Source organism: Achromobacter sp. FW305-C-28 (genome assembly GCF_058783235.1).
Genome location: NZ_JBYSYL010000003.1, coordinates 227,222 through 282,346, shown reverse-complemented (window position 1 = coordinate 282,346; position 55,125 = coordinate 227,222). Strand labels below are relative to the sequence as shown.

At 64.0% G+C, this 55,125-nt stretch carries 55 protein-coding genes (2 of these 55 only partly in view); 27 read left to right on the top strand and 28 right to left on the bottom strand.

The window, feature by feature from the left end; genetic code table 11:
- A protein-coding gene (locus tag AC3WMR_RS10090; protein WP_492262979.1) for an extracellular catalytic domain type 1 short-chain-length polyhydroxyalkanoate depolymerase crosses the window boundary here: on the top strand, positions 1–670 show its 3' portion. The gene continues 377 nt to the left of window position 1, outside the view; only the last 670 of its 1,047 coding nucleotides appear in the window; its start codon lies beyond the left edge, outside the window; its stop codon occupies positions 668–670.
- 82 nt (positions 671–752) lie between these two features.
- Here AC3WMR_RS10090 and AC3WMR_RS10085 read toward each other — a convergent pair whose 3' ends face one another.
- Complete coding sequence (locus AC3WMR_RS10085) at positions 753–1,172, bottom strand: hypothetical protein (protein WP_492262978.1); 420 nt, start codon at positions 1,170–1,172, stop codon at positions 753–755.
- Positions 1,173–1,430: 258 nt separating this feature from the next.
- Here AC3WMR_RS10085 and AC3WMR_RS10080 point away from each other — a divergent pair, with 258 nt between their 5' ends.
- On the top strand, positions 1,431–1,886 hold the full coding sequence (locus AC3WMR_RS10080) for a hypothetical protein (RefSeq protein WP_492262977.1): 456 nt from the start codon (positions 1,431–1,433) through the stop codon (positions 1,884–1,886).
- Positions 1,887–1,899: 13 nt separating this feature from the next.
- Here AC3WMR_RS10080 and AC3WMR_RS10075 read toward each other — a convergent pair whose 3' ends face one another.
- The 3 genes from AC3WMR_RS10075 to AC3WMR_RS10065 form a co-directional block, all read right to left on the bottom strand.
- Positions 1,900–2,499 carry a TetR/AcrR family transcriptional regulator gene (locus tag AC3WMR_RS10075; protein WP_492262976.1) on the bottom strand — a complete coding sequence of 200 codons (600 nt, stop codon included), beginning with the start codon at positions 2,497–2,499 and terminating at the stop codon, positions 1,900–1,902.
- Between the two features lie 25 nt (positions 2,500–2,524).
- The gene (locus AC3WMR_RS10070; RefSeq protein ID WP_492262975.1) at positions 2,525–3,121 is read right to left on the bottom strand and encodes an NAD(P)H-dependent oxidoreductase; all 597 of its coding nucleotides are present in this window, start codon (positions 3,119–3,121) and stop codon (positions 2,525–2,527) included.
- A 129-nt stretch (positions 3,122–3,250) separates the two neighbouring features.
- Positions 3,251–4,162: an alpha/beta fold hydrolase gene (locus AC3WMR_RS10065; protein ID WP_492262974.1), complete on the bottom strand. Its 912-nt coding sequence runs from the start codon at positions 4,160–4,162 to the stop codon at positions 3,251–3,253.
- 124 nt (positions 4,163–4,286) lie between these two features.
- Between AC3WMR_RS10065 and AC3WMR_RS10060 the strand changes: the two genes are divergently transcribed.
- Complete coding sequence (locus AC3WMR_RS10060; RefSeq protein WP_492262973.1) at positions 4,287–4,904, top strand: CGNR zinc finger domain-containing protein; 618 nt, start codon at positions 4,287–4,289, stop codon at positions 4,902–4,904.
- An 8-nt stretch (positions 4,905–4,912) separates the two neighbouring features.
- On the opposite strand, the gene AC3WMR_RS10055 is transcribed toward AC3WMR_RS10060, so the two are convergent.
- On the bottom strand, positions 4,913–5,812 hold the full coding sequence (locus AC3WMR_RS10055; RefSeq protein WP_492262972.1) for a LysR substrate-binding domain-containing protein: 900 nt from the start codon (positions 5,810–5,812) through the stop codon (positions 4,913–4,915).
- A gap of 113 nt (positions 5,813–5,925) precedes the next feature.
- On the opposite strand from AC3WMR_RS10055, the gene AC3WMR_RS10050 reads away from it, so the two are divergent.
- The 5 genes from AC3WMR_RS10050 (at position 5,926) to AC3WMR_RS10030 (ending at position 9,296) form a co-directional block, all read left to right on the top strand.
- Entirely contained in the window at positions 5,926–6,789 is an 864-nt protein-coding gene (locus tag AC3WMR_RS10050; RefSeq protein ID WP_492262971.1) for an aldo/keto reductase family oxidoreductase, read from the top strand.
- Entirely contained in the window at positions 6,776–7,372 is a 597-nt protein-coding gene (locus AC3WMR_RS10045) for a sugar O-acetyltransferase (RefSeq protein WP_492262970.1), read from the top strand. The genes AC3WMR_RS10050 and AC3WMR_RS10045 overlap by 14 nt, the downstream gene beginning before the upstream one ends.
- 90 nt (positions 7,373–7,462) lie before the next feature.
- Positions 7,463–7,903 (top strand): ribose 5-phosphate isomerase B, encoded by a 441-nt coding sequence (gene rpiB / locus AC3WMR_RS10040; protein ID WP_492262969.1) that lies wholly within the window; start codon positions 7,463–7,465, stop codon positions 7,901–7,903.
- Between the two features lie 85 nt (positions 7,904–7,988).
- Positions 7,989–8,684, top strand: a complete 696-nt coding sequence (gph, locus tag AC3WMR_RS10035; protein ID WP_492262968.1) for a phosphoglycolate phosphatase — start codon at positions 7,989–7,991, stop codon at positions 8,682–8,684.
- 126 nt (positions 8,685–8,810) lie between these two features.
- Complete coding sequence (locus tag AC3WMR_RS10030) at positions 8,811–9,296, top strand: TonB-dependent receptor domain-containing protein (RefSeq protein ID WP_492262967.1); 486 nt, start codon at positions 8,811–8,813, stop codon at positions 9,294–9,296.
- Here AC3WMR_RS10030 and chrA read toward each other — a convergent pair.
- Together chrA and AC3WMR_RS10020 are read right to left on the bottom strand one after the other, a co-directional pair.
- Entirely contained in the window at positions 9,183–10,565 is a 1,383-nt protein-coding gene (chrA, locus tag AC3WMR_RS10025) for a chromate efflux transporter (protein ID WP_492262966.1), read from the bottom strand. The two genes, AC3WMR_RS10030 and chrA, sit on opposite strands and share 114 nt — an antisense overlap.
- Positions 10,562–11,503: a chromate resistance protein ChrB domain-containing protein gene (locus tag AC3WMR_RS10020; RefSeq protein ID WP_492262965.1), complete on the bottom strand. Its 942-nt coding sequence runs from the start codon at positions 11,501–11,503 to the stop codon at positions 10,562–10,564. The genes chrA and AC3WMR_RS10020 overlap by 4 nt, the downstream gene beginning before the upstream one ends.
- Before the next feature lie 146 nt (positions 11,504–11,649).
- Between AC3WMR_RS10020 and AC3WMR_RS10015 the strand changes: the two genes are divergently transcribed.
- The 3 genes from AC3WMR_RS10015 to AC3WMR_RS10005 all read left to right on the top strand — a co-directional run bounded on the left by AC3WMR_RS10015 (position 11,650) and on the right by AC3WMR_RS10005 (position 14,982).
- Positions 11,650–12,303: an NUDIX hydrolase gene (locus tag AC3WMR_RS10015; RefSeq protein ID WP_492262964.1), complete on the top strand. Its 654-nt coding sequence runs from the start codon at positions 11,650–11,652 to the stop codon at positions 12,301–12,303.
- 99 nt (positions 12,304–12,402) lie between these two features.
- Positions 12,403–13,260, top strand: a complete 858-nt coding sequence (gene prs / locus AC3WMR_RS10010) for a ribose-phosphate diphosphokinase (RefSeq protein WP_492262963.1) — start codon at positions 12,403–12,405, stop codon at positions 13,258–13,260.
- Between the two features lie 27 nt (positions 13,261–13,287).
- Positions 13,288–14,982 carry a nicotinate phosphoribosyltransferase gene (locus tag AC3WMR_RS10005; RefSeq protein ID WP_492262962.1) on the top strand — a complete coding sequence of 565 codons (1,695 nt, stop codon included), beginning with the start codon at positions 13,288–13,290 and terminating at the stop codon, positions 14,980–14,982.
- A gap of 149 nt (positions 14,983–15,131) precedes the next feature.
- On the opposite strand, the gene AC3WMR_RS10000 is transcribed toward AC3WMR_RS10005, so the two are convergent.
- Entirely contained in the window at positions 15,132–15,779 is a 648-nt protein-coding gene (locus AC3WMR_RS10000; RefSeq protein ID WP_492262961.1) for an immunity 52 family protein, read from the bottom strand.
- A 279-nt stretch (positions 15,780–16,058) separates the two neighbouring features.
- Between AC3WMR_RS10000 and AC3WMR_RS09995 the strand changes: the two genes are divergently transcribed.
- On the top strand, positions 16,059–16,511 hold the full coding sequence (locus tag AC3WMR_RS09995) for a hypothetical protein (RefSeq protein ID WP_492262960.1): 453 nt from the start codon (positions 16,059–16,061) through the stop codon (positions 16,509–16,511).
- A 120-nt stretch (positions 16,512–16,631) separates the two neighbouring features.
- Positions 16,632–16,883, top strand: a complete 252-nt coding sequence (locus AC3WMR_RS09990; RefSeq protein ID WP_492262959.1) for a hypothetical protein — start codon at positions 16,632–16,634, stop codon at positions 16,881–16,883.
- A gap of 54 nt (positions 16,884–16,937) precedes the next feature.
- Here AC3WMR_RS09990 and AC3WMR_RS09985 read toward each other — a convergent pair whose 3' ends face one another.
- A complete protein-coding gene (locus tag AC3WMR_RS09985; RefSeq protein WP_492262958.1) occupies positions 16,938–17,567 on the bottom strand; it encodes a tetratricopeptide repeat protein in 630 nt (209 codons plus the stop codon).
- Between the two features lie 599 nt (positions 17,568–18,166).
- On the opposite strand from AC3WMR_RS09985, the gene AC3WMR_RS09980 reads away from it, so the two are divergent.
- The 3 genes from AC3WMR_RS09980 (at position 18,167) to AC3WMR_RS09970 (ending at position 19,815) form a co-directional block, all read left to right on the top strand.
- A complete protein-coding gene (locus AC3WMR_RS09980) occupies positions 18,167–18,604 on the top strand; it encodes a DUF2628 domain-containing protein (RefSeq protein ID WP_492262957.1) in 438 nt (145 codons plus the stop codon).
- A 143-nt stretch (positions 18,605–18,747) separates the two neighbouring features.
- Positions 18,748–18,903 carry a hypothetical protein gene (locus AC3WMR_RS09975; protein ID WP_492262956.1) on the top strand — a complete coding sequence of 52 codons (156 nt, stop codon included), beginning with the start codon at positions 18,748–18,750 and terminating at the stop codon, positions 18,901–18,903.
- A 144-nt stretch (positions 18,904–19,047) separates the two neighbouring features.
- Positions 19,048–19,815: an SDR family oxidoreductase gene (locus AC3WMR_RS09970; RefSeq protein WP_492262955.1), complete on the top strand. Its 768-nt coding sequence runs from the start codon at positions 19,048–19,050 to the stop codon at positions 19,813–19,815.
- Here AC3WMR_RS09970 and AC3WMR_RS09965 read toward each other — a convergent pair.
- Positions 19,750–20,793 carry a LysR family transcriptional regulator gene (locus AC3WMR_RS09965; protein ID WP_492262954.1) on the bottom strand — a complete coding sequence of 348 codons (1,044 nt, stop codon included), beginning with the start codon at positions 20,791–20,793 and terminating at the stop codon, positions 19,750–19,752. The genes AC3WMR_RS09970 and AC3WMR_RS09965 overlap by 66 nt on opposite strands.
- A gap of 62 nt (positions 20,794–20,855) precedes the next feature.
- Positions 20,856–21,191: a hypothetical protein gene (locus AC3WMR_RS09960; RefSeq protein ID WP_492262953.1), complete on the bottom strand. Its 336-nt coding sequence runs from the start codon at positions 21,189–21,191 to the stop codon at positions 20,856–20,858.
- Positions 21,192–21,697: 506 nt separating this feature from the next.
- On the opposite strand from AC3WMR_RS09960, the gene AC3WMR_RS09955 reads away from it, so the two are divergent.
- The 5 genes from AC3WMR_RS09955 to AC3WMR_RS09935 all read left to right on the top strand — a co-directional run bounded on the left by AC3WMR_RS09955 (position 21,698) and on the right by AC3WMR_RS09935 (position 28,640).
- Positions 21,698–22,708, top strand: a complete 1,011-nt coding sequence (locus AC3WMR_RS09955) for a DUF6731 family protein (RefSeq protein ID WP_492262952.1) — start codon at positions 21,698–21,700, stop codon at positions 22,706–22,708.
- A 960-nt stretch (positions 22,709–23,668) separates the two neighbouring features.
- Complete coding sequence (locus AC3WMR_RS09950; protein WP_492262951.1) at positions 23,669–24,481, top strand: hypothetical protein; 813 nt, start codon at positions 23,669–23,671, stop codon at positions 24,479–24,481.
- A gap of 22 nt (positions 24,482–24,503) precedes the next feature.
- Positions 24,504–24,668 (top strand): hypothetical protein, encoded by a 165-nt coding sequence (locus AC3WMR_RS09945; RefSeq protein WP_492262950.1) that lies wholly within the window; start codon positions 24,504–24,506, stop codon positions 24,666–24,668.
- 637 nt (positions 24,669–25,305) lie between these two features.
- Positions 25,306–26,664, top strand: a complete 1,359-nt coding sequence (locus tag AC3WMR_RS09940; protein WP_492263305.1) for a DUF2130 domain-containing protein — start codon at positions 25,306–25,308, stop codon at positions 26,662–26,664.
- Positions 26,665–27,101: 437 nt separating this feature from the next.
- Entirely contained in the window at positions 27,102–28,640 is a 1,539-nt protein-coding gene (locus tag AC3WMR_RS09935; protein ID WP_492262949.1) for a hypothetical protein, read from the top strand.
- 155 nt (positions 28,641–28,795) lie between these two features.
- Here AC3WMR_RS09935 and AC3WMR_RS09930 read toward each other — a convergent pair whose 3' ends face one another.
- The 13 genes from AC3WMR_RS09930 to AC3WMR_RS09870 form a co-directional block, all read right to left on the bottom strand.
- The gene (locus AC3WMR_RS09930; protein ID WP_492262948.1) at positions 28,796–29,179 is read right to left on the bottom strand and encodes a VOC family protein; all 384 of its coding nucleotides are present in this window, start codon (positions 29,177–29,179) and stop codon (positions 28,796–28,798) included.
- Positions 29,180–29,559: 380 nt separating this feature from the next.
- Positions 29,560–30,381, bottom strand: coding sequence for a ParB N-terminal domain-containing protein (locus tag AC3WMR_RS09925; RefSeq protein WP_492262947.1), 822 nt, complete (start codon positions 30,379–30,381; stop codon positions 29,560–29,562).
- Positions 30,382–30,574: 193 nt separating this feature from the next.
- Entirely contained in the window at positions 30,575–31,183 is a 609-nt protein-coding gene (locus AC3WMR_RS09920) for an LON peptidase substrate-binding domain-containing protein (protein ID WP_492262946.1), read from the bottom strand.
- 9 nt (positions 31,184–31,192) lie between these two features.
- The gene (locus tag AC3WMR_RS09915; RefSeq protein ID WP_183002662.1) at positions 31,193–31,600 is read right to left on the bottom strand and encodes a carboxymuconolactone decarboxylase family protein; all 408 of its coding nucleotides are present in this window, start codon (positions 31,598–31,600) and stop codon (positions 31,193–31,195) included.
- Positions 31,601–31,851: 251 nt separating this feature from the next.
- Positions 31,852–33,345, bottom strand: a complete 1,494-nt coding sequence (locus AC3WMR_RS09910) for a M81 family metallopeptidase (RefSeq protein WP_492262945.1) — start codon at positions 33,343–33,345, stop codon at positions 31,852–31,854.
- The gene (locus AC3WMR_RS09905; RefSeq protein WP_492262944.1) at positions 33,342–33,998 is read right to left on the bottom strand and encodes an ANTAR domain-containing response regulator; all 657 of its coding nucleotides are present in this window, start codon (positions 33,996–33,998) and stop codon (positions 33,342–33,344) included. Before AC3WMR_RS09905 ends, AC3WMR_RS09910 begins: the two co-directional genes overlap by 4 nt.
- Positions 33,999–34,000: 2 nt before the next feature.
- Positions 34,001–35,161 (bottom strand): transporter substrate-binding domain-containing protein, encoded by a 1,161-nt coding sequence (locus AC3WMR_RS09900; protein WP_492262943.1) that lies wholly within the window; start codon positions 35,159–35,161, stop codon positions 34,001–34,003.
- An 87-nt stretch (positions 35,162–35,248) separates the two neighbouring features.
- Positions 35,249–35,962 (bottom strand): ABC transporter ATP-binding protein, encoded by a 714-nt coding sequence (locus AC3WMR_RS09895; protein WP_492262942.1) that lies wholly within the window; start codon positions 35,960–35,962, stop codon positions 35,249–35,251.
- Complete coding sequence (locus AC3WMR_RS09890; protein WP_492262941.1) at positions 35,955–37,793, bottom strand: ABC transporter permease subunit; 1,839 nt, start codon at positions 37,791–37,793, stop codon at positions 35,955–35,957. The genes AC3WMR_RS09895 and AC3WMR_RS09890 overlap by 8 nt, the downstream gene beginning before the upstream one ends.
- Positions 37,786–38,619 carry a branched-chain amino acid ABC transporter permease gene (locus tag AC3WMR_RS09885; RefSeq protein WP_492262940.1) on the bottom strand — a complete coding sequence of 278 codons (834 nt, stop codon included), beginning with the start codon at positions 38,617–38,619 and terminating at the stop codon, positions 37,786–37,788. Before AC3WMR_RS09885 ends, AC3WMR_RS09890 begins: the two co-directional genes overlap by 8 nt.
- A 56-nt stretch (positions 38,620–38,675) precedes the next feature.
- Positions 38,676–39,842: a substrate-binding protein gene (locus tag AC3WMR_RS09880; protein WP_492262939.1), complete on the bottom strand. Its 1,167-nt coding sequence runs from the start codon at positions 39,840–39,842 to the stop codon at positions 38,676–38,678.
- A gap of 59 nt (positions 39,843–39,901) precedes the next feature.
- Positions 39,902–40,792 carry a nitrilase family protein gene (locus AC3WMR_RS09875; protein ID WP_492262938.1) on the bottom strand — a complete coding sequence of 297 codons (891 nt, stop codon included), beginning with the start codon at positions 40,790–40,792 and terminating at the stop codon, positions 39,902–39,904.
- Between the two features lie 291 nt (positions 40,793–41,083).
- Positions 41,084–41,428, bottom strand: coding sequence for a GFA family protein (locus AC3WMR_RS09870; RefSeq protein ID WP_492262937.1), 345 nt, complete (start codon positions 41,426–41,428; stop codon positions 41,084–41,086).
- Positions 41,429–41,540: 112 nt separating this feature from the next.
- Here AC3WMR_RS09870 and AC3WMR_RS09865 point away from each other — a divergent pair, with 112 nt between their 5' ends.
- From AC3WMR_RS09865 to AC3WMR_RS09855, 3 genes are all read left to right on the top strand, one after another.
- Positions 41,541–41,969, top strand: coding sequence for a VOC family protein (locus AC3WMR_RS09865; protein WP_025138363.1), 429 nt, complete (start codon positions 41,541–41,543; stop codon positions 41,967–41,969).
- 80 nt (positions 41,970–42,049) lie between these two features.
- Entirely contained in the window at positions 42,050–43,480 is a 1,431-nt protein-coding gene (locus AC3WMR_RS09860; protein WP_492262936.1) for an MFS transporter, read from the top strand.
- A 69-nt stretch (positions 43,481–43,549) separates the two neighbouring features.
- Positions 43,550–44,734, top strand: coding sequence for a low temperature requirement protein A (locus tag AC3WMR_RS09855; RefSeq protein WP_492262935.1), 1,185 nt, complete (start codon positions 43,550–43,552; stop codon positions 44,732–44,734).
- A gap of 8 nt (positions 44,735–44,742) precedes the next feature.
- On the opposite strand, the gene AC3WMR_RS09850 is transcribed toward AC3WMR_RS09855, so the two are convergent.
- Complete coding sequence (locus AC3WMR_RS09850) at positions 44,743–45,585, bottom strand: IclR family transcriptional regulator (protein ID WP_492262934.1); 843 nt, start codon at positions 45,583–45,585, stop codon at positions 44,743–44,745.
- 205 nt (positions 45,586–45,790) lie between these two features.
- Here AC3WMR_RS09850 and AC3WMR_RS09845 point away from each other — a divergent pair, with 205 nt between their 5' ends.
- On the top strand, positions 45,791–47,458 hold the full coding sequence (locus tag AC3WMR_RS09845) for a GMC family oxidoreductase (protein ID WP_492262933.1): 1,668 nt from the start codon (positions 45,791–45,793) through the stop codon (positions 47,456–47,458).
- Between the two features lie 107 nt (positions 47,459–47,565).
- On the top strand, positions 47,566–48,900 hold the full coding sequence (locus AC3WMR_RS09840) for an MFS transporter (protein ID WP_492262932.1): 1,335 nt from the start codon (positions 47,566–47,568) through the stop codon (positions 48,898–48,900).
- Between the two features lie 9 nt (positions 48,901–48,909).
- Here the strand turns inward: AC3WMR_RS09840 and AC3WMR_RS09835 are convergent, their stop codons facing one another.
- From AC3WMR_RS09835 to AC3WMR_RS09825, 3 genes are all read right to left on the bottom strand, one after another.
- Complete coding sequence (locus tag AC3WMR_RS09835; RefSeq protein ID WP_492262931.1) at positions 48,910–50,418, bottom strand: efflux transporter outer membrane subunit; 1,509 nt, start codon at positions 50,416–50,418, stop codon at positions 48,910–48,912.
- 5 nt (positions 50,419–50,423) lie between these two features.
- On the bottom strand, positions 50,424–53,561 hold the full coding sequence (locus tag AC3WMR_RS09830; RefSeq protein WP_492262930.1) for a multidrug efflux RND transporter permease subunit: 3,138 nt from the start codon (positions 53,559–53,561) through the stop codon (positions 50,424–50,426).
- A gap of 103 nt (positions 53,562–53,664) precedes the next feature.
- The gene (locus AC3WMR_RS09825) at positions 53,665–54,837 is read right to left on the bottom strand and encodes an efflux RND transporter periplasmic adaptor subunit (RefSeq protein ID WP_492262929.1); all 1,173 of its coding nucleotides are present in this window, start codon (positions 54,835–54,837) and stop codon (positions 53,665–53,667) included.
- A gap of 213 nt (positions 54,838–55,050) precedes the next feature.
- Between AC3WMR_RS09825 and AC3WMR_RS09820 the strand changes: the two genes are divergently transcribed.
- Positions 55,051–55,125 carry the start of a TetR/AcrR family transcriptional regulator gene (locus AC3WMR_RS09820; RefSeq protein ID WP_492262928.1) on the top strand. 498 nt of this gene lie beyond the right edge of the window, so only the first 75 of its 573 coding nucleotides appear in the window; the start codon lies at positions 55,051–55,053; its stop codon lies off the right edge, out of view.

Below are 55,125 nucleotides of genomic sequence, written 5' to 3'. Positions count from 1 at the left end.
ATTCTATGTGCTGTACCCCGTGCAGCCGCGCGAGGTCAATCCGCAAAAGTGCTGGAACTGGTTCAAGCACAACCACCAGCGCGCCGGCAGCGGCGAACCCGCCATCCTGGCAGGTATGACACGCGAAGTGATGGCCGCGCACGCGATCGATCCCCAGCGCGTCTATGTCGCGGGCCTGTCGGCCGGCGGCGCCATGGCCGCGATTCTCGCCAACACCCACCCGGAGCTGTATGCCGCGGTGGGCGTGCATTCCGGCCTGGCCGCCGGGGCGGCATCCGATCTGCCGTCCGCGCTCAGCGCGATGAAGGGCCTGGGCCGGCACGCGCCGACGCAAGCGGGCCATGGCGTGCCCACGCTGATCTTTCATGGCGACCGCGATACCACCGTGCATCCCGGCAATGCCGAACGCGTGGCCGACGCTGCGGCGGGCGCCAGCGCGCGGATCGAAACCTGCCGCATGCCTGGCGCAGGCCATCGACATGCCAGCACCCAATACGTCTACCGTGACCCCGCCGGAACGGTCGTGGCTGAACGTTGGGAAATCCATGGCGCGGGCCATGCCTGGGCCGGCGGCAGCGCCAACGGGTCTTACACAGACCGCAACGGCCCGGACGCCACCGGCGAGATGTTGAAGTTCTTCTTTGCCCGCGCGTTGCCTGGCAGGATTTGAATCGCCTTCCGCATTCGCTCACGGCGGCGCTTGGCAGCCCTGACGATCAAGGCGCGTCACGCGCGCCTTGATCGACGGTGCATCATGCGGCCTTCTTGCCGTTGCGAATATAGAATTTGGCCCGCGCCACGCCTTCATCGGCGTGCGGACGGCATTGCGAGCGTTTCAAACCGCACCAGGCGCGGGTATCGATACGGTAGCGTCCTTCGCCCATGGGTTCGCGGGTGATGCTGTAGCCCAGGGCGTAATAATTGTTCGGCACGCCTTCGGTTTCGATCAGGTTGTTGGTTTGCGCCTGCAAACTCCAGCGCGAGGTCGTCGCCACGTAGTAGACCGCGCGTTCCCACATGAGCTTGCACTGGGATTCGCCGGTGCAATAGAGCTCGGTTTCGAACGCGTCGCGCAGCTCGGGTGAGAGATCTGCCGTGCGATTTCCGTTGAGCATGGTGCACCCGGTCAACAGGGTGGCTGCGGCAAAAATACCAATACGCGAAAGTGACACTGGCTCTCTCTTTTTGAAGTTGATTTGGTTTGCCAGCGCGACAGGCCACCCGCACCCCTCCCCGCCTGGCCTCGAGATGACTGACGCGCAGCCTTTCAAAAAGCTTACGGCCAGTTTTTGCGCATTCTACCCAATTTGCCACGGCGCGCCGTAGACGCCGCGCGCAGCGGCAACACGAATTGGCCCCACGCTAGAATCTATTGCGCCGCGTCGTGCGGCCCTTATCCGACAAGCCTTATGACTCGGGAGATCGCAAACATGGCAAGCATGCGCAAAGCGTCGGCATACCGCTCGTGGCATGGAAAGTTGCCCGTGGTGCTGGCCCTATCGGCAGCGTTGACGGGCTGCTCGACCTCGACAGCGCTGTGCGATGCGTTCGGTCCCGGCAAGCAGGCATCGCTGGCGGTGCCGCCGAATACCCCGGTCGAGAAAATCTTCCTCTGCGTCGATCAAGCGTCCATCAACAGCCCGGACCGCGCCCGGTATGCCGACACGGGCCACGCCATCCGCGATGTCCATGCGGGCGTGCTTGAAACCCAACAATATCGCGCGTCCAATGTGTCCGGATTCCGCTTGCGGGCCGAGGTCTCACCGCAAGCGCCCACCGCGCTGACGCTGTCGTTGCGGGGGTCAGGCGCTTACTGCGCCGATCTTGGCGTGGACAAGGAAATGAACCGGCTGACGTCCGCCATCAGCAGCTGCCTGCAGCAGTGACCGGCCGACGAATTCACCGGCTACGCTTCACCATATTCAAAATGGTCTGAACCAGTTCTTCCCGCGCCTGGTCGGGGGTGATCTCGCCTTCCACGGCCGCCTGAGACAGCGCGTCGGCCGCCCCCAGCATGCCCCACAGGCTGGCCAGGGTCAGCGTCTTCGAACCCGCCAGCGGCGAAAATATCTGCTGGCACTTTTCAATGAAGGCATGCTGGTACTGGCGTTTCACTGCGGCCAGTTCAGGCGAGCCGTCCAGCGCCGCCAACACGCCGGGAATCTCGCGGCCTTGCGTCAACACGCACGCGATATACCGCGATGCAATGACATCCGCCTTGTCCTTCAACGTGGGTTTGCTGGCGGCGATGGCCTCGTCGATGATGGCCGTCTGGCGCAGGTCGAAATCCTGGTACAGCGCGGCCAGCAAGCCATTGCGCGTGCCGAAATGGTCGTAGACCACGGGTTTGGAAACACCGGCCTCTTGCGCCAGCCGCCCCAGCGTCAAGGCATCGGTGCCTTCATCGCGGATCAACTGCCAGGACACATCCAATAGCTGCCGCAGCCGCCCTTCCTTCGTGAAACGGCGACGGGGCTCGGGGGCTGGGGCAGCAGGCATGGGGTCTCTGTTCAGGGGTTTTGAATCATCGCGGCGCGGCAAAGAGGCGTTGGCCGATGGCATGGGCGGCATCCAGGTGCGACGTCGGAAAACCCGCATCCGACGGCACCATCAATTCCGACGACGCGACACGCGCGCCGCAGTAACCGAAGATGCCGTGGTCGATCTGCGTTTTCATCGCGCCGAAATAGCCATGCCGGGCGTAGGTTCGCATATCGGCGCCGCCATTGGCAATCAAGTGCACGTCCAGGCGCTCCAGCTTCTTGACCAGCTTGCCTTCCAGATCGTCGTCATAGGCCCAGCCGTTGGTGAACACGCGGTCGATCCAGCCTTTCAGCAGGCCGGGAAACGACCACCAGTACACCGGGTAGACCAGCACCAACGCATCGGCGCGGTCGATCCGTGCGTGTTCGGCAGCCACATCGGCAGGCGGCGTGCCGCGCGACAACAGCAACGCCGTATCTTGCCGGGTGAAGGCAGGGTTGAAACCTTCCGCGGTCAGGTCCGCGATTTCAAACGAATGCTGCGAGCCGGATGCCGTGACGCCCTGCGCCACGTGATTCGCGATGGCATGCGTCAAGGAGGATTTGTCGGGGTGGGACACAACGATAAGCGCGTGCATGTCGGGGACCTCTGGGATGAAGTTTCTATGTACCAATCGTAGCCTACTTTTAGTAGGTTACGAAAGCCCCTGCCCCGACACCCCGACGGCGGCGCTCGCCGAACCCCGCCGTTCTCGCGCTACGCAGCGCTACGCCTTGACGTTGCGATTCAGGAATTCCAGCATCGCCGCCGCAATCTCCGCCCCGTGGGTTTCGATGGCGAAGTGACCGCTGTTCACGAACCGCACCTCGGCCCGGGGGTTATCGCGCTTGAACGCTTCCGCCCCCGGCGGCAGGAAGAAAGGATCGTTCTTGCCCCAGATCGCCAAGGTGGGCGGCTGGTATTCGCGGAAGAACGCGTGCAGTTGCGGGTACTGCTTGACGTTGCTGCCGTAGTCCAGCAACAAGTCCATCTGCGGCTCGTCGCCAATGCGGGCAATGGCGGCCGATGCCAGCTGGTAGGTCTCGGGCGCGATCAGCGACGCGTCTTCCACGCCTTCGACGTACTGCCACTTGATCATGTCCGGCGTATTGAAACGGCGCAGCGCCTCGCGGTTTTCGGCGGTCGGCGCGTCCCAGGCGCGGCGCATGTCCGCCCAGCCGGGGCTCAGGCCTTCTTCGTAGGCGTTGCCATTCTGGCTGACCACGGCGGTGATCTTGCCCGGATGCTTGACCGCCAGGCGCCAGGCCACCGGCGCGCCGTAGTCGAACACATACACCGCGTAGCGCGTCAGGCCCTTGGCCTGCGTGAAGGCCTCGATGACCGAGGTCAGGTTGTCGAAGGTGTAGGCGAAATCCACGCCCGGCAGCACCGTCGTCTGGCCAAAGCCCGGCAGGTCCGGCGCGATCACGTGGTAGTCGCCGGCCAAGGCCGGTATGAGGTTGCGAAACATATACGACGACGCGCCAAAGCCGTGCAGCAGCAGGACAGTGGGCGCATCGGCACGCCCGGCTTCGCGGTAGAAGACGCTGACGCCGTCGACGTCCAGGGTGGCGTGGCGCACGGCCTCGGGGCGGATGGGGGCGTTGGCGTGATCGACAGCGGGAGGGGTGGCATTCATGGCGATTCCTTGCAAAGGGTAGCTGGTGACAAAGTAACTATTGAAGTTGAATTTCAATGGTTACTTTTGCGCAGTCTGCCCCAGATCGTGATAACCTGTCAACATCATTTTTAAAGGTTATCCAATGAGCACCGCAGAACACCGGCACGACGGCGCCGCGACCGAGCCGCCGATGATCGGCGACCACCTGGCGATGGACCTGCTCAACACCCAGGCCCGCAGCGACGACCAGATCGTGGATTTCTGGAACCGCGGCGACGACGTCATGCGCTGGCTCGAACGCCATCACGTGGCGCCCCCGGGCAAGCCCCCCCGCGTGGCTTCGGCAGACCTGCTGGCCCAGGGCAAGCAACTGCGCAATGTGGTGCATGACCTGATCGCCGCCCGCAAGGCGGGGCAAGACGTCGATGTCGGCCGCCTGAATCAATATTTGCAGGGGTATCTGACGTCACCGCGGCTGGAACGCGATGGCCAGGGCAAATTCGTGCTGGCCCGCCGCCCGCAGGGCGACGCGATCGCGTCCTTGCTGGGGCCGGTGGCCGAAGCGGCCGCGCACCTGCTCGTCGACGGCGACTTCTCGCTGGTCAAGCAGTGCGAACACCCGGACTGCATCCTGTGGTTCTACGACCGCACCAAATCGCACAAGCGCCGCTGGTGCAGCATGGCCCAATGCGGCAACCGCTACAAAGCGGCGCAGTTCAGGAAACGCAGCAGCGGCGCGCTAGCAAGCCCGGGCAAATAGGCACGCCCCTACCAGCGCTGCGTCTGCACGAAATCCACGAAGGCCCGCAGCGGCGCCGGCAGATAGCGGCGCCCGGGAAAATACAGCAACGGCCCGGTGAAGCTGGGCCACCAGTCTTGCAACAACGGTTCAAGCTCGCCGCGGTCAAGGTAGGGCTGTAGCCAGTCTTCGAACAGATACACCACGCCCGCGCCGCCCACGGCGGCATCCACCGCCAGGTCGGCCGCTTCACCCAGGCTCACGATCAACGGGCCATCCACGTCCACCGTCACGCGCTTGCCCGGCTGCTCGAATACCCAGGCCGGCATGGCCCCGCTGGAAAAGCGCCCGCGCAGGCACAGATGATTGCGCAAATCGTCCGGATGCGTCGGCCGCCCGTGCCTGGCCAGGTACGCAGGCGAAGCCGCCGCCCCCATCCGCTGGCGCTTGGGGCCGATCGGAATGGCCACCATGTCCTGGTCCATGCTTTCTTCGTAGCGGATGCCCGCGTCGCAGCCCGATTGCAGCAATTCCACATAACGGTCGTCCACCACCACTTCCAGCCGAATCTCGGGATACGCCGCCAGAAACGGCGGGATGATGCGCGGCAGCACCAGCCGGGACGCCGACAGCGGCACATTCAGCCGCAGCCTGCCCGCCGGCCGATCGCGAAAGCGATTGGCCACGTCCAGCGCCGATTCCACCGCGTTCAGCGCCGGCGTCAGCTGTTCCAGCAAATGCTGCCCGGCCGCCGTGGTGGCCACGCTGCGCGTCGTCCGGTTGAACAGCCGCAGGCCCAGCCGGGTTTCCAGCCGGCGCACGGCCTCGCTCAGTTGCGATGCGCTGGAGCCCGTATGGCGGGCCGCGCCCCGAAAGCCCCCGTGCGTGGCCACGGCCACAAAAGCGCTGATGTCTTGCAGGTCTTGCATGGCGGGTCTCGATTGTTCTGAATTCCGCACAAGCTGTGCGATTACGCAGGATTGTCGTACGGTACTCCCAGGCCTAGACTGACGTCCATTCCCCCTCCCCTCAGGAACCCGTCATGACCTCCATCGAACAAGCTGGCACCTACTTGCTGGGCGACCGTGCCGTGAACCGCCTGGGCTACGGCGCCATGCAACTGGCCGGCCCCCACGTGTTCGGCCCGCCCAAAGACAAGGCCCAGGCCATCGCCGTCTTGAAGGAAACCGTCGCACTGGGCATCAATCACCTCGACACCAGCGACTTCTACGGCCCGCACGTCACCAACCAGTTGATCCGCGAAGCCCTGCACCCTTATCGCGACGACCTGACCCTGGTCACCAAGGTCGGCGCGCGCCGGGGTTCTGACGCCTCGTGGCTGCTGGCCGCCACGCCCGCCGAACTGGAATCCGCCGTGCACGACAACCTGCGCAACCTGGGCCTGGACGTGCTGGACGTGGTCAACCTGCGGCTCATGTTCGACGTGGCCGGACCGGCAGAGGGCGACATCGAACCCATGTTCTCCACCCTGGCCAACCTGCAGCGCAAAGGCCTGGTGCGCCACCTGGGCCTGAGCAACGCCACCGCCAGCCAGGTGGCCCAGGCTCGTGCCATTGCCAACATCGTCTGCGTGCAAAACCAGTACAACCTGGCGCATCGCCACGACGACGCCCTGATCACCCAGTTGGCGCAGGCAGGCATTGCCTACGTGCCCTTCTTCCCGCTGGGCGGCTTCTCGCCCTTGCAGTCCGCCACCCTGGAACGCGTGGCCGCCCAATGCCAGGCCACGCCCATGCAGGTCGCGCTGGCATGGTTGCTGCAGCGTTCGCCCAACATCCTGCTGATTCCCGGCACGTCGTCCGTGGCGCATCTGCGGCAGAACGCCCAGGCGGCGCAGCTGACGCTGTCGCCGCAGGCCGTGGCGGAACTGGATGGAATCTATTGAAACCATGCCCAATCCGCCCAGCACCACCATTCCCCGCAAAACCCCGGAATCCGCCGCGATGGTGGCCAGCGTCAAGCGCGCCCTGCGCATCACGCCGCTGCTGAACCGCCTGACTTACGACGACACGGATCAGATCCGCGCGGTGTTCAGCGAACTCATCGGCCAGACACTGGACGAACGTTTCTCGCTGATCCCGCCGTTCTACACCACCGGCGGCGACAGCATCCGTATCGGCCGCAACGTCTTCATCAACCAGAATTGCACCATGTACGACCTGGGCGGCATCGACATCGGCGACGACGTCCTGATCGGCCCGAACGTCAGCCTCATCACCTCGGGCCATCCGCTGGACCCCGCCGAACGCCACCGCAGCGTCGTCGCCAAACCCATCGTCATCGGAAAAAACGTGTGGATCGCCGCGGGCGTCACCGTCATCGGCGGCGTCACCGTGGGCGACAATGCCGTGATCGGCGCCGGCTCGGTCGTGACGCGGGACGTGCCGGCCAACACCTTGGTGGGCGGCAACCCGGCGCGGGTCATTCGCGCGATTGCCGAGGATGCGGACCCGGGGTGCGGACGTTGATGCGTGACTGATGTCACAATTGCGCGGCAGTGGCAATCCACGACTGCCCTGCAACGCCCCACGCCAACCCGATTGAAATCCGAGTCCCCCATGCCCATCGCCATCGCCTCCGACCACGCCGGCTACGACCTGAAAGAACAACTCAAACAGGCGTTCACAGACATCGAATGGCTGGACCTGGGCACGCACGGCTCGGCGTCGGTCGACTATCCCGATTTTGGTTTTGCCATGGGGCAGGCCATTACCGAAGGCAAGGCCCGGCAAGGCGTGGTGATCTGCGGGTCCGGCATCGGTATCTCCATCGCCGCGAACCGCTTTGCCGCCGTCCGTGCGGCGCTGTGCACGAACAGCACCATGGCCCGCCTGAGCCGCCAGCACAATGATGCGAACGTCCTGGCGCTGGGCAGCCGGATCACGGGATTCGAAGTGGCGCGGGAATGCGTCAGCGCGTTCCTGGAAACGCCGTTCGAAGGCGGACGCCATCAGCGGCGGATCGACATGTTGAGCCGGGCGAACCCGAACCAGGCCTGACGAAGCGCAGGCTGCCGCTGTTCGTTTCATCCTGCCGACCCCGCATCCGTCCCGGCCGTCTGGTCCCTTTGAAAAGCCGTTCCCCATGACCACCCATACCACCCTGCAAGACGCCACCATCGCCTTCGACCTGGACGGCACGCTGGTCGAATCGGCCCCGGACCTGGTCGGCGCCATCAACGCCGTGCTGCAAGCGGCCGGCTACCCCGCCGTGACCTACCCGCAGGCCAAGGCGCACGTCAGCCGCGGCGCAAAATGGATGATCCAATGGGCGCTGACCCAGGCCGGCGAGCCGGAACCCGAAGCCCGCAGCGCCGACCTCTTTCCGCGGTTCGTCGACCGCTACCGCGAACATATCGCCGACGAAAGCAGGCCCTTTCCGGGCGTGGTCGATGCGATCCAGCAACTGAAGGCCGCCGGCGCCAAGCTCGTCGTCTGCACCAACAAACCCACTGCGCTGTCCGTTCGCCTGCTGACCCTGCTGGATATGGCGCCTCTGTTCGACGGCGTGGTCGGCCTGGACGCCGTCACCGCCCCCAAACCCGACCCCGCCCACCTGATCGAGGCCGTGCAGGCCGTGGGCGGCGACGTGTCCCGTACGGTCATGGTGGGCGATGCCGCCCCCGATGCCGGCGCGGCGCGGGGGGCCGGCACGCCCTTGATCCTGGTGAGCTTCGGCTATACCGAAATCCCGGCGGCGGACCTGAAGCCGGATGTGTTGCTGCACCACTTCGATGACTTGGTGGACGCTTGCGCCCGCCTGCTCAGCGGACGGGCGTAACGCGCGCCGCCGACCCCACCCACGAAACCGCGTGGCAGCAAGTGGGCGCGGTGGAACAGCCCTTTTAAGAGATGCGCCGTCTTTGGCAGCCGCGAACACGGCAGCCTGGGCACCATCGACAACCAGGTGCAAGCCAAGCTGCGCTCGGGCGACTGGCTGCACACCGTGCTGTTCGGCCTGCGCCGCCAGAACGTCATGACCTTCGACCGCGAGAGGGTGCCGGTGCAGACGGGCGAAGTCACGGTGCGCGGCATGGAACTGGAAATGGCCATGCAGCCCGTCACCGGCAGGAACCTGCTGCCGTCCTACACCTGGACGCCCGACGCCCGCGTCACCAAGAACGCCAATCCAGACAAGATCGGCACCCAGCTGACCGCCACTCCGCGCAACCAGGCCTCGGCCTGGGGCGACTACCGCTTCGCGAACGGCATCAATGTGGGAATGGGCGTGCGCTTGGTCGGTGCCACCGACGGCGCCAATAGCTCCGCCCCCGCGCCCTCAGAAGGCAAGCTTCACAAGCAGCCCGATGACGGCGCAAGCCGCAATGACCGCGATCACGCCGCGCTTGAATCTGAACAATGCGACGGCGGCCCCCAATGCGATCAGCGCTGAGCCCCAATCGAAAGCCCCCGCCAGGCCCTGCGGCCACATGACGTGATAGCCGAAGAACACGGCCAGGTTCAAGATGACGCCCACCACCGCCGCGGTGACGGCTGTCAGGGGAGCCGTGAATTTCAAGTCTTCCTTGGTAGCCTCGACCAGCGGACCGCCGGCAAGAATGAACAGGAACGACGGCAGGAATGTGAACCAGGTCACCACACAAGCAGCCAGCGCGCCTGCCAGGAACACTGCGTCCGGGCCGAACAGGCCATGGCTGTAGCCGCCGACGAACCCGACAAAGGCAACCACCATGATCAATGGGCCCGGCGTGGTCTCGCCCAGCGCCAGGCCGTCGATCATTTGCACGGGCGTCAGCCATGCGTAGTGGTCCACGGCCCCTTGATAGATGTATGGCAGGACCGCGTAAGCCCCGCCAAAAGTCAGGTACGCGGCTTTGGTGAAGAACCAGCCCATCTGGGTATACGCGCCCTGCCACCCGTAAAGCGCGGTCAGCGCCACCATCGGCACAGCCCAGAGCACCACGCCCGCGCCCACGATCCCGGCCAGGCGGTTCCAGCGAAAGCGGGCATGATCCGGCGTGGGCGTGTCATCGTCGATCAACGCTGGGCCATAGCCTTGCCCGCGGGCGCCATGGCGCGAGCCGCCGTCGAAATACGCGGGCCAACGCCGCCCCCCCAGCCAGCCGGCCAGCGCCGCAATGGCGACGATCAGCGGAAACGGCAGCTTCAACGCGAATATCGCCGCGAACGCCGCCCCCGCGATGCTCCAGAGGACGGGGTTCTTCAGCGCGCGGGACCCGATGCGATGCGCGGCATGCACGACGATGGCGGTGACGGCCGGCTTGATACCGTAGAACAGACCTGCGATCACCGGGATATCCCCCCAGGCGATGTAGATCCAGGAAAGCCCGATCAGGATAAACAGCGACGGCAGGACGAACAGGCCGCCGGCGACGATGCCGCCCCAGGTCCGGTGCAGCAGCCATCCAATATAGGTCGCCAGTTGCTGCGCCTCGGGCCCCGGCAGCAGCATGCAATAGTTCAGCGCATGCAGAAAGCGCCGTTCGCTGATCCAGCGGCGGCGTTCCACCAGCTCAGTGTGCATGATGGCGATCTGGCCTGCCGGGCCGCCGAAGCTGACGAACCCCAGCTTCAGCCAGAACCACAACGCCTGCCGGAAGCTGACTGGTTGCGGTCGTTGCTGCGGCTTATCGCCCGGCTCGGCTGCCGGGACGGCGGCATCTGACGAGTGGGCAGTCATGACCGGCCCTCTTGCCCAAAACTGGCCAGCAACCCGTCGAAAACAGCGTCTGCCAGGGCCAGCAACTGATCATCGTCCGCCACCGTTGCCCGCAGCCCCGCAAGCACCTGCTCCACGCCAGCCGCTTCCGGCGGCTGCACGCCGCCCAGATCCAGGAAGTGGACGATGGCGCCGATCCGGTCCAGGCCGGGACTGTGCAAGCCAAAGGCGGCCACCAGATGTTCAAAGGTCACCTTTGCCCCCACATGCGAAAACCGGGCGCCATCGAAATCAAACCCCAGCGCGTCCGGCGGGCAAGCGGCCGGCGATGCCAGCCACATGATGCGAGCCCGCGCATCGATACGACGCCGGATCAGCCACGCGCTGGCCAGGCGGTCGACCCAAGGGCGTGCACGAGTCGCCCAGACCCGGCCTTGATAGTCATCGACCGCCAATCGGACGATCTCCGCATCGACCGCCTGCGGTTCGTCCGCGCCAAGCGCGCGGTTGGCTCCCGCTTCCAGGTCCAGCAGCGCCGCATTGGCCTGCCGCTGCGCTTCGCCCGGGAAAAAATCGATCTCGGCCAACTGAGCGTACGTCTTGCGCAGCTTGCGCAACTGCTTGAGGGTGTCCATGGCCGTGTCGGCGGACAGCGCCTGGCGGATAGACCCGATGCCCTGCATCAGCGCGCCATAGTCCGCCGACCGGTCAAACAAGGCCTGCAACGGCGCGGCGTCCGTGCCGATGAACTCGGCGCGGGCCAGGTGGGCAGTACCGCCGTTATCGTGCACGTCCTGAGCGATGGCGTTCAAGGTTTCCTCGCTGGCGTTCCGGGCTGGCAATAGGTAGACCCCGTCACGCAGCACGGCAGCGCCGCAGGATTTCAGGGCGCGCCAGGCCCGCATCCGGGCGGTGGCGTTTTCCGTAGGCATCGAAAGAATCAGGGTCAACCAGTCCATGCAAAACGCCAGAATTATTTGTAGGGTTCACTACTTTTTTGTAGCGTAATCTTCACTTTTATAAATCTCAACCCTTTCCAAGGCACAGTTGACCAATCCCCCGCTTAGTGGCACCTTACCCCGAAGTCTCGCCTACGGAATCCCGCTTGGACCACCCCCAGCCCCTCGTCACCGTCGACGCCGTCTTGCTCACCTTGCGCGCAACCGGCCTGGAAATCGCCCTGCACCCGCGCGACCGCGCGCCGTTCAAGGGCGCCATGGCCTTGCCGGGCGGCGTCGTGCATGTGGATGAAGACGCCAGCACCGAAGCCAGCATCCGCCGCGTGCTGCGGGACAAGACCGGCTTCGAACCCCGCTACCTGGAGCAGTTGCAGGTGTTCTCCGGCCGAGACCGCGACCCGCGCAAATGGTCGCTGTCCGTGTCTTACGTGGCGCTGGTGCCCGCCGCCGAGCTGGAAGCCGCGAGCCCGGCCGCCTTCCAGTTCGTCAGCGTCGACGCCCTGCCGCCCCTGGCCTTCGACCACGCCGACATCGTCGCCGCCGCCGTCGCCCGCCTGCGCGGCAAGTCCAGCTATTCCACCCTGCCGTTCTTCCTGCTGCCGGAACGCTTCACGCTGACCGAACTGCAACACACCTACGAAGCCATCCTGCAGACCCGCCTCGAGAAATCCAACTTCCGCCGCAAGATGGAAGCCTGGGGCGTGCTGGAAGCCACCGAAGACTACGTGCTGGGCGCCCAACGCCCCGCCCGCCTGTACCGCCTGAAAGACTTCACCCTGTTCGACCGCAGCGTCGGATAAGCATCGCGCCCACCTCTTGAACCCACCATAGTTGCAAACAAACAATAAGTAGGCTTATACTGGCGCCACTTAGTTTTAATTTGCCACTAAGGCCACATCATGTTCACCCTCACAGCGGTAGTAGCAGGACAACGCCACAGCGCCACCCCGGCCGCGTTTGTGTTCCCCGGCGGCGAAAGCCAGGTCACCGTGCCGGCGTCATTGCAGGCCCTGGCCGATACGGCCAGCGAATTCCGCATCCACGCCTTGCTCAAGTCCGCCGACGACGTCATGCAGCTGCTCATGCTGACCGACGCGCTGCGCCGCCTGAACCCCGCCGTGCCCGTGCACCTGGACATGCCCTACGTGCCCTACGCCCGGCAAGACCGCGTCTGCAACCCGGGCGAAGCGCTGGGCGCGACCGTGTTCTGCAAACTGATCAACGACCAGCAATACGCCACCGTCACCGTCGTCGAGCCCCACAGCGACGTCACCCCCGCCCTGCTGCAACGCGTGCGCGTGGTCGATGCCAGCGCCTTTCTCAAGAGCGCCCTGGCCGCCCCCGCCTTTGCCAACGGCGTCACCCTGATGGCGCCCGACGCCGGCGCCCGCAAGCGCGTCCAGGCCCTGGCCAAGAAGCTGGGCGTGACCGACGTGCGCTACGCCGAAAAAGTCCGCGACCCGCAGACCGGCCGCATCACGGAAACCCGCGTGCCCGACGACATCCCCGCCCAGCCCGTGCTGGTCGTCGACGACATCTGCGACGGCGGCCGCACCTTCCTGGAACTGGCCACCGCCCTGCGCGACAAGACCCGCCAGCCCTTGTACCTGTACGTCACGCATGGCCTCTTCAGCAAGGGCTTTGCCGAGTTGAACGCCCGCTATGCCGGCCTCTACACCGCCTACGACTGGACCGGTGCCGACGGCGCCGATGCGCCCACGGTCGTCAACCCCGCGCCCGCCGGCACCCACAACTAAGCCCATCCGCATCAAGGAGTCCGCACCATGAACGCCCCCGCTCCCGTCACCGTCAAGAACGGCATCAACCCCTTCCTGCAAGCCGACTTCTACAAGACCGGCCACCCCTTCCAGTACCCCAAGGGCACCAACAAGATCCTGGCCAACTTCACCCCGCGCTCGGCTCGCCTGGCGCCGGTGCTGCCCGAACTGTTCGACAACAAGATCGTCTGGTTCGGCCTGCAAGGCTTCATCAAGGAAATCCTGATCGACCTGTTCAACCGAGAATTCTTCGGCAAGCCCGCGGGCGCCGCCGTTCGCCAATACCGACGCCGCGTGGACAACGCGCTGGGCAAGGGCGCCGTCACCGTCGACCACCTGCAAGCCCTGTACGACCTGGGCTACCTGCCCCTGGAAATCCGCTCGCTGCCCGAGGGCGCGCGCGTCGACATCCGCGTGCCCCCGGTCACCTTCGTCAACACCCGCCCGGAATTCGCGTGGCTGGTGACCTACATCGAAACCCTGTTCAGCTGCGAATCCTGGAAGGCCTCCACCGTCGCCACCATCGCCTTTGAATACCGCAAGCTTCTCACCTACTTCGCCCGCCTGACCGGCAGCCCCATGGACTTCGTCAACTGGCAAGGCCACGACTTCTCGATGCGCGGCATGTCCGGCCTGTACGACGCCCGCAAGAGCGGTGCCGGTCACTTGCTGTCGTTCACCGGCACCGACACCATTCCGGCGATTGATTACTTGGAGGACCTGTACGGCGCGGACTCCGACCGCGAACTCATCGGCGGTTCGGTCCCGGCTACCGAGCACTCGGTCATGTGCCTGGGTAGTAAGGAAGGCGAAATCGAAACCATCCGCCGCCTGGTCACCCAGGTGTATCCGGCCGGCATCGTGTCGGTGGTGTCGGATACCTGGGACTTCTGGCAGGTCGTCACGGACTTTGCGGCGGCGTTAAAGCCCGAGATCCTGGCGCGCCAGCCCGATCCCTATGGCAACGCCAAGGTCGTGTTCCGGCCGGATTCCGGCGACCCCGTGAAGATCCTGACTGGTTACTTCTGCACCGACGTGCCCCGTGTGGAAGACGCCGCGGCCCTGGTTGCCGCCCGTCGTGAGGGATTCGAAGCGGTGCGCGATGTGGCGACCGGCATGTACTGGCGGTTGGACGAAGACGCACGTGCCGCCCAAACGCTGCGCGAACCCGAAGTCAAAGGCGCCGTGCAATGCCTGTGGGACACCTTTGGCGGCACGGTCACCGACCGCGGCTACAAGCTGCTGGACTCGCACGTCGGCCTGATCTACGGCGATTCGATCACCTTGGCCCGGGGCCGAGACATTCTGGTGCGGCTGGAGAAAAAGGGCTTTGCATCCGGCAACGTCGTCCTGGGCATCGGCTCGTACACCTACCAGTACCTGACGCGCGACACCTTCGGCTGGGCCCTGAAGGCGACGTATGCCGAGGTCAACGGCGAGGCCCAGGAACTGGTGAAGGACCCCGTCACCGACTCGGGCGTGAAGCGGTCGGCCAAGGGCCTGCTGCGGGTCGATGAAACGGCCACCGGGTATGTTCTGCATGACCAGCAAACGCCTGAACAAGCGGAAGGCGGCGCGCTGGTGCCGGTTTTCCGCGATGGCCGGTTGCTGGTGGAGCAAAGCCTGGCCGAGATCCGGGAACGGCTGCAAGGGTCGTGGGTATGTCCGGAGCCGGGGAGTATTGATTGGGCGAAGCGCTAAAAAATAGTCGGGAAGCGGCGCCGGAGCGCCTAATCGGCCTGAAGTATTCTCGTGCTGGGCATCGTTTCCATTATGGCCGACTCGACATGGCTCACTGATTTCCATTTTCCGCTCGTCCCGCAGCGATTGGGAGGCAGATCAATGACAAATTACAGGTCTGCGTAGCGTGGCAGCAAGTCCTGATCCACCAGGCGCATCTCAATTCGGTTTGCCAAATCGACATGGCTGGGGTTGTCCAGCGAAAATACTTCATCAGCTACGCTAACGATAATAGTGCCGGTCTGCTTCTTTCCGGCAGCGGGAACGGGAATCAATGCTTGGGCTTCTGGGACTTGTTCGGCGGTGATTACTTGCGGGAGGTACAGCATCCAGCCTACGCCAGGCTTGTCGTCGAAGACTTGCTTTTGAGCGTAATAGCGAGGCGCGACAGAGATGTACAAAGGATGAAACAGTCTTGCCAGTGCCGCGACGATGTCTTTAACCGAATCTGCGCCGCCAAACCTGTCGTCTCGCTGCTTATGATTCGAAATGGTCAGAGTGCAAGGTTGACTCCTGTCGTTCGCATACAGTGCAAGCGAAACTCCGTCACGTCGCTCGTCAGCCCCATTCCAAATCGAGATGAACGTAAACGACTTATCATCCCGATACTTGTGATTAAGCACCGCAAGCAGTGCTGTTGATGGCTCTCCGCCCTCAAACGCAGGATATAAGAGTGCCTCTTCGATCGAATCACCCTGAGCAAACCAATGACTCAATCCCTCCGACTTCTCAGCCAACAATGAGGTAATGCTATGCATTCGACGTAGCATCTCGGGGAAGTCTTCCGACGCGAGCGTTGGGTCTCTGAATTTGCACGTAAAGATCATTTCTTGCTCTCTAAGGATGCCACTCGGACTCGACACGATATTCATTCAATACTGAGAACATCAGCGCGAGTGTTTTGGGGGTTTGAAAGTACCATCTCAATCTCGCCGGCGGAGAACTGTTAACGGCAAAAGCTTGCCGTTCAATTTCTCCCTGCATGGTACGAAAGCCCCCAAACCATTCCGGGACCTCTCCATCATCATCTATGAACAATGGTGTCAGACTACGGTTTCGCGAACGAAAACCGTAGTCTGACACCATATTCTCCAGCGGTTTCACCCTGGAATGGCGCAGCCCTTGCGCACGCAAACGAAGTGCTTCTTGCCAGGACATCAGGCTCCGCCAACCTGTATGCAATCTTCACCGCCGCCTGCGGCGTTGAAACACATACCCTCAGGTACCTCGGAAAAACAACCCAGAAGCTCGCGCGGCAACGGATCAAAAATCACTTGTTTCACAAGCATGAGAAAACAGGCTCAAAACTGGCTCAAGTTGTCGCCCATGCTTGTGCCGGCGGAACGGTCCAGATCGCCTGGGTAAAAGTGCAGCCCGAGTCTCTCAGAAACTATCTCGAGGAAGAACTGATACGCCGCCATCCCGAGGCCGACTGGAACCGGGAAAACTGGGGCCGAAAAATGGCCGAAGTCGCGGCATCTTTGGCTTGATTCACCTGCAAGCGCGTCGTGCAAGCGCCACCGCATCGCGGCATTGCGAGTAAGGTATTGGGTACAAGGCCTTGATTGCTCGGCACCCCGGCCTGTGCCCCCCGCAGGAATCCCTACACCATGAAGCCCCTTCGTTCCGCCCTCACTCCACTCCTGCTCGCCATCGCCTGCGCATCGCTGGCCGCCTGCGCGGATGCCCCGCCCAAGCGCACCGATATGGACTACCGCAGCCGGCCGCCCACCGCGGCCAAGCCCGTGCCCAGCGGCACGGCGTCCTCGGGACAGAATCTGACCATCCAGACGGGTGAAGGGGAAAGACTGAATCTGCCATGGTTCATCCGGGATACGCAGACCTGGATCAATAAGCAGTGAGCGGCAACCAGTCTGCTGGCAATCGCCGCGCGTCAGCAGACCAAACGATATTGCCTACTTTCCTTGCTCGGGATACTTCTTCAGTAAGTCCACGAATGGCGGTTTCTGCACGGTCTGCCGGTATTCCTCGCGAGCAGCCGGCTGGGACTTGCCGATCAAGGCACGGGCCTTGTCGATGTCGGCACGCGCCAGTTCCGACTGCCCCATCCGGTCATAGGCCACACTGCGATAGGCGTATGCCCAGACATAATCCTGTTGGTAAGTCATGCCCTCAGAAAAGGCTTCCGCGGCACTCGACCACTGCTGCGTATCGATCAGTGCCCGGCCAAGATGGTAGTAGCTCGGCATGCCAGGGGTCGTGCCCTTGCCGTCGAGCCCCATGTTGTCCTGGAGCATTTTCCTGAGCAGTTCGACCGCCCGCTCGGGCTGCCCGCCGCCTCGATAGGCGCGGGCAAGACCGATGATGTCCCAAGCTGTGCGGGCAGGCTTCAAGCGCAATGATTCCTCGCGATCGGCGATGGCATGTGCGTAGTCTTCCTTTTGCCCGTACGCGACTGCACGCATTTGCAACGTGATCGCCCGAACATCGGGTGGAGCATCGGCCCGACTTGAAAGACAAGCAGACAACTGCCCAATGGCCTGGTCTGGATCTGCGAACCCTTCACCGCTCTCGTTCAATTTCATCGTGCTCAACGGCTTGCACGTGCTAGCCGTGCTCGTCGGCGCGGGCGAACTGCCTGTCGCCAACACCGAGGGGGCAGCAAGCAGGAAGACTGATGCAAACAGAATGGGAGCAAATCTGGCCATTGGATCTTCGGTGAGGGGGTGAATGGATGGAACAGGCTCGCTCTGTTGTAGCATTCGATGGTCGTATTAACAGATGCGGTCGTCTGACACCAGTTATTGCAATGCATCCAGTGCGAATATACGGGCACGGCGGAAAGTCGATGCGGGCTTTCTGCGTGCTTCCTCGGATTTTGTCGATACCGCACCAGCCGCGGGGCCTAGACGATCATGGCTGGGTCGAGCCGGTTTCCGCGGTCAGGCAGATACTTCCCCATGGGGGCTGTACTGTGAGGGGCCACGATTCGGCCCTGGGACACGACGTCCGCCTTGTGATTGCGTCGCGTGCCGTTATCAGGGCCGTTTTCAGAAAGTTCCAATTCCACCACTTTTTTCCGCGTAGAAAAATTTCTGCTCGATGGCTCGGAAATCTCCAGAGCGATGGAGGTCGCCTTTTTTCAGGCGGGTTAGCCACATGTGATGCCCTGGCCATAATTTGAATGGATGACGAAATGCCGCCGGAAAAGTATGCGGGATATAGCAAAAAATTCAGGGAATGTTTTGAGTTCTTTGATCAGCATGGTGCGCCGGGCACGCGCGCCCACAGTCGGGCCTTGAAGGCCATGCCTTTCGGAAAAAGATTCTGGTTCATGTTTAATTTCCCGGCATTCTTCTTTGGTTGGATCTATTTCATCCAAAAAGGAATGACGAAACAGGGATTGGTATTAAATGTAATAACCATGATTGTCATCATGCTGGCCTACCTTGTTTTCATAGGGCTGTTGGGGCTCGGGGACGGATTTGGGGCGGGTGCAATGGTGTCGATTTGGCTGATTTACATGCTTCTTGTCTCGACTTCGGCGAGCTATCAGGTCTATCTCAAAGAAATAAAACATGTCGATGCCTGGAATCCGTTCAAGGGAATCGGTTGGCACTGAAGTCGGCGCTTGCTACCGCTACCAGGATGAGAATTGGAGGCTATAAATAAGGAAATAAGGTGTCTGACACTGAGGTTTCCCCATGAATTTATCGCAATCCGCCACGGTGAACCAAACGGTGAGCCTGACGTGTTCTCGTCGACATGGACCACCGCAGCCGACCGCCCACCGCGGCCAAGCCCGTGCCCAGCGGCACGGCGTCGTCGGGACAGAACCTGACCATCCAGACGGGTGACGGGGAAAGACTGAGCCTGCCGTGGTTCATCCGGGACACGCAGACCTGGATCAATAGCAACTGACCGGCAACCGGCCTGCTGCCCAGCGCCACAGGCCCGCAAGCCACATCGGCAAGACCGATACCCCTATCAGACCTTCCTGCTGGCGCCTGGCCCAGCGTCGCGCCAACATCCCCCATTCCACACACGGACTCCAAGGAATGGAACATGGGCAACAATCTTGCAGGACAGCGGGTCATGGTCGTTGGCGGCAACTCTGGCATGGGCCTGGCCGTCAGTGCGCGGTTGATGAAGATGCACTGCCAGGTGCTGATCGTGGGCCGGTCCCGCGACAAGCTTGATGCGGCGCGCGAGCAGTTGGGCACATTGGGCGACAAGGCTCCCAAGCAAGCGCCAGCCTTCAACGACCCCATCCTGCTTCAAGCAGACGTCACCGACGACGCGCAAGTCCAGCGGCTGTTCGAAGCATCAGGGCCCGTGGACCACCTGATCTGCACCGCCGCCGACATCCGCGGCGCCTACGAGTTGCTGCCGCAACTGCCCCTGGACGCGCTGGACCGCGCCATCCGCTCCAAGGTCATTGCGCCCATCCTGCTGGCCAAACACGGCGCGCCACACATGCCGGCGCACGGCTCCATCACCCTCACGTCCGGCATTGCCGCCTACCGCCCCAGACCCAAAGGCGTCGCCGTGGCCGCCATCAATGCCGCCCTGGAAGGCGCCGTGCGCGCCATGGCCGTCGAACTTGCGCCGTTGCGCATCAACGCCGTATCGCCGGGGTGGGTACGCACGCCCATCTGGAACGACGTGGCGGGCGCGGACAGTGAATCGCTTTTGGCAGCGATGGCCGAGCGGCTGCCGGTGGGCCGGGTGGGCACCCCCGACGACATCGCCGACGCCATCGCCTTTCTACTTGGCAATGGCTACACGACCGGCACGGTGCTGCACGTGGACGGCGGGCATCGGCTCGTCTGAGGGGGTTGCCGCCAGGCGGATCCTTTGGATGAAGGCGGCGACGTGGCTTGCGGGTTGCCGGGGCGGGGTGAGCAGGCAGATGGGCAGCCCTTCCCCACTGCGGGTCGCTAGCGGCCGCCATTCGACGCGGGGGGGTGTCTCGGTAGGCTTCGTCACCCTTCCTGACAGGCCAGACGCCGTCTCAGACGACCTCGTCACCACTCCCGACAGGTCAGGCATCGTCCCGGCCGGGTTCATGGCCATTCTCGGCAGGATTGATACACCAAGGCCCGCCGACACCATCTGCATCAAGGCAGGAACGCTGTCGGCAACACCACGGATGCGTGGCCGCGCGGGGGCTTCCTGCAACAGCGCCTCGAGGTATTCTCGATAGCGGCACCCTTCCATCGTCACAATCAGCGGAAACGCCGCGAGGGCGTCCGGGGTAACGACGTCGGACGATAGGCCAAGGGGATGACCCGGCGAAAAAACCACCACCGGCATGTCCCGGGTAATGACTTCCACGTGCAGATTGGCGTCGCTGGCCGGCCAGCCGTGCACCAGCCCCAGGTCAGCGGTGCCGCTGAGCACGGCCTGGGCCGTGGCTTGGGAGTTTCTTTCCTGGACGGCGACCTGGGCGTCGCGGTGCGTCGCGGCGAAGTGCAGCAGTTGCGGGAGCAGGATGCTGGTGCACAGCGTTTGCGGGGCCGCGACGCGAATCGTGCCGGCCGGATCGGCGGCGTTGTCGCGAACCTCGCGGAAGGTGTCGTCCGCCAGGGCGAGTAACTCGCGGGCCCGGACTGCCAGCTTTTCTCCGGCCGAGGTCAGTTGCAGGCGGTTGTTCTGGCGGATGAATAACGGCTGCCCGACGGTCTCTTCCAGCGCCCTCACCTGTTCCGTCACGCTGGGTTGCGACAGGTGCACCCGTTTGGCGGCCTGCGTGAAGCTCAACGTTTCCACTGCCGCAATGAAGATTTTTAGTTGGCGTAGTTGGAACATGGCGGGGGGGTGATTTGGCGGTTGCCGAGCGGATCACGTTAACCCAACTCGGCGTTCAATGACTATTGGATTGAAGTCGGCGCGTCGTGCGTCGCGCCGTCACCGTCCGCGTCATCGCCCTGGCCCGACTGTGCTTGTTCAAGCATGGCGTCGGTCAAGGTGCCGATGTGGTCGCATAACCCCTCTACCCCACCCATCAACGCCATCACTGCCCAGGCATCCAGCGGCGGAGCGCCTGTTGCGTCGGGTTCGGCAGCGCTATTGCCGACCATGCGGACGATGGTCTGAATCGCGTAGCGGGCGCGGTCTATCTGGTGGAGATGGGAAAGGGAAACTGGGCCGAATTCGCGGTCGGAATCGACGAACCAAGGGTTTTGCGTGAGGGGGTGGTGCAGCATGGGGCTGCCTCCTATAGGGCTGAGTCAGGCCGCATGCGTTGCGGCTGTCCGCCTATAGCTTTCCGGCTTCCAGTCCGGACTACCGGTGGGGGGTAGCGGGGGGAGTATATGGCGTGGGATGGGGAGACGTTGCAGAAAGGGACATTTTTGATACTAGGCTAGCGTTCGCGGTGTACAAGATTGTTGCCTACGAAGCACTGCGGGCAGCCCGGTGTAGTCCCTACGACTGCGTGCATGGCCTGTCTTCCTTCAAACGGTGTAGTCGCCCGATGAAGGGTATAGGACTGGCGCCATGCACGCCTCAATCATCCAGCGGCGAATCGTTCGACTTCGCCCACCATCGCAAATCCCTGATTTAAAGTGGATTTCCCTGAAAAGCTGTGGGGGGAAACCTCAGAGTCCGCCATCGAAAATTCTGCAACGAGCCCCTACCTGAAAATCGGGTACGACAGTCTTACGGATAGCCATACCAAAGATGAAGCAACCTCGGCCAGATGATTAGGGGCATGGGCAATCTTTGGTTGTCGCCGCTCCGAGAAATTTCAAGTGTAATTTTCAAGCCGACCAAAGTCATCAGAGGGGGCGATTTTGGATTTTTCGTAGACAGTGATAAAAATAGCGTGTCAGTAACGGAATTTAACGAAAAAATGAGAACTATCACAGTTGACTTGTATGCCGTGGACGCACTCCCCGGAACTCCAGATTTGTCTCAGGTTCTCGGAGCGCTGGCGAACACACCGCTGCAAGATAGAGTAAAGGTGTGCGGCAAGCTCTCGATCCGCCTCGAACACGTGACGTTTCATCAAATCGCGGGCAAGCCTGATTACTGGAGGCTGGGCTTTACTCGCGCGAGAGACGACGGCTGGCCAGCCATTGGGGGACCCACGGCACCCGCTCAGGATCTTGTCCTCCAACAAAACGGCACGTTGCTCGAAGAGACATTTGCACTTTTTGTACCCTCGCAATCCAAATTGATCGTGCAATACTGCCACGCTGGAGTCCGCATGCCAAAGATTGCTGACTATCTATCTCAATCGACAAACGTAGGCAGCCAAGGCTATCGCTTACTACCAGTAGTAAACAAGAGCGTCCTGAGCCTTTATCGGCAGAAGTCAGAAGTGGCAAAAATGCACATCATGATCGATAAAGTCTCTGACGCCGACGTCGCGCGTTTCAAAGGCACCAAGGTCGCAGATATGATGAAGGCTTGCGTGCAGTCCAACGCTAAGCGTTTTGAAGCATCTTTCTCTGTCGAGATCGGAACTAAGGATCAATCTTTGCTTGGCCGTTTTGTTGGACCGATATCCAGTCGGATTCGTAAGCGCAAAAATCCCGGCGATAAACTACTATTGGAAGCCCGGGAAAACGAGGAGGACCGCCTTCATCCGATTGATCTACTTGCGGCGACCGAGAGCCGATACTTCAGCGAATCCAAAGTTCTTAGAACCCAAGGAAAACGCTACCAAGCAACGAGCATGTTCAATTTGCTGGAGGTTGCGATGGACGATTGGGTATGAACGAGGCCTCCCCTGCGGAAAGCGTTCGGCGCTCACCGGCACAATGCCTCGAAGCCTCGTGGCCTCTTATTATTGGCCTCCTTGCTGCAAGCGCAACATGGTTCTCCGGTTGGACGTTTTCGACAGCCCGGTACGACAGTCAGTTGGCTGCGACCATTAGCATCTCGTCAATTTTGACTGGCTTTCTTGGCACAGCACAGGCCATTATGCTTACGGTCACTTCTGGCCGTATGACCTGGTTGCTAAAAAACCAAGATATCTGGGGTCACGTCCTCTCGTTCTTTCGCGTCGCACTCCTTGCTAATCTGGCACTCTGTGTATGGTCGCTAGTCCTTTCATCGACAGAAGTTTCCCAATGGCCCAGTTTCGCACGGCCATTTCTGTTTCCACTCTGGGTGGGGGCAGTAGTCATCGCCATTCTCTCGTTCTACAAGGCACTAACTTTATTATTCCTACTTCTACGTAAGTAGAAACGTTTGCAAATAAGGTGTCAGACGCTTTTGAGGGGTGCTCGTCGAAAGCGCAGTCAGATTACCCTATTCTGGAGTCAATAGAATGCCAAAAATTGTTCAGCTTGCCACGACAACGGCTGACGGCGATAAGGTACCGACATTATTTGCATTGGATGAGGAGGGTCGTATGTGGCGCGCCCGGATCAACTCGAGTGGCAAACCCGCCAGAGAATGGATAGAGGTCCAGGGTCCAGGCGAGGATCTTAGCGACAATTCCGACGGTTAAGGCTTACGAACCGAGAATAGGGTTTCAGACTGCGTTTTGCAGGAATGCTCATCCAAAACGTAGTTTTGGCACCATATTTTTCGCAAACTTCCTATATCGCGTGATGAAAATTTCGTACTGCGTTACGATTCTTCATCCTCTGCACGACATTTAGTTATGCAGAGACAGAAAAATCGCCGTCTCCGCTCTGTCCGGAGGTGCAAAAGCGAGGAAGGGCTTGGCGTGAGGCTACAACATTGGATTAAAGCGGGCTGGCGCAAGTGTGCAGAATGGTCAGCGATCAAACGGGTCGCTGCAAAGTGGCAAAGACTCCGTACACTGGGAACCACGCACCATGTCGACCGCATGAAGGATTGGCTACCGTCTGACTCTCCACCATCAACGCTCGTGCTTAGCGTTTACGAAGACCTATATCGGGCGCAGACTGACGTTCGAGAAAACTTCCCCGCACGCCTGCAAATACCTTTGGCACTTGCTTTGCCGTTATTGACCGCCCAGGGCTTCTTGTTCTTCGCTGCGAGACACGTGCAAGGAAGCTGGGCGAGTTATACTTTTTACCTTTTCTTGGGACTAGCGGTTCTCAATGTCTTTTACGCTGGAGTTGTTTTTCTTCGAGTCAGTTCCGGCCACCTCTATCAATACTTGCCGACCCCTCTGGAAGTGGAGACTTTTCGCGCTAGACTTCGAAGTTACTACGAAGCAAACCCGACCGAGGACTGCCGTGATAATGAGGATGTCGCTCGTCACGTCAACCTTTGGGCGGAGAAGGACATTCGAAGACACTATGTCATATGTACCTCGGTGAATGCGGAGCTAAACGGCGCTCGCTCAAACGCCATTCTGGCAATCCACAAAATTCTGTTCAACGCTATTCTCCTCACGATAATTGCGTTCTTCTGCTTCGTGCTTGGAGATTTGAAGGACCAACCTATACATCGCGCACAGGTGCAAATGGTTGAAAAAGTTGGCCCAAATCTACCCATAGTCATTTTTCAAGGGATTCGTACCATAGATGTCGACGCAGTATGGCAATAGAGTTAACTAATGGAGAAATAACATGAGCACAGACCAAAACCAGAATAAACCTGCCGCCCAAAAGCCGGAGCCGACTCCCAACCAAGCGCCGTTCAATTCCGTTCCACCCGGTGGCTGGTCGGAGCCGAATCTCGTGATGGAAGATTATAAGGATCGTCCGATCACTAAAAAGGACCATGATGAATAAGCCCAGCAAGCCGCCCCCTCCTCCAGCGAAATCCGCTCCGGCAACGCCACCCGTTCGGCCGACGGATCCCCATTTCGCCATGGATAGTGAACCGCCGCTGAAGAAACGCGAGGTGGAGGGCAAGAAGTGACATCGCACATTGAGCTTGCCTATCCATCTTCACTGAACATTGGCTAAGACTGAGTCTCTGAATCTGTGGCGCCTCAGACGGAAGCCTATGCGAAATCAGCGGTGGGCTCCATTTCCGGCAACTGAACGTTCACCAGAACAATGGTGTCAGACTACGGTTTTCAATAGCTGAGAATTCAGGTTTCTATACGGGCAGCTCAAAGCTGCGCATCTTCTCTTCGATACCAAACACTCCATGCACGAAATCATTTGCCCTCATTGCAAGAAAGCGTTCAAGATCGACGAAGCTGGCTATGCCGATATTCAAAAACAGGTTCGCGACAGCGAGTTCGACAAGGAGCGTAAAGAGCTAGAGAAGCAGTTGCACGAGCGGCTACAGCTGGCCGAGCAGGAAAAGCACAATGCCGTCGCTCTAGAACAAGCCAGGATGACTGGTGAAATGACGAGCAGCGTCGCCAACAAGGATGCAGAGATTCAGGAACTCAAAAACCAGTTAGAAGCGGCTGCCATGGCCAGCCGGCTGGCCGTAGCCGAAGCCCTGAGCGGACTAGAAAAAGAGCGTGACGGGCTGCTCAACCAGTTGACCAAAGCGCAAAGCGAGCAGCAAAACGCCGAACAGTTGGCTGCCACGCGGCTGCAGCTCGAACTTGAGAAAAGCGCGGCGGCCAAGGATGCGGAAATCCAGAGATTAAAAGCCCAATTGGACAGCGAAACTGTGGTGCACCAACTGGCCGTGAACAACGCCGTCAGCGATGCGCAAAAGCAGCGCGACGAGCTTGCGCAACAACTGCGCCAGACTCAGCTTGAACAAAAGGCCCAGGCCGAACTGGCCCAAAATCGGCTGGAAGGCGAGCTGCAAAAAGCAGCCACCAGCAAAGAACTCGCATTGCAAATGCTGAAATCTCAACTGGACGCGACGTCAGTCAGCCATCAGTTGGCGATTGCAGAGGCCGTAGGCAAGGTGCAGCAAGAGCGTGACACGTTCAAAAACCACCTGGATCGTGCCGCACTAGAAAAGGAATTGGCCGAAAAATCTCTCAAGGACAAGTACGAAACCCAGCTCAAGGATCGTGACGAAGCCATTGAGCGTCTCCGCGACATGAAGGCCAGACTCTCGACCAAGATGGTCGGCGAAACACTGGAGCAACATTGCGAAATTGAGTTCAACCGCATTCGTGCCAGCGCTTTTCCTCGTGCCTATTTCGAGAAGGACAACGACGCTAGCAGCGGCAGCAAGGGCGACTTCATCTTTCGCGAAAGCGACGACGAGCAGACCGAAATCGTCTCCATCATGTTCGAAATGAAAAACGAGAACGATCAGACTGCCACCAAGAAAAAGAACGAGGACTTCTTCAAAGAGCTGGACAGGGACCGCTCGGAAAAGAGCTGTGAATACGCGGTGCTGGTTTCACTGCTGGAGCCTGATAGCGAGCTCTACAACAGCGGCATAGTCGATGTGTCGCACCGTTATCCAAAAATGTACGTGGTGCGGCCTCAATTCTTCGTCCCTATGATCACGTTGTTACGCAATGCGGCCATGAACTCGCTGCACTATAAGTCCGAGCTGGCCCTAATGAAAGCGCAGAACGTGGATATCACTCGTTTCGAGAGTCAGTTGGAAGACTTCAAAACCTCGTTTGGCCGCAACTGGCGTCTTGCCTCCGACGGCTTCGAGGAAGCCGTCAAGCGCATCGACGAAGCCATCAAGGACCTGGAAAAAACCAAGGATGCACTCTACAAGTCGGCCAACAATCTGCGCCTGGCTAACGACAAGGCCGAAGACCTTACCGTCAAGAAACTGACGCGCGGGAACCCGACCATGGCTACCAAGTTTGCTGAACTGCAGAGCGAAAGCCCCACTGAATAAATTTATAAGGCGTCAAATGCTGGGAGCGCCCTTGCGACGGAAACCCAAAAAGTAAGGTGTCAGACTACGCTTTGGAGGAAAGCTCAACCCAAACGTGGTCTGATGATTCAATTCGCGCAAACGGAGACGGCATGACGCTTGCGTGTCGTTTCGCATATCGTTGTTCCCCAAACTTGCGGCTCTCTGATCTTGGCAAATCAATGTAGAGCAGATTTGACTAACGGCTGACGCCCGCGCCGAGCTTTCTTCACAGTTGTCGGAAAAACAGCCATTGGCTCTCAAACGGTGACCTTTCGGATAGGTAACCGCGCAGAAAAAATGGTTTCGGACTACGGTCTATCAAAAAAATCGTAGGCTGAGACCTTTTTTATATCTGGCCGAAGGTCTTACCTATAATGCTATCCATCTAAGCCAGCAGACCTAAAGGAGAAGCTCAGATGGCGAGCAAGAGTTTCGATCTCAACATAGAGAAAATTCTAGAGAATTGGGAGGTTCGCCATGGTATTCGGGAAGTTATAGCCAACTCACTTGACGAACAGATATTGACGGGAACCGCGCCGATTGTGATCGAAAAACGCAACGGCACATGGCTCATTCGGGATAGTGGCCGAGGTGTTCGGTATACACATCTCACCCAGAACGAGAATCAGGAAAAGCTCGACAGCCCCTTAGTAATCGGCCGATTTGGCATCGGACTGAAGGACGCCCTGGCCACCTTCGAACGCCATGGTGTCAGGGCTCGGATCAGGTCACGGTTCGGAACTATCACGACCCAAACATCAGCAAAGCACGGGTTCGGTGACATCTGGACCTTGCACGCTCTTATCGAGGATCCTCTGGATCCGGCATTCGTCGGCACAGAGTTTGAGCTTGAGGGGGTCGAAGACAAGGAAATGGAGGCAGCCAAAGCCTTGTTTCTAGCGTTCTCCGATGAGGAGTTGCTTGCGACCACGCGTTTCGGCCAGATCATTAGCCGCAGTTCAGGATTTGGTGCGATCTATATCAACGGCGTGAAGGTGGCAGAGGAAGCCAATTTCCTGTTTTCTTACAACATCACTCTGCTAAGTTCGGCTATCAAGAAGGCCATCAACCGAGAGCGCTCCCATGTCGGTCGTACTGCGTACTCGGATTCAGTCAAGAAAATCCTGTTGGCATCTACTAGCGGGGATGTCGCGCGCAAGCTGGCCGAAGATATCTCCCGATTCCAATCGGGCGAAATGCATGACGAATTGGCGTGGATTGACGTGCAGGAGCACGCCGTGCGCATCCTCAACGCTCAGGACAAGGTGCTGATGGTGACCGCGCTTGAGGCGATGCGCTTCCCAGACCTGATAGACCAAGCACGCCAAAGCGGCAATACGATTCTCACGATTCCTGAAAATCTCCGGGCCAAAATCACCGACTCGGTTGATGTTGAAGGCAATCGAATGGTTGACCTCACGCAGTTCACCGAGACCTACAACGACAGCTTCAAATTTGATTTCGTGGAGGTCGAAACGCTCGACAGTCACGAGCGTAAGATCCTCGACACCACCGCCTTTGTTATCAACGCGTTCGGTGGCACACCTGCCAAGGTGTCCGCAATCAAGATTTCGAACACCATGCGCCCGGACCTGATGGGCGGTGGTCAGACCTTGGGCTGCTGGGACCCATCCACCTCGTCCATCGTCATCTGGCGCCGCCAGCTGAGCTCCTTCGAGGAGTTTTCCAGCGTACTGATTCATGAGTTGGTACACGCGAAGACTGGTTATTCCGACGTCACACGCGACTTCGAGAGCGCCCTCACGACCACCATCGGAGAGCTGTGCCTGGGGTGGTGGAATGCTGCAGGCAAAGACGCTTCTAGCCAGAAATCGATCGATGCGTCGCCCCCCAAGGACCTAATCACCAGAAGCGGGTTGCAGCAAGGCAAACAGGTCGTCGCAGAACGCTCGTCCTCCCCATCCCCGGTTAAGCGTTGGTACAAATTCTGGTGAAGCTGGGACACCCATGCGCTGAACGTCTTTGGCGAGTTATCCGAATAGCGTCCTCGAACAATAGTGTCAGACTATGGTTTCGACAAAGCGCCGACCGAGAGATATCTTCCGAGCTAAGTCTTGACGACTAAGCGACAGCCCGCCGTCAACCAACCTCAACCACCGCGGAACACGGCCTCCATATTATTACCATCAGGATCCAGCACAAACGCAGCGTAGTAGCCCGCCGGATAGCCTTGGGCAGTATCGCGCAGGCCGGGCGCACCGTTATCAGTCCCGCCCACCTTCATCGCAGCCGCGTGAAAAGCGTCGACTTCCGCCCGGCTCTTGGCCGCAAACGCGGTGTGCTGCTGCACACTATGCGGATGAAACCTGTCGATCCAGAAAATCGGATAGTCGATGCCATACCCGACGGCATCGGAGCCGATATCGCTCGGAATCTGCATGACGCGGCGCAGGCCCAATGCGCCCAGGACCGCGTCGTAGAATTTGGCGGACCGTGCAACGTCAGCCACGCCGATACCTGTATGGTCAATCATTGGAACCTCCCAGGAGGGTTCAAGGACTAGCGACCATTAAAGTGCACGGGTATGCCGTTGTCCATGACCGACCTTGGCCGCCAGGCGCAAGGCCGGGCGCAGGGAGAGACGCGGAGCCGGACGGGTAATCTGCGCTGACCCGCGAGAATCCGGTCACCAACCGCTATTGGCAAACCCGTCGGCCGTTATTCATTCAAGCCTGGGACTGCGCCAAGCAACGCTCAAGCTTTGCAATCAGCGCCCTGACCTCTTCTTCTCCGAGGTCCAGCGGATCCCCATGGGCGCTAACCGCAACGACGCAGATGGCGGAACCGTCGAACCATGCATCGAGCCGATCTTCCGCGAATAGCTGCTGTTGGCCCATATCCGGTTCCAATTCCTTAATCGTCCCCGCCGCCCGACGCATTGCGCGCCTCGGCCAGCGCCACGGTCAAATGCATGATCTTTTTCTTCAACTGATCCCGCTCGTCCGTCAGCCGGGCCAGCAACTCCCGCAACCGCGCCACTTCCGCGGGCAGGTCGGCGATATTCTCGATAGGGATATCCGGCACTGCCTCACGCGGCGGCGGGGCCTTGGCCTGGCGGACTTCGCGGGCGGCTTGTTGGAGCTCTTTCTTGCCCCCTGCCACCGCCGCAGCCTGGCGATCCGGCGGCAACGTGGCCACCGCGGCTGCCGCATTGATAGAAATCGCCCCATCCTTGACCGCCCGCACCAACTCCGGCGCGGCGGCTTTCTGGATTTTCTCGATCTGGCCCAGGGTGCTGCTGCTGATGCGCGCCTCGCGGGCCAGGGTCTGGCGGCTGATGGCGGCGGCGGGCGGCGCGGGCGGAATCGGAGGCGGCGGGGTGCTGCCGTCGTCTTCCCACGGTGGCACGCTGCGGGATTGCAGGATTTCTTTTTTTCGCAGCGCCAACACCCCGCGCTGGAAGTCGGAGACGCTGCGCCGGCCCAGGTGGTTTTCGATCATCCAGAGGTGGACGTCTTCCATGGACTTGAACGAGGTGTTCTGGCGGGTCTGGAATTCGATGCCGTGCTTCATGCACAGGGCATAACGATTGTGGCCGTCGACCAGCAGGTCGCCCCACAGGACCAGGGCGTCGCGGCAGCCTTCGGCCAACAGGCTGCGTTCGAGGGCGTCGCGCTCGTCGTCGGTCAGGGGGTCTATATAGGCGCGCAGGCCTTCGTCGATTCTTATATTCATGGTGTCCAAAAAATAATGCTTATCCGACCTGCTGCAATGCCGCCGCAGTCGGTTGCAGCCCGATGATCCTTGGCATGTCGCCACGGCCAACTGAAACCGGCTCTAAGGCGCCCCACTCCCGCTGCGGACGCTTAAGGCAGCCCAGTGCTTGCGCCGTCGGCCAGCAGCGCTTGCTTTACCAGCCGTCCCGTACTTACGGCAGCCGGCCATCCAGCGCCGCATGCACCGCCGCCAGACGCACCTGCGGGTCCGTCAGCGCCAGCAACCGTACCTTCTCGGCGGGCGGTAGCGGCAGCAGTTCGCACCAGCGATCCGCCACCCAGGCGCACTCATCCAGCCGGTACGGCGGCGCGAGGGGCATGCGGTCGGCGGGGACGCCGGCTTGCTGCCATTGGGCGACCAGGCGGCCCAGGGCGTCGGCGCAGGGCTGCAAGGCGGCGGGCACGGGAAGGATCGGGTCGTCGGGGATGGGCTCGATTTCGCCCATCCAAAGACCGTATTTTGCCAGTTGGCTGGAAACCAGCCGAAAACGGCTTGTCCCTGCACAGCGCACCTGCAGCAGCGCCGGCATGGGCGCGTCCCAGGTGTCGATGCGGGCCAGGGTGCCGACGGGGGCCAGGGTCTCGGTGCCTTCGGGGGAACGCACCTCATTTCCCGCCAGCAGCGCCACGATGCCGAATTCGGTGCCGTCGGCGATGCAGCGGCGGATCATGTCCAGATAGCGGACTTCGAAGATGCGCAGGTGCATGACGCCTGCGGGGAACAGGGCGTTGGAAAGCGGAAACAGCGGGACGATGGCCACGGCGCCGCCCTACTTCACCGCGAAGGCGTCGTCGACGGGGACCTGCATGGCGGTGACCAAGGCGTTGGTCTGGGCGGCCATGCCGATGACGCCGAGCAGTTCGGCATGCTGGCCGTCGGTCATGCCCTTGGCGCGGGCGGCGGCGGTGTGGGAATGGATGCAGTAGGTGCAGCCGTTGGCCGTCGAGACGGCGATGTAGATCATTTCTCGGACCAGGGGCGAGAGTTCACCTTCGGCCATCATGACTTGCTTCAGTTGGCCCCAGACGCGTTCGAGCTGGGGCGGGTCGTTGGCCAGTGCGCGCCAGAAGTTATTGACGAAATCGGACTTGCGGGTGGCGCGGATGTCTTCGAACACCGCCCACGCCTGGGGATTCTTGCGGACTTCGTCGTCCGACAGCAAATGCACCGTAGCCATACGCCACTCCGACAGGAAAACCGGCGGGCGGCGGCGTGCCGCCCGCGCAATGTTCCATTGAACTGGAAAGGCCGGCGCGGTTCAAGCCGTGGGCTGATTGCCGGGCGGTTTCATGAAGAGATGTCGGACGGCCTATGTAAGAAGGGATACCGGGCGACTTCTTGCGCAAGCGACCGGCATCCCCTGGCGAATGCGTCCTGGGGCTTCAGGGAAACGTGCTGAACCATGTCATGTGGACGGGTCGAACACCCTCACGGCGACACCGACGCCGGCTTGAACGGATCCAGCGGATACCGTGGCCGATTCCGCCGCTGATACGGAAACAGCGAGAAGTCCGAACTGGTCACCCCCGGGCTGTCGCATTCGACCAGGGCGCACGAGATCGGCACGAAGACCGGCCGGCAGTACATGCGCGACTTGACCAGGACGAAGCGAGCCTCGCGCGGGTTGATGCCCAGGCTTTCGAAAACGCCCAGGTCCCACGGTTCATGCGTTCTTTCGGTGAGCACCAACTGCGCGGCGCCGATGTCCAGCACGGCGCTACGCCCCATGCAGGCGGTCTGGCCGGTGTAGGTGGGACCGGTGATGACGTAGCTTCCGTCGGTAATGGCACGCACGACGCCGCGCAACGTGACCGGCTTGGCGGGGCGGCCGATGGCGGGGATGGGCAGTTTGTTGCCGACCGGCAGTTCCACCCTGGCGCCCTCTCCGGCCTGGATCATGGCCTGTACCGCTTCTGGGTCGCAGTACAGGCCGGCGACGATGCCGGTGAGACCCGCGTCGACGGCGGCCATCAGCACGTCCATCGTGTCGCAGGTTCCGCCGGACATGCAGTTGTCGCCGTGGTCCAGCAGCAGCACGGGGCGGTCGGCGCCGCGTGACAGGGCGACGGCGCGGTCCAGGGAGGCGGCCAGGGGTTCGGCTTCGTAGACGAAGCCGTCGCGGTCTTCCCAGATGGCGGCGGCGAGGCCCGCGGCGACGCGGTCGGCGCCCTCGGCATCGCCGGCGGCGACGACGATGACGGACAGGCACGGGTCGGGGATGTCGGCCAGGGCGAAGCCGGCCAGGACGGACACGCCCAGCATGCCGCCGGCCTCGGCGCCACGGGCGGCCTGGACGGCGCGGCGCATGGCGCCTTCGGCGGTGTTGCTGCGCAGGGTGTGGGTCATGAGCGGCAGGCGGCGCCAGGCCATGGTGGGCCGGGGGCCGCCGGACAGCCAGTCGAACAGGATGCGGCCGGCGTGTTCGCCGGTTTCGTACATGTCGATGTGGGGGTAGGTCTTGAAGCTGATGATGACGTCGGCGTTGCCGACCATTTTCTGGGTGACGTTGCCGTGCAGGTCGAGGGCGACGGCGATGGGTACGTCGGGGGCTTGCTGGCGCAGGCGTTCCAGCAGGTCGCCTTCGCCGTCGTCGGTGGTCTCTACGGCCATGGCGCCATGCAGGTCGAGCAGGATGGCGTCGCAGCCTTGGGCGCCCGCGACGATGCGGTCGCACAGTTGGCGGTAGGCCTCGCCGTCAACGCGGCCGCTGGGGTAGGCGGTGGCGGAGACGGGGGTGACCAGCGTTGCGCCTTGCGCTTCGGCCAGGTCGATGAAGGCGGACATGGCGGTGCGCTTGCCCTTGTTCTCTTCGTAGGCCTGGACGCCATAGGTGGGGCCGTCGTTACCAAAGGCGGCCAGCGGCGTCGGCACGGGTGAAAAGGTGTTGGTCTCGTGGTTCATGCGGGCGATCAGGACTTTCATGCCTTGCCTCCTCCTGTATTTGTGTCTGTGGGCGGGTGGGAACGCGCGCCGCCCAGGCCCAGCTTTTCCATGGCTTCGCTGGCCTCGATGATCATGGCCGCGACCTCGGCGACGCTGACGCGCAGGCCGGTGGCGCGAGTTCGCATGTGTTCGTAGGCGGCGCGTTCGTCCAGGCGCTGGTGGTCCATCAGGACGCGGATGGCTTTTTCGATGACGCGGCGCGCTTTGATGGTGTTTTCGAGTTTGTCGATTTTGTTCTGTTGGCGGCTCTGGAATTGTTTGGCGGAGCGCGCCAGGACCAGGGTGCTGAGGATGCCGGCGGAACGGAACGGCCGGGTCAGGACGCCGTGGGCGTTGGTCTTGAGCAGTTGCTTCAGTGTCGTGGGGGTTTCGTATTCGGACAGGGCGATGAGGGTGGCCTCGACTTCGCTGGCGGACCAGGCGGAGCTGTTCTGGCCGCATTGCGAGACCTGGAAGAAGACGACGTCGGCGCCGGCCGGGGGTTTGTCGGGGAACGGCCAGCACAGGTGGATGCGGCAGCCGATGCGCTTGAGCTGTTCGACGAGCAGGTCGCGGTCTTCGCCGGGCGGATAGGCGACGGCGACGGCGACGCTGCGCAGGTCTTCGTAGAGGCGGCGTAGGCTATGGTCCATGCTTATTTCAACCAGAACTCGTCCAGGCCGAAGGCCGTCAGGTAGGGGTCGGGTTTTACCGGCTCGCCACTTTGCCAGACGATGTCAAAGCGCCCGTCTGCCCGGCAGACGCCGATGCGGGGGGTGAGCACGCAGTGGTTGTTTTCGGCCAGGATGGACAGGCGGCCTTCGGGGGCATCGAAGGCCACTTGATGGACGGCCTGGACCAGTTTGCGGGTGTCCATGCTGCCGGTGCGCTGTAAGGCGCGGGCAAACAGGTGCACCTGGCTGTAGGCGCTTTCGGCGTAGACGCTGGCGGGCTGGTCGCCGAAGCGGGCGTGCCAGCGTTCCAGGAAGTGTGCGTTGGCGGGGGTGTCCAGGGTGTTGAAGTAGGTGGCGGCGGTGATGTGGCCGACGCAGAGTCCGGCGCCGATTTCGGCGACCTCGGATTCGGCCATGGTGAGGCTGGCGATGGGGATGTGCGGGGCGGCCGGTTCGGTCTGGCAGGCTTCGTGGTAGCGGCGGTAGAAGCGTTGGGCGTCGTCGCCGATCAGGGTGGAGAAGACGACGTCGGGCTGGATGCGGCGGATGTCGCGGACGACGTCGAAGATGTCGCTGTCGTCGCAGCCCAGCGGCAGGTAGGTTTCGTCGAGGATGTCGCCGCCGTGCTCTTCGACGGTATCGCGCATGATGCGGTTGGTTTCGCGGGGGTAGATGTAGTCGGCGCCGACCAGGAAGATGCGCGAGCCGCAGTGCTGGATGAGGTAGGCGGCCAGCTGCATGCTGCCCTGGTTGGGCGCGGCGCCGGTGTAGATGACGTTGGGCGAATATTCGAAGCCTTCGTAGACGGACGCGTACCAGAGCAACGAGTTGGTGCGTTCCACGACGGGCAGCATGGCCTTGCGGCAGTGCGAGGTGCAGCCGCCGAAGATGACGCTGACTTCGTCGTCCAGCAGCAGCCGCGCGGCCAGGCGGCGGTATTCTTCGCTGTCGCTGCGGGGGTCGTAGACAACGGGTTCGAGCGGGCGGCCCAGCACGCCGCCCAGGGCGTTGATTTCTTCGACGGCCAGGACGGTGCCGAAGAAATGCTGGGATTCGGTGGTGCCGGTGACGCCGCTGCGTGAATACAGCACGCCGATGCGCCACCCCTGCCCGGCGGCGTCACTGTCATTGCGGGCGGGCATAACGGCATCCTTTGCAAAGTCGCGGCGCGAGGGCTGCGGGAACGGGGCGGCCTGGGAGCCGCGCGTCAAGGTTCATGCTGGCGGGCTTCATACCTTCAAGTGGTCCATGATATGGCCGACCGCCTGCGGCGCGCCAGCCTCGCCTTGGTCGACGATGGCGCCTTGCTTGATGACCAGGTAGCGGTCGGCGACGTCCAGCGCAAAGGCCACGTTCTGTTCGACGATGAACATGGAGGTGCCGCGCCGCTCGCGTTCCCAGTTCAAGGCCCTGCCCAGCCGTTCGATGACCGACGGTTGCAGGCCCTCGGTGATTTCGTCCAGCAGCAGCAAGGCGGGCCGCTGCATCAGGCCGCGGGCGACCAGCAGCATTTTCTGTTCGCCGCCCGACAGGGTGCCGGCGTGCTGGCGCAGCCGGCTGGCGAAAACGGGAAACAGGTCCGCAATCTCGGCGAACCGTTCGTCGAACAGCTTGTCGTGGGCCAGGCCCAGGCGCAGGTTGTCGCGGATGTTCAGGTCGGGAAACAGGGGTTGTTCCTGCGCCGCGTAGGCGACACCGCAACGGGCGACTTCGTGCGGCCGCAGGCGGGTGGCGTCGATGTCCCCCAGCTGGACGCGGCCGCGCAGCTTGGGCAGGTAGCCCATGACCGTCTTGAGCAGCGTGCTCTTGCCCATGCCGTTCTTGCCCAGCAGCGCGACGCAGGCGCCGCTGGGCACCGACAGCGAGATGTCGTTCAGCACCACGGCGCCCTTGTAGCCGCTGGCGACGCCTTCCAGGCGCAGGGCCGGGGTCGCGTTAGTCATGCTTCTGCTCCTGGGGCGGGTGGCCCGTCGTGGGCGCGTTGCCGGCGTAGATGGTGCGCACCAGTTCCGATTCGACGACGTCGCGGAAGCTGCCGTCCATGACGATGCGGCCCTGGTGCAGGACGATGATGCGGGTGGCGACCTCGGCCACGAAGTCCAGGTCGTGTTCGACCAGCAGGCAGCACAGGCCATGGGTGTGGGCCAGCGATGCCAGCACCTGGCCGATGCGGGCGCGTTCGTCTTTGCTCAAGCCCGCGGTGGGTTCGTCCAGCAGCACCACGCGCGGCTCCAGCGCCAGCACCATGGCCAGTTCCAGCGCCTGTTGCTGGCCGTGCGACAGATCCCGCGCGACGCTGTCCAGCTGCTGGTCCAGGCCGGTCATGCGCAGGACTTCCAGCGCGTAGACCGGCAGGGCCAGTTGCGGCGCACGGCGGCGCCAGGACGGCCGCTCGCGCAGCGTGGTGGCGATGCGCAGGCTTTCGGCAACGGTCAGGGTCTCGAAGATGTTGGCGTTCTGGAATTTTCGGCCCAGGCCGAAGCGCACGCATTGCTCGGGGCCGTCGCGGCGCACGGGATGGCCGCAGAGTTCAACCTGGCCTTCGCTGCGTTCGGCGCCGTCGGCGATGCAGCGCATCAGCGTGGTCTTGCCGGCGCCGTTGGGGCCGATCAGGCCCAGCAGTTCGCCGCCGCGCGCTTGCAGGTCGATGCCTTCCAGCACTTTCAGGCTGCCAAAGCGCTTGGCGACGCCGGACAGGCCCAGGGCGCGCGGGGCGGCCGGTCCGCCCTGCCCTGGCGCGGAAACCGGGCGCGCAACCAAGTGCGGCGCCGGGGCGGGACGCCGCTTGCGCAGGGGCGCTAGCAGCAAGGGCAGCAAGCCGCGCGGCAGCAGCAGGATGACCAGGATGAAGGTCACGCCCAGCAGCAGCTGCCACACGAACGGCAGGTTGCCGCTGAGATACGAGCCGGCCACGTTGATCAGAATGGCGCCCAGCACCGGGCCCCAGACCGAGCCGCGTCCGCCCAGCGCTACCCAGATGATCAGTTCGGTGCCAAAGACAAAGCCGGTCAATTCCGGCGCGACCACGCCGCTGAAGGCGCCGTAGCCGAAGCCCGCCAGGCTGGCCACCGCGCCGCAGACCACCAGCAACGCGATGCGCCATTGCGCGGTGTTCAGCCCCAGGTAGCTGCAGCGCGCTTCGTTGTCGCGCAGCGCCACCAGGATGCGGCCGCCGTCGCTGCGCACGGCCACCCAGGCCAGCAGCGACACGACCGACAGGCCGCCCGCGGCGATGACGTACCAGGCTTCCAGGGACAGGTCGAAGGTGTCGTAGCCGGTCAGGCCCGACGATGACCCGGTGTAGGTGCCGCCGGACAGCGCAACCTGGGTCAGCACGATGGGCAGCACCAGCGAAATGACGGTGGCAAAGAAAGGCGACGCGCCGCGGTAGAACGACAGCCAGCCGGTGACCAGGGCCAGCAGCGCCGCCCCGCCCACCGCCGCCACCGCGGCCAGTCCGGCCGTGGCGGGGGAAAAGCCGTAATGGGTGAAGGCCAGGCCGGCGGCATAGGCGCCGACGCCGAAAAAGGCCGATTGGCCGAAGGTCAGGTAGCCGGTGTAGCCCCACAGGATGTCCACCGTCACGGCGGCCACGGCGAAGAACAGCGCCTTGATCAGCACGTTCAGCAGATAGGTGTCGAACAGCCAGGGGCCGGCCACCGTCAAGGCCAGGCACAGCACGGATAGCCACAAGAGGTCGCGGCCCCGCGCGCCGCGGCGGGCGTCGACGGCGGGCGTGGCGGGCGCCTGTTGCGCAAGAGAGGTATCAGTCATGGGCGAATCCTTTGGGGCGCAGGCGCAGGGTCAGGGCCGCCAGCACGGCAATGGTGACGCCGCCCAGGATGGGGCTGACGTAGACGCTGACCAGCACCTGGCAGGCGCCGTAGACCAGGCAGGTCACGAGCAGCGCGGTGATGGAGTTGCCCGACACCATCACCAGCATGAAGGCGCTGACCAGCCAGGGCAGGCCCATGCCGGGGTCGACGCTGGACAACGGCGTGATGAGCGCGCCGGCCAGCGCACCCAGCCCGGCGCCCAGGCCAAAGGTGGTGAAGCGGATTCGTTCGGCGTTGATGCCCAGGCCGCGCGCCAGGTCTTCGTTCATGATGACGGCGCGGGTTCGCACGCCAAAGCGCGTGCCGTTCAGCAGCAGCGTCATGGCGGCGTAGAGCAGCAGCGCGCACGGCACCAGGAACAGGCGGTAGGCGGAATATTCCGTGCCCAGGAACGGCACGGCGCCCTGGATCGGCGAATCGACGAACTGCACTTCGCGGCCGAAGGCCATGGTGATGAGCTGGCCGATCACGATGCCCAGCCCCCAGGTAGCCAGGATGGCGTCCAGCGGCCGCTTGTAGAGCGGCTGCACGATCAGGCGCTCGACCGCCATGCCGACCAGCACGCCGGCCGCCAGCGCGCACGGCAGCGCCACCCAGGGGTTCAGCCCCAGTTGCGTCACCACCAGGCTGGCGTAGCTGCCCAGCGTGATGATGGCGCCATGCGCGAAATTGACGATCTTCATCACTCCGAAGATGATCATCAGCCCGGCCGTCACGATGAACAGCATGGCGGCCGTGCTCAGGATGTCCAGCGTCAAACCCATAGTGCTCTCCGGCGCCGCCGGCCCGGCCGGCGGCGCGCTTTATGTTGCGCCAGCCGTCACTTCAGATCGGGGCACTGCGCGCCCGGGTCGACCTGGTTGAAGGTCTGCAGGATCTTGATGGCGCCGTCCGGCTGCACCTGGCCCAGGCGCATGGTCAGCGCGGCGTGGCGCTGGCGGTCCATCTTGACCGGGCCGCGCGGGCCGTCGAACGAGACTTCGCTCAGGGCCTGCACCACCTTCTGCGAATCGGTGCTGCCGGCTTTCTCGACCGCGGCCTTGTACAGGAAGAAGGCTTCGTACTGCGGCCCCGAGAACTCGTTGGCGGTCTTGGCGTCGGCGCCGAACTTGGCCTTCAGGCCGTCCAGGAACTTGCGGTTCTGCGGCGTGTCGATGCTGGTCAGGTAGGACGCCGACAGGTACATGCCCACGGCCGTCTCGCCCATGGTCTTGGCGGTGGCTTCGTCGATGGCCAGGTTGCCGTAGGGCATGGTCAGGCCCGCGGCCTTGACCTGCTTGGCCAGGCTGACGTTGGGGCCGCCGCCGGCCGTGGAGCTGATCAGCGCGTCGGGGTTGGCCGAGCGGATCTTGGATACCACGGGCGTCCAGTCCGAGCCGTCGATGGGCAGGTATTCCTCGCCCACCACGCGCCCGCCCTGCTTCTCGATGTATTCGCGGGTGAACTTGAGCATGCCGCGGCCGAACGCGTAGTCGCTGCCGACCAGGAAGAAGGTCTTGGCGCCGCGTTCCTTCATGAAGTGGTCGACCACCGGCGCCACCTGCTGCTCGGGCACCCAGCCGTTGACGTGCATCCAGCGGTTGCACGAGCGGCCTTCGTAGAAGGACGTGTAGATGTACGGCACCTTGCCGCGCGACACAATGGGCAGCGCCGCGTTGCGCGCCGCGCTGGTTTCCATGGCGATAATGGCGTCCACCTTTTTCTGGAACACCAGCGTGTCGTAGGCCTTCTGCGCGCCGACGGCGCCCGAAGCGTCGTCGGCGATCTCCAGCACCACTTGGCGGCCCAGGATGCCGCCGGCGGCGTTGATCTCGTCGGCCGCCAGCTGCGAGGCCTGCACCACGCCGGGCGCGACCACGCTGTTGGCGCCCGACAGGCCCACGGGCACGCCGATGCGCAAGGGCTCGGCCGCCTGCGCGCCGGCGGCGCCGGTCAGCATGGCGACGAAGGAAAGTCGGATGAGGAAGCTGCGATGCGGAAACTTCATGGGGATTTCTCCTTGGGGGCCGGCTATCCGCCGTTGTACGTGGTATTCAGGGCTAGGGGTCAGGCTTGCCGAGGCGCGTCGGTGGCGCCCAGCAATTCGTCATACAGGTCGCGGCGCCGGTCGCGCAGCACGTGGTTGAAGGCGTTCAGCTGCCGAGCGCGGCGCGCGGCCGCCAGGTCCACCGGCGCCACCAGCACCTCTTCCTGGTCGGCGCTGGCGGGCCCCGCGGCGGTCCAGCCTTGCGAGCCGACTATCAGGCTGCGGCCGACGAAGGGCTGGCCGCGCTCGGTGCCGACGCGATCGGCGCAGACCACGGTCAGGCCGTTGCTGTGGGCCCCGGCAATGGCCAGCGCGTGCGCCATGGCCGGGCCGTCGGGCGTTTGCCCCGGCATCGGCACCCAGTTGGTGGGCACGGCCACGATGTCGGCGCCGCGCAGGGCCAACAGGCGGTAGACCTCGGGGAACCAGCCGTCGTAGCAGATCGCCACGCCAATCCGCCCCAGTTCGGTATGAAACACGGGCAGGCCCAGGTCACCGGGTTCGAAGAACAGGTTCTCGTCGCCCCACAGATGCAGCTTGCGGTAGGTGCCCAGGTAGCCCTCGGGGCCGGCGACCAGGGCGGCGTTGTACAGGCGCTCGCCGCTGCGCTCGGCGATGCCGGCGACCAGGTAGATGCCCAGGCGCTGCGCCAGCGCGATCCAGGCTTGCGCGCTGGGGCCGTCCGGCACGGTTTCGGCCAACGCATAGGCCTCTTGGCGGCTGTCGAACATATAGCCGGTGTTGGCCAGCTCGGGCAGCACCACCAGGCGCGCGCCCTGGGCGGCGGCCTGCTCGACCATCTCGATGGAACGCGCCACGTTGGCGGCCACGCTGCCCATCTGCGGGGCCGTCTGCACACTGGCCACCCGGATCGCGGACGGGGCGCCGTCCTGCGGCTGTGAAACTTGCATGCGGTCTCCTGTTGCGGATTTGAAAACGAAAAAGCCCCCGACCACGCAGTGCGTGTGAGTCGGGGGCTTCTATAGCCAGACGAAAAGTTCGGGCAGCAATTATTGCTGCGGGGTGCTACCGGGTACTGCGGCGCGGGCCTGGGCTTGGCGCCTTGGGATCAGTGCTGATCCTGTGGCGAATCATAGGGATGCGTCGGCGCCGCGGACAATAAGAGGTTTCCCGGACAGCGTGATGAGGCCCGGATTTTGCGGCGGGGATTTGCCGGGCCGTGGCCCGGTGCGACAATGGCGTCAGGCGCTGCGGCCGTCGTACGGAATGCGGGTCAGGCCCGCCAGATCCACCGTGACCAGGCAACGCGCGTTCACCGCGGCCGTTGCCTCGCCGGTGGGGCTGGCGCCAAAGCCGAACGGCGCGCAGCCGCAGTGGGCGCAGAAGTGGTGCGCAATCACGTGCTTGTTGAATTGGTAGGTCGACAGGCTGTCTGTCGATGACGTGATGCGCAGCTGGCCGCGCGGCACGAACCACAGCAGGTAGCCCTTGCGGCTACAGTGCGAACAGTTGCATTCCAGTACCTGTGACGGCTCGCCTTCGACTTCGAAGGTAATCTTTCCGCAGTGGCAGCTTCCTTGTTGCATGGCCTGGCTCCTTGGGTGGCGGTCGAGTCTCTGCGACCGATGCGATTGCCGACAGCCATCATAAAACGACGCGGCGCGCGCCGTCGCGGCCCCTGACCAAAGGAGACCCCTCATGCCCCGACTATCCGCCTATCTCAGTTTCGACGGCAACTGCGCCGAGGCCATGCAGTTCTACGAACGCGTGCTGGGCGGGCGCATCGAAGCGTTGCTGCGCTACACGGACGCGCCGCCGGACGCGGCCATGCCGGACCTGTCGGCCGAAGATGCCGAACGCATCATGTACGCCCGGCTGGCGCTGGACGAACAGCTGCTGATGGCCAGCGACGCCACCGCAGGGCACCCCTACCCCGGCAAACAGGGCATGGCGCTGTCGCTGGCGTATCCCACCGTGTCGGACGCGCACCGCATTTTTGACATGCTGGCTGAAGGCGGCAGCGTTACCATGCCGCTGCAGAAAACGTTCTGGGCCGAAGCCCATGGCGCGCTGATCGACCGCTTTGAGACCCGCTGGATGATCAGCGGCGGGCGGTTGACCCATTAGCGCGCCGCGGGTGCCGGCCCGCTACCATTGCCGACCCATTACCGGCCCATTACCCGCCCGCGCGGCGAAGGATTCAACCCATGACGCATGGCATACACGGCAAGCAACGCTGGTGGGCCTTGATGGTGCTTTGCCTGGGCGTGTTGATGATCGTGCTGGACACCACGATCGTCAACGTCGCCCTGCCCTCGATTCGCGAAGACCTGCATTTCACCGAGACGTCGCTGGTGTGGGTGGTGAATGCCTACATGCTGACCTTCGGCGGCTTTCTGCTGCTGGGCGGACGGCTGGGCGACCTGCTGGGCCATCGCCGCATGTTCCTGGCGGGGCTGACGCTGTTCACGGTGGCGTCCCTGGCCTGTGGCCTGGCGCAGGGCCAGGGGCTGCTGATCGCGGCCCGCGCGGCGCAGGGACTGGGCGGCGCGGTGGTGTCGGCGGTGTCGCTGTCGCTGATCATGAACCTGTTCACCGAGCCCGGCGAACGCGCCCGCGCCATGGGCGTGTACGGCTTTGTCTGTGCGGGTGGAGGCAGCATCGGCGTGCTGCTGGGCGGCCTGCTGACCAGCGCGCTGTCGTGGCACTGGATCTTCCTGGTCAACATCCCCATTGGCGTGCTGGTGTATGGGCTGTGCCTGCGGCTGCTGCCCGCCGCCCGGGCGCAGGCGGCGGGCGGCAAGCTGGACGTGGCGGGCGCGGTGACCGTCACGGCCTCGCTGATGCTGGCGGTGTACGCCGTGGTCAATGGCAACGAGGCCGGCTGGACGTCGGCGCAATCCCTGGGCCTGATCGGCGCGGCGGTGCTGTTGATGGCGCTGTTCCTGCTGATCGAGGCGCGCGTGGCGGCGCCTTTGATGCCGCTGGGGCTGTTCCGGCTGCGCAACGTGGCCACGGCCAATGTCGTGGGCGTGCTGTGGGCGGCGGCGATGTTTGCGTGGTTTTTCGTGTCGGCGCTGTACATGCAGCTGGTGCTGCGCTATGACGCCATGCAGGTGGGCCTGGCCTTCCTGCCGGCCAACCTGATCATGGCGGCGTTTTCGCTGGGGCTGTCGGCCAAGCTGGTGATGCGCTTTGGCATCCGCGGGCCGCTGACCACGGGCCTGTTGCTGGCGGCGCTGGGGCTGGCGCTGTTTGCCCGCGCGCCCATCGACGGCAGCTTCGTGGCCGACGTGCTGCCGGGCATGCTGCTGCTGGGGCTGGGCGCGGGCATTGCCTTCAACCCCATGCTGCTGGCGGCCATGAGCGACGTGGAACCCAGCCAGTCCGGCCTGGCGTCGGGCGTGGTGAATACCGCGTTCATGATGGGTGGCGCACTGGGGCTGGCAGTGCTGGCCAGCCTGGCCGCGGCACGCACCACGGCGCTGGCGGCGGGCGGCGCAGCGCCGGTCGTGGCGCTTAACGGCGGCTACCAGCTGACCTTTCTGGCGGGCGCCGGCATCGCCGCGGTGGCCGGCTTGCTGAGCGGCGCGCTGTTGCGGTCGCGCAACCGCGACCTGCCCGCCCACGACTTTTAAATTCTTTACGGCGGGGGCAAGGGGCTTGCAGTAATCTGGCGGCGCCCCTTCTACAGGAAGCCCACCGCCATGACATTCCTTGCCAGCGCCAACCTGTTGCGCCGCCGGGACGGCCACGAAGCCCGCGTGACCTTCGTCGAGCTGTTCTTTGATCTGGTCTACGTCTTCGCGGTCACCCAGCTGTCTCACAGCCTGCTGCACGACCTGACGCTGATGGGCGCCATCCACACGCTGGTGCTGTGGTTCGCGGTGTGGCTGGGGTGGCAGTACACCTGCTGGGTCACCAACTGGTTCGACCCCGACGCGCTGCCGATGCGCCTGATGCTGTTCGCGGTGATGCTGGCCGGCCTGGTGGCTGCCGCGGTGCTGCCGGGCGCGTTTGGCGAGAACGGACTGATCTTCGCGGTGAGCTACGTGCTGATCCAGGTGGGGCGCACGCTGTTCGTGGTGCTGCACCTGGGGCCGTCCCACCCGCTGGCGCCGAATTTTCGCCGCATGCTGGGCTGGCTGTGCATTTCAGGGGTGCTGTGGATCGCGGGGGGCCTGGCTGACGGCGATGCTCGGCTGGCGCTGTGGGCGCTGGCGGTGGCCTGCGAATACCTGTCGCCCATGACCGGGTTCTGGCTGCCGGGCCTGGGCCGTTCGACCACCCGGGACTGGACCATCGAAGGCGGACACCTGGCCGAGCGCTGCCAGTTGTTCGTGATCGTCGCGCTGGGCGAAACGCTGCTGATCACCGGGGCCACGCTGGGCGAGCATCCGCACTGGGATGCGCCGACCCTGATCGCACTGCTGGCGGCCTTTCTGGGCACGGCGGCGATGTGGTGGGTGTACTTCGACACCAGCAGCAAGGACGGCAGCCATGCCATCGCCCACCATGCCGATCCGGGCCGGGTCGGCGCCTGCTTCCACTATGTGCACGTGATTCTGATTGCCGGGGTGATCGTGTCGGCGGTGGCCAATGAACTGGTGATTCTGCACCCGGACGGGCGCATCACCACGGCAGCCGCGGCGGCCTTGGTGGGTGGGCCGGCGCTGTACCTGCTGGGCAACGCCATCTACAAGACGGTGGTGTACGGGCGGTTTCCGCTGTCGCACATCGTCGGCCTGGTGCTGCTGGCGGTGCTGGCGCCGGTGGCCTTCGTGACCGACAACCTGATGGTGGGCGGGCTGACCACGCTGATCATGATTCTGGTGGCGGCCTGGGAAAGCGTGTCGCGCCGCAAGGCACACGGGCAGCACGCCGCCGCGTAAGACGACCGTCAGCCGCCCGGCGGGTGCCGCGCCAGCACCTCGCGCATCGACTGCGCCGCGTCCTGCAATACCGGCACTGCGCGCAGCAGGTCGTCGAGCATCAGCCGGGCGGTGGGCGCGTGGCAGGCCACCGCCGCCACCACGCGGTCCTGCGCATCGCGCACCGGCACGGCCACGGCGCTCATGCCGCGCACGAATTCTTCATTGTCGATGCCGATGCCGCGCGCGGCCAGCCGTTCCAGTTCGTCTTCCAGCCGCGCCGGGTCGGTCAGCGTGCGCGGCGTGTTGCGCGTCAGCGGCAAGCGCGCCAGCACGCGGCCGCGTTCGAGCCGGTTCATGGACGCCAGGAACAGCTTGCCGCTGGCGGTGCAATGCATCGGCACATGGCTGCCCACCGCGAAGAACAAGCGCAAGGGTTCAGCGGTTTCCACACGTTCCATGTAGACGACCTGGTCACCGTCGGGCGCGGTCAGGTTGCAGGTTTCGCCCAGCTTGCCCACCAGTTGTGCCAGCACCGCGCGGCAGGCGCGGGTGAAGGCGGACGCGCGCAGCGTGGACAGCGCCAATGCGGTGGCTTGCGGGCCGGGGACGAAGCCGTTTTCAGTCGGCGTTGCGGCGGCGTAACCGGCGCGCTGCATCGCGGCCAGCAATCGCATCAGCGTGGACTTGGGCATATCGAGCCGCTGCGCCAGTTGCGCCAGCGTGGGCGGATGCTGCGCCCGCGCCAGGTAGTCCAGCACCCGCAGCGCGCGCAAGGACCGGGCATCATCGGGCGCCTCGGCGCCTTCGGCCGCCGCCTGCGGCGATGCTGCACTGCGATTTTGAAACCGAAGAGGCATGTTCTGTTCCATTTCCCCGTTGGCGCGCGGATCGCGCTTTCTTTCGTCCGATCGCTTCCTAGAATCGCCACAGATGCAGCCTGCGCGCGCATCGCGCCGATCCCGTCCTGCGGGCCAGTATATAAGTGCGCGGCGCGGCGGCAAGCAGGGTAAACGCGCCATCCGTCCGGGTTACGCAACCCGCGCCGGATCGGCCACACCAGGGAGAAAACCAGAGATGTCTGATGCCGTGGACTACATCGTGGTGGGGGCCGGTTCAGCCGGCTGCGTGCTGGCCAACCGCCTCACCGCCAGCGGCGAACACAGTGTCTGCCTGCTGGAAGCCGGTCCGCCGGACCGCTCGCCGTGGATCCACATTCCCATCGGCTATGGCAAGACCATGTTCCACAAAGTGGTGAACTGGGGCTACTACACCGACCCCGATCCCAACATGCTGGGCCGCCGCATCTATTGGCCGCGCGGCCGCACGCTGGGCGGCTCCAGCGCCATCAACGGGCTGATCTACATTCGCGGCCAGCGGCGCGACTACGATGCCTGGGCCGCCGCCGGCAACCCGGGCTGGGGCTGGGACGACTGCCTGCCCTACTTCCGCAAGCTGGAAAACAATGACCTGGGCCCGGGCGACACGCGCGGCACCGAAGGCCCGCTGAACGCCACCTCCATCAAGACGCCGCATCCGCTGGTGGAAGGCCTGATCGGCGCGGCCAAGGCGCTGGGCGTGCCGCAGGTGCAGGACTTCAATACCGGGGAGCAGGACGGCGTGGGGTATTACCAGCTGACCACCCGCCACGGCCGCCGCTGCTCGACCGCCGTGGCCTATCTGCGCCCGGCGCAGGGCCGCACCAACCTGCGTATCGAGACCGATGCGCACGCCATGGCGGTGCTGTTCGAAGGCAGCCGCGCGGTCGGCGTGCGCTACCGCCAGGGCGGCCAGGTGCGCACGCTGCGGGCGCGTCGCGAAGTGCTGCTGTGCGCCGGCGCCTTGCAGTCGCCGCAGCTGCTGCAACTGTCCGGCGTGGGGCCGGCGGCGCTGCTGCGCCCGTTCGGCATCCGCGTGGTGCGCGACCTGCCCGGGGTGGGCGAGAACCTGCAAGACCACCTGCAGATTCGGCTGATCTACGAAACCCGCCAGCCCATCACCACCAACGACCAGCTGCGCACCCTGCACGGCCGCGTCGGCATGGGGCTGCAATGGCTGCTGTTTCGCGGCGGGCCGCTGGCCGTGGGCATCAACCAGGGCGGATTGTTCTGCCGGGTGGATCCGGCAAGCGCCAGCCCCGACACGCAATTTCATTTCGCCACGCTGTCGGCCGACATGGCGGGCGGCAAGGTGCATCCGTTTTCGGGCTGCACCTATTCGGTCTGCCAATTGCGGCCGTCGTCGCGCGGCGCGGTGCGCTTGCGCAGCGCCGATCCGTTCGAGGCGCCGTCGATGCAGCCGAACTACCTGTCCACCGAGCTGGACCGCCGCATGACAGTGGCGGCGGTGAAGTACGCCCGCCGACTGGCCGCCACCGAGCCGCTGGCCGGGCTGATGAAACGGGAATTCCGGCCAGGCCCCGCAGTCCAGGGCGACGACGAGATTCTGCACTTCTGCCGCGAGTACGGCGCCACCATCTTCCACCCGTCCGGCACGGCCAAGATGGGCCCGCGCAGCGATCCGCTGGCGGTGGTGGACGAGCGCCTGCGCGTGCACGGCGTGGACGGCTTGCGGGTGGTGGATTGCTCCATCATGCCGACGCTGGTGTCCGGCAATACCAATGTGCCGGTGGTGATGCTGGCCGAGCGCGCGGCCGACTTCATCCTGCAGGACCTGCAGGGCGCGCGCCGGCGCGCCCAGGCGCAGCCGCAGGCCGAGCGCCCGCCCCAGAAGCAAGCCGCGTGACGGCAACGAGACAACGCCGATGAACCCTCAGGATCGAACCGCATGAGATAGCGATTTCCGCGGAACGGCGCCACAGAGCGCCGCCCGCCCCACCAAAGGAGACAGGCATGGCCAAGCAGAACGAAACCGCGGTGCGCAAAGTCGTCGCCGCGTCGCTGATCGGCGCCACCATCGAGTGGTACGACTTTTTCCTGTACGGCGTGGTTGCCGGCATTGTGTTCAACAAGCTGTACTTCCCCACGGGCGATCCGCTGGTGTCCACCATGCTGGCCTACACCACCTTCGCGGTGGGTTTCATCACCCGGCCGCTGGGCGGGCTGATCTTCGGCCACTTCGGTGACCGCATCGGCCGCAAGAGCATGCTGGTGATGACGCTGATGATCATGGGGGTGTCCACCTTCCTGATCGGCCTGGTGCCCACCTACGACACCATCGGCATCTGGGCGCCCATCTTGCTGCTGCTGTTGCGCGTGTTCCAGGGCATCGGGCTGGGCGGTGAATGGGGCGGCGCGGTGCTGATGGCCTATGAATACGCGCCGCCGGGGAAAAAGGGCTTTTACGCGTCGCTGCCGCAGATCGGCCTGGCGATCGGACTGTGCCTGGCATCCGGCACGGTGGCGCTGCTTTCCACGCTGCTGACCGATGCGCAGTTCATGGCCTGGGGCTGGCGCATCGCCTTCCTGGCATCGGCCGCGATGGTGCTGGTGGGCATGTACATCCGCCTGAACATCAAGGAAACGCCCGAATTCACCGCGGTCAAGCGCGACAACGCCGAAAGCCGCATTCCCTTCATGGACATGATGCGCCGCTATCCCGGCAACGTCGCCAAGGGCATGGGCGCGCGCTACATCGACGGCGTGTTCTTCAACGTCTTCGGCGTGTTCTCGATTTCGTACCTGACGCAGACGCTGCAGATATCGCGCACCGAGGCGCTGATCGGCGTCATGGCCGCGGCGCTGGTGATGTGCTTTTTCATTCCCTATTTCGGGCGGCTGTCCGACCGGATCGGACGCTCACGGGTGTATTGCTGGGGCTCGCTGATCACGGCCATATCCGCCTTTCCGGGATTCTGGCTGATGCTCAACAGCGAGGGCAACATGATGCTGGTGTGGCTGGCCATCATCATTCCTCTGGGCATTCTGTATGCCGCCGTCTATGGGCCCGAGGCCGCGCTGTTCTGCGAGCTGTTCGACGCCAAGGTGCGCTACACCGGTATCTCGTTCGTCTACCAGTTCTCGGGGATTTTCGCCTCGGGCATCACGCCTATCATCGCCACGGCCCTGCTCAAGAGCGGCGGCGGCCAGCCCTGGCTGATCTGCCTGTATGTGCTGTTCGCGGGCGTGGTGTCGGCGCTGTGCGCGTGGCTGATCGGACGCGGGGGTCGGACGTCTGCGCAGGAAACGGCGGCGCCCGTCGGCGCCGCCGCCCTGCGCAAGGCATAAGCCCGCACATCAGCCTCGCGGGGCGGGTGCCGGCTCAAGGGCGGGTACCGCCGCGGGATGCCGCGACTGCTCTATCGCCCGCTCCGCGGTCGGCGCGGGCGCTGACGCCGGCCAGCCGCCGCCCAGCGCCTTGAACAAGGTGGCCAGCGCCGCCTGGCGCTGGGTCGCCACCTCGATGTAGGACAGCTGGTCCGCGAAGGCGCGGCGCTGCGCGTCCAGGTAGCGCAGGTGGCTGTCGACGCCGCCCCGATAGCGCGCTTCGGACAGGCGCTGGGCCTCGGCGCTGGTCTGGGCCAGCGCGCGGCGCGATTGCTCTTCGCGCCGCAGCGTGTCGGTAGCAGCCAGCGCATCGGACACGTCGCGGAAGGCCGACTGGATGGTCTTTTCGTACTGCGCCACGGCGATGTCGCGGCGCACGTTGGCCAGGTCCAGGTTGGCGGTGTTGCGCCCCCCGGCGAAGATCGGCAGCGTGATCTGCGGCGTGAACGACCAGGCGCGCTGGCCGCCGTCGAACAGGTTCGACAGTTCGGCGCTGGAACTGCCGAACATGCCGGTCAGCGAAATGCTGGGAAAGAATGCGGCGCGGGCTGCGCCGATGCTGGCATTGCGCGACTGCAACTGGTGTTCGGCGGCGCGGATGTCCGGCCGGCGTTCCAGCAATTCAGACGGCGCGCCGGCCGGGATTTCCTGCACCAAGGGGGCCGCGGCGATCAGGCCCTTGGGCAGGAAGGGCCCCAGGTCGCCCACCCCCACCAGCAGCGCCAGCGCGTTGCCGGCCTGGCGGGCTTCGCGGTCGATGCGTTCCAGGTCGGCGCGCGCCTGTTCGGCCAGGCCCAGCGCTTCCTGGTAGTCCAGCGCCGTGGCCGCGCCGGCCTGGCGCCGTTTGGCGGTCAGGGCCAGCGAGGCCTCGCGGCTGTCCAGCGTCTGGCGCGTGACCTGCAGGCGGCGCAACGCGCTGTCGCGCGCCAGGTAGGCCTGGATCACCTCGGCCACCAGGCTGATCTGGGCGCCGCGTGCGTTGGCCTCGGTGGCCAGGTATTCCTGCAAGGCGGCGTCCGACAGGCTGCGCACGCGGCCGAACAGGTCGATCTCGAACGATGTCAGGCCCACCCCGGCCTGGTAGCTGCTCTGCACCCCGGCGTTGCCGCTGGCGTTCAGGTCGCCCGGCACCCGTTGCCGCGTACCCGTGCCCTGGGCGTTGATGCCGGGCAACTGGTCCGCGCGCTGCACCCGGTACTGGGCTCGCGCGGCTTCGATGTTGAGCAGCGACTGGCGCAGGTCGCGGTTGTTGTCCAGCGCCAACGCCACCAGCCGGCGCAGGTCTTCGTCAACGACGAACGACCGCCAGTCCAGGGTGGCGGCCGCCGACGGCGTGCCGTTCTGGCCGCCGGCCGGCTGGTTCCAGGTAGCCGGTACCGGCGCGTCGGGCCGTTGGTACACGGGCGCCATCGAGCAGCCGGCCAATACCGCCGCCAGGATGGCGGCGCCCAGCCGTGAAACTAAAAAAGTCGCTTTCATGGATCTCACTCCTGAGGTGCGGCGGCGGGGGCCGGGGCGGCTGCCCGCTTGCCCTTGAACCGCGACAGCACCCACACGAAAAATACCGGCACGAAGATCACGCCCAGCAGCGTCGCGCTGAGCATGCCGCCGATGACGCCCACGCCCAGGGCGCGTTGGCTGGCGCCGCCGGCGCCGGTGGCCAGGGCCAGCGGCACCACGCCCAGGATGAACGCCAGGGACGTCATCACGATCGGGCGGAAACGCAGCTTGGCGGCCTCGATCGCGGCGTCGACCAGCGTATGGCCCTGCTCGCGCAGGCTCTTGGCGAATTCCACGATCAGGATGGCGTTCTTGGCCGCCAGCCCGATGATGGTGATCAGCCCCACCTTGAAGTACACGTCGTTGGACATGCCCAGCACGGTCACCGCCAGCACCGAGCCCAGCGCGCCGATCGGCACGATCAGCATCACCGACGCGGGAATGGCCCAGCTTTCGTACAGCGCCACCATCAGCAGGAACACCACCAGGAACGCCAGGGCGAACAGCATCGGGGCCTGCGCGCCGGCCAGCTTTTCCTGGTAGGACAAGCCGGTCCATTCGTAGCCGATGCCTGGCGGCAGTTCGGACACGATGCGCTCGATTTCCGCCATGGCCTGGCCCGTGCTGGCGCCCGGAGCCACGTCGCCCGCGATCTTGAACGCGGGGTAGCCGTTGTAGCGGGAAATCTGCACGGGGCCGTTTTCCCAATGGGTCTGCACGAAGGCGCTCAGGGGCACCATGCCGCCCGACTTGTTGGGCACGTTCAGCTGCAACACGCTTTCGGGCGTCATGCGGTCGCGCACGTCGGCCTGCACCACCACCCGCTGCAAGCGGCCGGCGTTGGCGAAGTCGTTGACGGTGGCCGAGCCATAAGCCGAAGAAATCGCCGTGCTGATGGTGTCAAAGCCCACGCCCAGCGCCTCGGCCTTTTGCCGATCGATATCCAGGCGCAGCTGCGGCGCGTCCGCCAGACCTTCCATCATGGCGTAGGCGATGAGCGGCGAGCTGTTGGCCTTGGCCAGCAACTGGTCGCGCGCCGCCGTCAGCGCCGCCCGGCCCAGGCCGCCGCGGTCTTGCAGGCGCAGCGCGAAGCCGCCCGAGTTGCCCAGGCCGTCGATGGGCGGCGGGTTCACCGCCATCACCGTGCCGTCGTCGATGGCGGCAAAGCGGCTATTGACGCTGTCGGCCACGTCGGTGGCGGCCTGGCCTTTGCCACGCTGGGACCAGTCTTTCAGGGACGGGAACGCGATGCCCGCGTTCTGGCCCGTGCCCGAGAAGCTGAAGCCCATGACGGTAAAGGCGTCGCCCATGGCGTCCAGCGACATCAGGTGCTGTTCCACGTCGGCCACCACCTTGTCGGTGCGCAGGTGCGTGGCGCCCGGCGGCAGTTGCATATCAACGATGACGTAGCCCTGGTCTTCGGGCGGCACGAACGATTCGGGCAGGCGCATGTACAGCACGCCCAGCACCGCCACGATGGCCGCGTAGATCACCATGTAGCGCCCGGTGCGCCGCACCAGCCGCGAATTCAGGCCGACGAAGCGGTCGGTCAGCCGCCCGAAGACGCGGTTGAAGGCGCCGAAGAAGCCGCGCTTTTCCTCGTGATGGCCCTTGGGAATCGGCTTGAGGAAGGTGGCGCACAAGGCCGGCGTGAAGGTCAGCGCCAGGAAGCCCGAGAACAGGATGGACACCGCCAGCGACAGCGAGAACTGCTGGTAGATCACGCCCACCGAGCCGCTCATGAAGGCCAGCGGCAGGAACACGGCCGACAGCACCAGGGTGATGCCGACGATGGCGCCGGACACCTGGCTCATGGCCTTGACCGTGGCCTCGCGCGGGGGCAGGCCTTCTTCGGCCATGATGCGTTCGACGTTCTCGACCACCACGATGGCATCGTCCACCAGGATGCCGATGGCCAGCACCATGCCGAACATCGTCATCATGTTGACCGAGAAGCCCAGCAGCGACATGACCGCGAAGGTGCCCAGCAGGCACACCGGCACGACGATGGACGGGATCAGCGTGTAGCGCACGTTCTGCAGGAACAGGAACATCACCACAAACACCAGCGCCATGGCTTCGAACAGCGTGTACACCACCTTTTCGATGGCGACGCTGACAAAGCGCGAGCTGTCGAACGGCACCGAATAGGCGACGTCCTCGGGGAACGAGGCCGACAGTTCCTGCAGCCGCGCCTTGACCGCCTTGACGGTTTCGATGGCGTTGGCGCCCGGCGCCAGCTGCACGGCCGCGCCCACGGCGGTCTTGCCGTTCAGGCGGGTTTCGAAGTCGTAGCTCTGGCGCCCGACTTCCAGCCGCGCCACGTCGGCCAGCTTGACGGTCGAGCCGTCGGCGTTGGCGCGCAGCACGATGCGGCCGAATTCCTCGGGCGTATCGAGCATGCCCTTGACGGCCAGCGTGGCGGTCAGTTCCTGCTCGGGCGAACCCGGCCGGCTGCCGAAGCTGCCCGCCGGCACCTGCACGTTCTGCGCTTCGATGGCGGCGTTGACGTCGGCCACCGACAGGCCCACGCCCAGCAGCTTCTGCGGGTCGATCCAGACGCGCATGGCGGCTTCGGCGCCGAAGAACTGCACCTTGCCCACGCCGTTGACGCGGCGGATCTCGTTATTGATATAGCGAGCGGCGTAGTCAGACAGGCCGACCACGTCCTTGCCGGTATCGTCGCCCTTGTAGGTCAGGGCGTAGATCATCAGGAAGTTCGAACTGGCCTGTTCCACTTGCAGGCCCTGCTGCGTGACGGCGCGCGGCAGGCGGGCTTCGGCCTTCTTGATGCGGTTCTGCACGTCGACCTGGGCCAGGTCGGGATCGGTGCCCGGCTCGAACGTGACGGTGATTTCGGCACTGCCGCTGGAGCTGCTGGACGAATCGTAGTACAGCAGCTTCTTGGCGCCGTTCAATTCCTCTTCGATGACGCTGGTCACCGAGTCCACCAGGGTGCTGGCGGACGCGCCGGGGTAAATGGCGTTGATGGTCACCTGGGGCGGCGCCACCACCGGAAACTGCGACACCGGCAGCGACGGAATCGCCAGGATGCCGGCGAGCGAGATGAAGATGGCCACCACCCACGCGAATTTGGGGCGGCCAATGAAGAACTTGGACATGATCTAACCTCGGATGGGCGGGCGGTGCACCGGCGGGCGCGCGGCGCAGGGCCGCGGCGCATAAGGAGACGGGCGGGTCTGCGGCACGACCCGCGCGCGGTGGTCAGCGAACCGCATCGGCGTCCCCACCCGGCACGGCCGCGACCTTGGCTTGCGGCGCGGGCGTCACGCTGACCTTCTGGCCGGGCACGGCGGCATTGCCCCCGCCGACGATGACCCGATCGCCGGCCGACAGGCCTTCCAGGATGTGCCAGTCTGCGCCGCGCATGGTGCCGGTGCGCACCAGGCGGGTCTGCACCACGTCGCCCTCGCCCACCAGCAGCACCTGCGGCTTGCCGTCGGTGCTGCGCGTAACGGCGCGTTGCGGCACCAGGATGGCCTGGGGGTCGACGCCCTGGCGGGTCTGCACGCGCACATACATGCCCGGCAGCAGCAGCACGTCGGGGTTGGCGAATTCACCGCGCAACGACACCTGGCCCGTGCCGCGATCCACCGCGATGTCCGAGAACAGCAGGCGGCCGCTGCGGGTGCGGTCGGCGCCATCGATGCTGATGGAAATATCGGCGCCCTCTTCCTGGCCCAGCTCGCCCGTCTGCATGGCTTCGCGCATGCGCAGCATGTCGGCCACCGGCTGGGTGAAGTCGACGTAGATCGGGTCCAGTTGCTGGATCTTGGCCATGACGGTGGCCTCGTTCTGGCCGACCAGCGCGCCTTCGGTGACCTGGGCGCGGCCGATGCGGCCGGAAATCGGCGCCTTGACCGTGGCGTAGTCCAGGTTCAGTTGCGCGGTCTCGACGTCGGCCTGGGCCGAGCGGCGCGCGGCCTGGGCGCTCTTGACCGCCGCGCTGGCGGTGTCGAAGTCCTGCTGGCTGACGGCTTCGATCTTGACCAGCGGGGTGTAGCGCCGCAGCACCGCCTGGGCGTCGGACAGGGCCGCATCGGCCTTGGCCAATTCGCCCTGGGCGCGCGACAGCGCCGCCTTGAACGGCGCCGGGTCGATGCGGAACAGCACATCGCCCGCCTTGACGTCGGCGCCTTCCTCGAAATTGCGGCTGAGCACGATGCCGGCGACCCGTGCCCGCACTTCGGCGACCCGCATGGGTTCGACCCGGCCGGGCAGCGAGCTGGCCAGGTCGTAGCGCTGCGGCTGCACCGCCACGACCTGCACCGCCCGGGGCTCGGCCTGACTCGCGGCCATGTCGTCGCCGCCGCAGCCGGCCAGCACGGCCGCCAGTACCGCCACTACGGGCCAGCGCCATGGTTGATGCTTGATCACTCTTACCTCCCGCCCGCGGCGTCTTGAACTGAATAAGATCTGAATGCTACCTTATAGATTAATTTGAATCAATAATGATTCATTTAATTCTATGCAGCATCTTTTAAGACCTTCACAAGTCTTTACTTGCCAATCTGGCGCAAGTTTGCGCAAATTGAATCAGTCATGATCCAATACCGTCCCAAGAACGGAACAATGAGGGAGAGAGAAACCATGTCCGACGATGCCGGCCACGAACGGCTGCTGATTGCGCTGTCCCTGGCGATGGTCGACCAGCCGCGCGCCACG

What these genes read in the sequence shown, in the direction of transcription:
- AC3WMR_RS10065 (WP_492262974.1), bottom strand. Translation starts at nt 4,162, where the DNA reads ATGAATGCCACCCCTCCCGCTGTCGATCACGCCAACGCCCCCATCCGC.
- AC3WMR_RS09970 (WP_492262955.1), top strand. Translation starts at nt 19,048, where the DNA reads ATGGGCAACAATCTTGCAGGACAGCGGGTCATGGTCGTTGGCGGCAAC.
- AC3WMR_RS09985 (WP_492262958.1), bottom strand. Translation starts at nt 17,567, where the DNA reads ATGAAATTGAACGAGAGCGGTGAAGGGTTCGCAGATCCAGACCAGGCC.
- AC3WMR_RS09880 (WP_492262939.1), bottom strand. Translation starts at nt 39,842, where the DNA reads ATGAAGTTTCCGCATCGCAGCTTCCTCATCCGACTTTCCTTCGTCGCC.
- rpiB (WP_492262969.1), top strand. Translation starts at nt 7,463, where the DNA reads ATGCCCATCGCCATCGCCTCCGACCACGCCGGCTACGACCTGAAAGAA.
- AC3WMR_RS10055 (WP_492262972.1), bottom strand. Translation starts at nt 5,812, where the DNA reads ATGCAAGACCTGCAAGACATCAGCGCTTTTGTGGCCGTGGCCACGCAC.
- AC3WMR_RS09940 (WP_492263305.1), top strand. Translation starts at nt 25,306, where the DNA reads ATGGCCAGCCGGCTGGCCGTAGCCGAAGCCCTGAGCGGACTAGAAAAA.
- AC3WMR_RS09870 (WP_492262937.1), bottom strand. Translation starts at nt 41,428, where the DNA reads ATGCAACAAGGAAGCTGCCACTGCGGAAAGATTACCTTCGAAGTCGAA.
- AC3WMR_RS09830 (WP_492262930.1), bottom strand. Translation starts at nt 53,561, where the DNA reads ATGTCCAAGTTCTTCATTGGCCGCCCCAAATTCGCGTGGGTGGTGGCC.
- AC3WMR_RS09845 (WP_492262933.1), top strand. Translation starts at nt 45,791, where the DNA reads ATGTCTGATGCCGTGGACTACATCGTGGTGGGGGCCGGTTCAGCCGGC.
- AC3WMR_RS10005 (WP_492262962.1), top strand. Translation starts at nt 13,288, where the DNA reads ATGAACGCCCCCGCTCCCGTCACCGTCAAGAACGGCATCAACCCCTTC.
- AC3WMR_RS09980 (WP_492262957.1), top strand. Translation starts at nt 18,167, where the DNA reads ATGGATGACGAAATGCCGCCGGAAAAGTATGCGGGATATAGCAAAAAA.
- AC3WMR_RS10080 (WP_492262977.1), top strand. Translation starts at nt 1,431, where the DNA reads ATGGCAAGCATGCGCAAAGCGTCGGCATACCGCTCGTGGCATGGAAAG.
- prs (WP_492262963.1), top strand. Translation starts at nt 12,403, where the DNA reads ATGTTCACCCTCACAGCGGTAGTAGCAGGACAACGCCACAGCGCCACC.
- AC3WMR_RS10045 (WP_492262970.1), top strand. Translation starts at nt 6,776, where the DNA reads ATGGAATCTATTGAAACCATGCCCAATCCGCCCAGCACCACCATTCCC.
- AC3WMR_RS09900 (WP_492262943.1), bottom strand. Translation starts at nt 35,161, where the DNA reads ATGCCCGCCCGCAATGACAGTGACGCCGCCGGGCAGGGGTGGCGCATC.
- AC3WMR_RS09840 (WP_492262932.1), top strand. Translation starts at nt 47,566, where the DNA reads ATGGCCAAGCAGAACGAAACCGCGGTGCGCAAAGTCGTCGCCGCGTCG.
- AC3WMR_RS09915 (WP_183002662.1), bottom strand. Translation starts at nt 31,600, where the DNA reads ATGGCTACGGTGCATTTGCTGTCGGACGACGAAGTCCGCAAGAATCCC.
- AC3WMR_RS09905 (WP_492262944.1), bottom strand. Translation starts at nt 33,998, where the DNA reads ATGGACCATAGCCTACGCCGCCTCTACGAAGACCTGCGCAGCGTCGCC.
- AC3WMR_RS10020 (WP_492262965.1), bottom strand. Translation starts at nt 11,503, where the DNA reads ATGGACTGGTTGACCCTGATTCTTTCGATGCCTACGGAAAACGCCACC.
- AC3WMR_RS09930 (WP_492262948.1), bottom strand. Translation starts at nt 29,179, where the DNA reads ATGATTGACCATACAGGTATCGGCGTGGCTGACGTTGCACGGTCCGCC.
- AC3WMR_RS09975 (WP_492262956.1), top strand. Translation starts at nt 18,748, where the DNA reads ATGGACCACCGCAGCCGACCGCCCACCGCGGCCAAGCCCGTGCCCAGC.
- AC3WMR_RS09925 (WP_492262947.1), bottom strand. Translation starts at nt 30,381, where the DNA reads ATGAATATAAGAATCGACGAAGGCCTGCGCGCCTATATAGACCCCCTG.
- AC3WMR_RS09995 (WP_492262960.1), top strand. Translation starts at nt 16,059, where the DNA reads ATGGTGTCAGACTACGGTTTCGCGAACGAAAACCGTAGTCTGACACCA.
- AC3WMR_RS09990 (WP_492262959.1), top strand. Translation starts at nt 16,632, where the DNA reads ATGAAGCCCCTTCGTTCCGCCCTCACTCCACTCCTGCTCGCCATCGCC.
- AC3WMR_RS09960 (WP_492262953.1), bottom strand. Translation starts at nt 21,191, where the DNA reads ATGCTGCACCACCCCCTCACGCAAAACCCTTGGTTCGTCGATTCCGAC.
- gph (WP_492262968.1), top strand. Translation starts at nt 7,989, where the DNA reads ATGACCACCCATACCACCCTGCAAGACGCCACCATCGCCTTCGACCTG.
- AC3WMR_RS09955 (WP_492262952.1), top strand. Translation starts at nt 21,698, where the DNA reads ATGGGCAATCTTTGGTTGTCGCCGCTCCGAGAAATTTCAAGTGTAATT.
- AC3WMR_RS09935 (WP_492262949.1), top strand. Translation starts at nt 27,102, where the DNA reads ATGGCGAGCAAGAGTTTCGATCTCAACATAGAGAAAATTCTAGAGAAT.
- AC3WMR_RS10075 (WP_492262976.1), bottom strand. Translation starts at nt 2,499, where the DNA reads ATGCCTGCTGCCCCAGCCCCCGAGCCCCGTCGCCGTTTCACGAAGGAA.
- AC3WMR_RS10000 (WP_492262961.1), bottom strand. Translation starts at nt 15,779, where the DNA reads ATGCATAGCATTACCTCATTGTTGGCTGAGAAGTCGGAGGGATTGAGT.
- AC3WMR_RS09865 (WP_025138363.1), top strand. Translation starts at nt 41,541, where the DNA reads ATGCCCCGACTATCCGCCTATCTCAGTTTCGACGGCAACTGCGCCGAG.
- AC3WMR_RS09895 (WP_492262942.1), bottom strand. Translation starts at nt 35,962, where the DNA reads ATGACTAACGCGACCCCGGCCCTGCGCCTGGAAGGCGTCGCCAGCGGC.
- AC3WMR_RS10060 (WP_492262973.1), top strand. Translation starts at nt 4,287, where the DNA reads ATGAGCACCGCAGAACACCGGCACGACGGCGCCGCGACCGAGCCGCCG.
- AC3WMR_RS09965 (WP_492262954.1), bottom strand. Translation starts at nt 20,793, where the DNA reads ATGTTCCAACTACGCCAACTAAAAATCTTCATTGCGGCAGTGGAAACG.
- AC3WMR_RS10070 (WP_492262975.1), bottom strand. Translation starts at nt 3,121, where the DNA reads ATGCACGCGCTTATCGTTGTGTCCCACCCCGACAAATCCTCCTTGACG.
- AC3WMR_RS09945 (WP_492262950.1), top strand. Translation starts at nt 24,504, where the DNA reads ATGAGCACAGACCAAAACCAGAATAAACCTGCCGCCCAAAAGCCGGAG.
- AC3WMR_RS09885 (WP_492262940.1), bottom strand. Translation starts at nt 38,619, where the DNA reads ATGGGTTTGACGCTGGACATCCTGAGCACGGCCGCCATGCTGTTCATC.
- AC3WMR_RS09855 (WP_492262935.1), top strand. Translation starts at nt 43,550, where the DNA reads ATGACATTCCTTGCCAGCGCCAACCTGTTGCGCCGCCGGGACGGCCAC.
- AC3WMR_RS09890 (WP_492262941.1), bottom strand. Translation starts at nt 37,793, where the DNA reads ATGACTGATACCTCTCTTGCGCAACAGGCGCCCGCCACGCCCGCCGTC.
- AC3WMR_RS09850 (WP_492262934.1), bottom strand. Translation starts at nt 45,585, where the DNA reads ATGGAACAGAACATGCCTCTTCGGTTTCAAAATCGCAGTGCAGCATCG.
- AC3WMR_RS09910 (WP_492262945.1), bottom strand. Translation starts at nt 33,345, where the DNA reads ATGAAAGTCCTGATCGCCCGCATGAACCACGAGACCAACACCTTTTCA.
- AC3WMR_RS09860 (WP_492262936.1), top strand. Translation starts at nt 42,050, where the DNA reads ATGACGCATGGCATACACGGCAAGCAACGCTGGTGGGCCTTGATGGTG.
- chrA (WP_492262966.1), bottom strand. Translation starts at nt 10,565, where the DNA reads ATGACTGCCCACTCGTCAGATGCCGCCGTCCCGGCAGCCGAGCCGGGC.
- AC3WMR_RS09875 (WP_492262938.1), bottom strand. Translation starts at nt 40,792, where the DNA reads ATGCAAGTTTCACAGCCGCAGGACGGCGCCCCGTCCGCGATCCGGGTG.
- AC3WMR_RS09835 (WP_492262931.1), bottom strand. Translation starts at nt 50,418, where the DNA reads ATGAAAGCGACTTTTTTAGTTTCACGGCTGGGCGCCGCCATCCTGGCG.
- AC3WMR_RS10050 (WP_492262971.1), top strand. Translation starts at nt 5,926, where the DNA reads ATGACCTCCATCGAACAAGCTGGCACCTACTTGCTGGGCGACCGTGCC.